Source organism: Zestomonas carbonaria (genome assembly GCF_904061905.1).
GTDB lineage: Bacteria > Pseudomonadota > Gammaproteobacteria > Pseudomonadales > Pseudomonadaceae > Aquipseudomonas > Aquipseudomonas carbonaria.
Map to the genome: position 1 here is coordinate 1 of NZ_CAJFCI010000059.1, position 56,291 is coordinate 56,291.

The window sequence follows — 56,291 nt, forward strand, 5'->3', positions numbered from 1 at the left end:
GATGACGTAATCGACGAGGCCGTTCAGGGCTTCGGGGCCTTGCACGCCGGCGGGGTAGCTCATGGCGATGCCGACATAGCGGCCCATGCTGGTGTCCTTTGCGTGATCAGGCTAGGCTTTCCGAAAAATAAATTCGGAAGAATGAGAACTTTCTTATTGAAATGTTGCCGCAGATGCAGGATGGCATGATGCCATCCTTTGCCTCGGCAGAGAATAGTCACGATGTGTAAATGTCTGGTAAACGGGCAATAAAAAGCCGGGCAGATGCCCGGCTTTCAAGTATCGAGGTGGGTTCAGGTCACGATCTGCCCTTGACCTCCCGGTCGCCCACCGTGCCTTCCTGCAACATGATCTGGTATTCCTTGCCGTCCTTCTCCACCTGTTGCAGGCGTACCAGCAGGTAGTCCCAGTCCTTGGCGAACCACAGCACGGTCTTGCGGTTGCTCTGGGTCGGGTCGCGTACGCGCTCGACCTTGATCGCGTCGATCAGGCCGGCCTTGGTTTCCACCACTTCCTCGCCGAGCACGCGAAAGTCGTAGGTCTCCACTTCGTCGCCGTCGATCACCTGGTAGCTCATGCTCTTCTTGCCGGCAGCCACGTCATGCTGCAGCACGATCTGGTAGGTCGACTTGTCCTGCAGGCCACGGTTCAGCGGTACCCGCACCTGGTTGCCGCGGTCGCTGCCGATCACTTGCTTGGCGGTCCAGTCGAAGTCCAGTTCCACCTGCTTGCTCTTGCCGAGGCCGCTGCGCTTGAAGCGATAGGTCTGCGGCAGGAAACTGTCGTTGTCGAGGCGGAAGGTGCTCTGCTCGCTGAGGCCGGCGACCAGCATGGAGGCCTCGAAGTCGAGGGTCCAGCGGCCGTCGCTTTCGGCCTTGAGGCTGCGGGTGGCGCTGCCGCCGACCGGCAACTGCTTCCAGTCAGCGGTGTAGCTGACCGAGAACGGCTTTAGTTCCAGGGCCTGTGCCGGCAGGACGAGTGCGGCAAGGGCGAACAACAGAACGCGCAGCATAGAGTCTCCTAGGTCCGAATCAGATGGCCGGTGGCCGGCAGGGGCTGGCCATCCAGCATTGCGCCCCGCTCGCCGAGTTGCAAGCGCCTTGCGGCGAACCAGCGCACTGCCAGGGGGTAAATGCGGTGCTCCTGCACGTGCACGCGCTTGGCCAGGCTTTCAGGCGTGTCGTCCGCCTGCACCGGGATCACTGCCTGTACGACCAGGGGGCCGCCATCGAGTTCCTCGGTAACGAAGTGCACGCTGCAGCCGTGCTCGGCGTCGCCGGCCTCCAGCGCGCGCTGGTGGGTGTGCAGGCCCTTGTACCTGGGCAGCAGCGAGGGGTGGATGTTGAGCAGGCGGCCCTGGTAGTGGCGGACGAACGTGGGAGTGAGGATGCGCATGAAGCCGGCCAGCACCACCAGGTCGGGGCGGTAGCCGTCGATCCGTTCGATCAGCGCGGCGTCGAACGCTTCGCGGCCATCGAACGCCTTGTGGTCGAGCACTTCGGCCGGGATGCCCGCCGCCCTGGCGCGCTCGAGGCCGTAGGCATCGGCGCGGTTGGAAATCACCGCCTGGATGCGCGCCGGCGTGTCGCCGGCGCGCAGGTCGTCGATCAGGGCTTGCAGGTTGCTGCCGGAGCCCGAGATCAGCACCACCACATTGCAGGGTGCGGACATCAGTGGGCCTTGAGGTTGTCGAGGACCACGCGCTCGGCACCTTCCGCCGCAGCGGCGATGCGACCGATCACCCAGGGCTGCTCGCCGGCTTCGCGCAGGAGGTTCAGGGCCTGCTCGACCTTGTCCTGGGCCACGCAGATGACCATGCCGACGCCGCAGTTCAGCACGCGGTGCATCTCGTGCTCGTCGACGTTGCCTTTTTCCTGCAGCCAGTCGAACACCGCCGGACGGGTCCAGCTCGCGACGTCGATGATGGCCTGGGCGCCTTCCGGCAGCACGCGCGGGATGTTGTCGAGCAGACCGCCGCCGGTGATGTGGGCCATGGCCTTCACCGCGCCGGTGTCCTTGATCAGCTTGAGCAGCGGCTTGACGTAGATGCGCGTCGGCGCCATCAGCAGGTCGGCCAGCGGCTTGCCGTCGAGCTGGGTGTTCCCGATGTCGGTGCCGGATACTTCGAGGATCTTGCGGATCAGCGAGTAGCCGTTGGAGTGCGGGCCGGAGGAGGGCAGGGCGATCAGTGCGTCGCCGGTGACCACCCGGGAGCCGTCGATGATCTCGCTCTTCTCCACCACGCCGACGCAGAAGCCGGCCAGGTCGTAGTCCTCGCCCTCGTACATGCCGGGCATCTCGGCGGTCTCGCCGCCGACCAGCGAGCAGCCGGCCAGTTCGCAGCCGGCGCCGATGCCGGTCACCACGGTGGCGGCGACGTCGACGTTGAGTTTGCCGGTGGCGTAATAGTCGAGGAAGAACAGCGGCTCGGCGCCACAGACCACCAGGTCGTTGACGCACATGGCCACCAGGTCCTGGCCGATGCTGTCGTGCTTGTTCAGGTTCAGCGCCAGGCGCAGCTTGGTGCCGACGCCGTCGGTGCCGGAGACCAGCACCGGCTGCTTGTAGCCGGCCGGAATCTCGCAGAGCGCGCCGAAGCCGCCCAGCCCTCCCATGACTTCCGGACGTGCGGTGCGCTTGGCCACGCCCTTGATGCGTTCGACCAGGGCTTCGCCCGCGTCGATGTCGACACCGGCGTCCTTGTAGCTGATGGAGGGTTGCTTGCTCATGGAATTCAGGCCTTTGAGGGAGTTCTGGGAGGGCGACCGCTTGCCGGTCCGCGAAGGCGCGCGATTTTATCAGGCTTACCGGTCAGCGGCCATCGGGCCGGCAGCCGTATCGTCGGCGGCGATGAAACGCGGCGGTTGCCCGCCCGGGGGCGCCTGTTTAAGGTATAGCCCTTTCCTCCTCGAGCCCTGCGAGAGCCCCATGCGCGTCCTTGCCCGCCTGTTTGTCCTGTGTCTGGCCCTGTTCAGCGTGCCTTCCTTCGCGGCGATGGTGGCCGATCTGTACCAGGTGCGCGAGCCGGTCGCCAGCCAGACGCCGGAGGAGCGCGATGCGGCCCTGGGCCGCGCCTTCGAGACCCTGGTGCAGCGCCTGACCGGCGATGCGAAGGCCGCCCGGTCCCAGGCCCTGGCGGCTGTGCGCCAGGACCCGCAGCAGGTGGTCAGCCAGTATGGCTACGAAGGGCAGGACCTGGTGGTGGACTTCGATCCCGTGAGCACCGAGCGCAGCCTGCGCCAGGCCGGCTTGCCGCTGTGGGGCGCCAACCGTCCGGCGATCCTCGCCTGGTGGCTGAACAGTTCCAGCGAAGGCAGCAACCTGGTCGGCGACGCCCAGCCCAGCGCCGAGCCGCTGCAGCGCGCCGCCCAGCATCGCGGCCTGCCGCTGCGCTTGCCGCTGGCCGACCTCAGCGAGCAACTGGTCGGGACGGCCGAAAACATTTCCGCCGGACAGCCGGATGCATTGCAGGAGGCGTCCGAGCGTTATGACGCGGATGCGCTGCTGGCGGTGGATGCCCGCGAGGAAGATGGGCAATGGCAGGCGCAATGGCGCTTGTGGCTGGGCGACAGCCGCGAGCAGGGCACGGCCAAGGGGAGCGATGCGAACAGCCTGGCCGATGCGGTGATGCTGGCGGTCGGCGAGCGCCTGGCGCCCCGTTTCGCCGCGGCTCCGGGCTCGTCGTCCGGCAGCCTGACCCTGGAAGTGCAGGGCGCCGACCTGGCCCGTTACGCCGAGCTGAACCGCCTGCTCGAGCCGTTCGGTGCACGCCTGCGCCTGGTGGAGGGCGACCGCCTGACCTACCAGGTGAGCGCCAGCGCCGAACAACTGCGCGCCCAGCTTTCCCTGGCCCACCTGCAGGAGGTGCCAGCACCCCAGGCCGCCGCGCCGGAAGAGGCGGCGGAGCCGGTCGAAGGCGTGCCGCAGGAGCAGGCGCCCCGCGTGGTGCCGCGCGGCGATACGCTGTATTTCCGCTGGTGATCTTCCCCAGATCGTGGCGCATCGTTGAAATGCTGCGCCATGGTCCTGATTTCTATACACTTTCTTTCCTTCGTGAACTAAACGGCGGCGTTTTGACGTCGCCCGGCCCGGCATGAAACCTATCCAACTGCCCTTGGGCGTGCGCCTGCGCGACGACGCCACCTTCGCCAACTACTATCCCGGTGCCAACGCTGCCGCGCTCGGTTATGTCGAGCGCCTCTGCGAGGCCGATGCGGGTTGGACGGAAAGCCTGATCTATCTGTGGGGCGCGGAGGGCGTCGGTCGCAGCCACCTGTTGCAGGCGGCCTGCCTGCGTTTCGAGCAGCGTGGCGAGCAGGCGGTCTACCTGCCGTTGGCCGAGGTGGCCGACTACGGCCCGGAGCTGCTGGACAACCTCGAGCAGTGCGAACTGGTTTGCCTGGACGACCTGGACGCGGTGGCCGGGCGGGACGATTGGGAAGAGGCGCTGTTCCACCTGTTCAACCGCCTGCGCGACAGCGGCCGGCGCCTGCTGCTGGCGGCCTCCGCCGCGCCGCGCGAACTGGGCGTGTGCCTGCCGGACCTGCAATCGCGGCTGAGCCTGACGCTGGTGTTCCAGTTGCAGCCGCTGTCCGACGAGGACAAGCTGCGTGCCCTGCAATTGCGTGCTTCACGCCGTGGCCTGCACCTGACCGACGAAGTCGGCCGCTTCATCCTCACCCGTGGCGCGCGCAGCATGAGCGCGCTGTTCGAACTTCTCGACCGCCTAGACCAGGCTTCGCTACAGGCCCAGCGCAAGCTGACCATCCCGTTCCTCAAGGAAGTGCTGGGCTGGTAAAAGCGGAAGAGCCGATAGAAGCGCTGGAGGCTGGAAGGCTGGACGAAGACCCTCTTGCAGGGTGTGCTACGGACTCCAGGTGGGCCGGGAATGTAGGAGCGGCCCATGGCCGCGAATCGCGCGCATGGCGCGCTCCTACGAGCCGGATTTCACTCCTCCGCCTACGGAAGGGCCAGGTCGCAGGATGGGTGGAACCCATCACCGGGAAGCGATGGGTTGTCACCCATCCTACGGACTCCAGGTGGACCGGGAATGTAGGAGCGGCCCATGGCCGCGAATCGCGCGCATGGCGCGCTCCTACGAGCCGGATTTCACTCCTCCGCCTACGGAAGGGCCAGGTCGTAGGATGGGTGAAACCCATCACCGGGAAGCGATGGGTTGTCACCCATCCTGCGGACTCCAGGTGGACCGGATGTAGGGGCGGCCCCGAACCTCATATCCCCGTGCGGGCCTCCTCGGCTGCCCGCTGCGCTGCCGGCGAGCTGGCGAGGTAGGCCAGTGCCAGGCTGGTATCGCTTTCGGTGCGGGGGTGGTAGCCGGGCAGGAAGTAACGTCCCACGGCGCGGCCGATGGCGCCCATGCGGGGTAGTACGCCGCGCCGGCCCAGTTCCCGCCATAGCGGCAGGAAGCCGCGTACGCGCTTGATCGCCGGGTCCTGGCGCATCATCAGCCGGGAGCCGGCGTGGAACAGGTAGGTCAGCGCCAGCGTCGCCACCACCATGTAGAACCAGCGCATCACGATGCTGCCGCCCAGGTGCACGTGAAGGTCGTGGGCGACGCAGCGGTGTTCGACTTCCTCGGCGCCGTGCCAGCGCATCAGGTCGAGCATCACCGGGTTGGCGTGGTCGAGCTTGTCGGTGGTGATCACCCAGTCGCCGAGCACGCAGGTGAAATGCTCGACGGCGGCGATCAGGCCGACGCGCTGTACCAGCCACCAGCGTTGCAGGCGGCGGCTGAGCGCGTTGTCGCCGAGTGGGTGATCGCACAGCACCTTGTCGAACAGCCAGCGGACGCCGCGCAGGAACTTCGACGGGTCGATGCCGTGGCGGTACAGATAGGGTTCCAGGGCGCTGTCGTGGGCGCGGGCGTGTTGGGCTTCCTGCTTGATGAAGCCGCGCACGTCGTCCAGCAGGAGCGGGTCGGTGATCAGCGGCACGGCCTTGTTGTAGACACGGCAGAACCAGAACTCGCCGGCCGGCAGAAGGATGTGCAGGGTGTTCATCACGTGCGACACCTCGGGCTCGTCCGGCACCCAGTGCAGCGGTGTGGCGGAGAAGTCGAAGCGTACCTTGCGCTGTTCCAGGCGATGATGCGGCGCGGTCATGCCGGGGCTCCTTGTCGGCCGGTCGTGGGTTGCTGTTCGACGAACTCGCGCAGCCACAGCGCCAGTTGCTGCGGCTCGGCCAGCAGTTGCCAGTGTCCGGCGCGCACCTCGCGGCGCGACAGGCTTGGTGCCCAGTGCGGAAGGTGTTCGAACAGTTGCGGGCGCACGTAGCGGTCGCGGGTGGGCACGATCAGTTGCACCGGCACCGGGGTGCGGCGCTCGCGCGGCTTGAACAGGGTGCCGATGAAGTTGGCGCGGTAGAGCTTCACGCCGTGCTGGCCGTCGGAGACCTGGGTGCTGCTGGGCTGCGCCTCGCGCACGCCTTCGAGGCGTTCCAGCAGGGTCGGCCAGAGGCGGCCAAGGCCGTTGCGCCAGAGCAGTTCCGGCAGCCAGGGGGTGTGGAAGAAGGCGATGTACCAGGAGCTGAGCAACTGGCCGATCACCTTGAACAGCGAGCCCAGGCGCCGCTCGGCCAGGCGCGCGTGCATCCAGTGGCCGACGTGGTCGAGGCATGGGCCGGAGATGCTGGTGTAGGAGGCCAGCAGTGGCTGGATGCGTGGTTCGGTGACCGCCTCCCAGGCCTGGATCGAGCCCCAGTCGTGGGCCACCAGGTGCACTGGCTGGTCCGGGCTGAGCGCCTTGATCACCGCCTCCAGGTCGTTGGCCAGCAACGCCAGGCGGTAGTCGCGGGTCTTGCGCGGGATCTGCGAGGCGCCGAAGCCGCGCACGTCGTAGGCGATGATCTGGAAGTCGGCGGCCAGGAGCTGGACCAGCGGCAGCCAGACTTCGTGGTTGTCCGGGTAGCCGTGCACCAGCAGCAGGGTCGGGCCGGCGGCGTTGCCCCAGCGGTAGGCGGCCAGTTCGACGCCGTCGCCCTGGACGCGGAGTTTTTCCGGCTCGATGCGAAGCGGCGCGTTCATGCGTTCACCTCGGACGAGGCGGGGAATGGATGGGTGGCGGGCATGGACGATCTCCAGTCAATCGTTACATCGAACGATGGCGAAATCGTCGCTCGCGCGACACTTATCCAATGGCGAGTCGCGCGGATGTCGCGCTCGGCGACTGTTACCGCCTTACCCACCGGTGTTGTTGCCGGTTCGGCCTGGCGGCTATGATCCGGCCATGAGCGACCGAACCTTCCTCCAGCGCCTGTTGGCCCGCCCGTCCGTGGCGGAGCCGGCATCTTCCACCGAGTACAGCGTCGATGAACTGGCCAGCGCGGCCGGTACCACGGTGCGCAATCTGCGCGCCTACCAGGATCGCGGCCTGCTGCCGCCGCCGGAGAAGCGCGGTCGGGTCGGGGTGTACAACGACGGCCACCTGGCGCGCTTGCGCCTGATCGGCCAGTTGCTGGAGCGCGGCTACAGCATCGCCAGCATCCGCGAACTGCTCGACGCCTGGCAGCAGGGGCAGGGCCTGGCCCATGTGCTGGGGCTCGAGGACGCCATCGTCGGGGCCTGGAACCGGGTGGAGCCGACCCGCCTGGAGTTCGACGAATTGCAGGCGCTGTTCGGCGAGGCGCTGACCGACGACAACCTCGACCTGGCCCAGCAGCTCGGCCTGGTGGAGTTCGCCGGCGACCACCTGAAGGTGCTCAACCCACGGGTGTTCGCCGCCGGGGTGCAGCTCTTCCGCGCCGGCATCCCGCTGTCGGAACTGCTCGAACTGTTCGTCTCGATCCGCGAGAACCTGCAACCGGTGGCCGATGGCATCGTGCGGATGATCGTCCAGCATCTGGTCAACCCGCTGCTGACCGCCAGCCTGCCGCATGTCGACGAGTTGCAGGGCCTCAACCAGCAATTGCTGCAACTGCGCCCGCTGGTCGAGCAGGTGGTCGACAGCGAGCTGGCGCGCGGCCTGCAACTATCGGCCAACCAGGAGCTCGGCGAGCGGGTCGGCGATCTGCTCAAGGGGTTCCTCAAGTCCTGATTCCGCTTCCGTTGCCGGACTGAAGCGGAACGCTACGCCTGCACGGGGTGCGGGGTGAACGCCTCCACCCGGTTCCGCCCGCTGCGCTTGGCCTCGTACAGGGCCACGTCGGCGTTGCCGACCAGCGCTTCCTCGCTGTTCGCATGGCCCTGTTCGCTGGAGGCGACGCCGATGCTGACGGTGAGATAGCCGCGCTCGGCGCCGCCATGGGGCAGGTGCAGCGCTTCGACGGTGGCGCGGATGCGTTCGGCGATGGCGCAGGCGGTGGCGAGGTCGGCGCCGGGCATCACCACGGTGAATTCCTCGCCGCCGAAGCGCGCGGCAAAGTCCACGTGTTCGCGCACGCTGGCGCGCATCGCCTCGGCCACCTGGCGGATGCAGGCGTCGCCGGCGAGGTGGCCGTAGCTGTCGTTGTAGAGCTTGAAGTGGTCGATATCCAGCATCAGCACGCCCAGCGGCTCGCCCTGGCGCGCGCAGCGGTGCCATTCGCGTTCGAGGGTTTCGTCGAGGTGGCGCTTGTTGGCGATGCGGGTCAGGTCGTCGGTGCGGCTGAGCACCGCCAGCTCCTGGTTGGCCAGGGCGTACTTGTGGGCCAGCACCTGGTTTTCCCAGGCCAGCTTCAGGGCGGCATTGAAGCGGATCTGCAGGCGCCGGCCCATCTCGGCGATGAACGGGCAGACCACCCAGGCGCAGATCGCCAGGAACGTGGCCTGCGGTTCCGGATCGCGGCCGTAGGCGATGCCGAGGAAGAAGAACATCGGCACATGGAAGGCCAGGTGCGCCGGCCAGTAGGAGACGTTGCTCATCGCCACCATTACCGAGGCCAGGGCGATGCAGCCGTAGATCACGTCCTCGTAGGGCGTGCCGTAGCTCATCAGCCAGATCGCGCCGATGCCCCAGGCCAGGCCGACCGCGGCGCACTGGCACATGGTCAGGCGCGCCCAGGTCAGCGGCTTCACGCGCTGCGGGTCGCGCCGGTAGGCACGCACCAGGCCCAGGCGCACCAGCATCAGCAGCACCAGGCAGGCGAGCCACAGGCTCAGCCCCGACAGCGGCGCGCTGGCGTAGTAGACGCCGAACACCATGGAGCCGGAAAAGACGTTGCCGATGGCGGTCGCGGGGCTGGTGGAGAACAGGGTGGCGACGCGCTCGGCGAGGTAATCGTCGGCAGGGCGTTCGGGAAGGTGGACCGGCTCCAGGGCCGGTCCACTGGCATGATTCATCGTGACAACTCCTGGGTGTGGCGACCACGAGTGCCGTCGCCTGTTTGGATAGCGAATACCACCTGGTGGTTTCGAAAAGAATCCTATGCTAGCGCAGTGCCATTATTGCCAGGCCGACCAGCAGGCCGCCACCGATGAATGGCAGGGTACGCAGTGCCAGGCCCCGGCCGCCGACCAGGGCGATCAGCACGGCTTTCACCAGGCTGTTGCTGAGCACGGCGAGGAAGATGCCATGGGTTGCCACCGGAATGGTCAGGTCGCCGCCCGCGCGGCTCGCCAGCGACAGGGTGATGGCGTCGACGTCGGTGAGCCCGGAGAGCAGCGACACCAGGTAGACGCCGGCATCGCCCAGGTGCCGGCGGGCGGCCTCGACCAGGAACAGGATCAGCGCCAGCAGCAGCGCGAAGCGCAGCGCCGGGACCAGCTCGAAGGGGTTCTTCAGCGGCGCCTCGGTGTCCGGGGTTTCGTCGGCGTGGGCCTGTCGCCAGTACATCAGGGCGCCGCCGGCATACACCAGCGCGGCGCCCCCCAGCGGCCAGGCCAGCGCGCCGAGCAATGCCGGATTGAGCACGCCGGCTTCGAGCAGCACACGGGGGAACATCAGCGCCGAGGTGGCCAGCAGGCCGGCCGCCAGCAGCGGTTCCAGGCCGCGCCGCTCGTGCAGGCGGGCGAGGGTCAGGGTCATCGCCGTGGACGAGACGATGCCGCCGAGCAGGGCGGTGATCAGTAGCCCGCGCTGGGTGCCGACCAGGCGGATGGCGACGTAGGCGGCGAAGCCCAGGCCGGCGATCAGCACCACCATCCACCAGGTGATGTAGGGGTTGAACACCTGCCAGGGGCCATAGCCCTGGTTCGGCAGCACCGGCAGCAGCACCACCGAGATGAACAGCAGCTTCAGCGCGCCGGACAGCTCCGCCTCGCTGAGGTTGGCCAGGCCACGGTGCAGGAATTCCTTGAGGCTGAGCAGCAGCGCCACCACCACGGCGCCGGCGGCGGCCAGGCTGGTGTGCTCGCCGATCGCCAGGCTGCCGAGCAGGAAGGTGATCAGCAAGGCCAGTTCGCTGGTGATGCCGGGGTCGCCGTCGCGGCGCAGCTCGCTGAGGTAGGAGGCGACCACCAGCAGGGCGAGGCCGGCGAAGATCACTGCCCAGACGGCGACCCCGTGCAGGCTGCCGAGCAACGTGGCGAAGCCGCCGAGCAGGCCGACGAGGCCGAAGGAGCGGATGCCGGCGACCAGCCGTTCATCCTTGTCGCGCTCGCGCCAGCCGCGTTCGGCGCCGATCAGCAGGCCGGCGGCCAGGGCGATGGCGAAGTCGAGCAGAAGGTCCTCTAGTTGCATGGTGCGTCCTTGGGCGGGAATGCCAGCAGTCTAGACCGGCGATTTCGGTGTGGGGGTTGATGCAGGTCAGGGGGATTTCGCGGGGAGCGGTGGCGGTTCATCGATGGGTTACGCGGCGTGTGGGTGCCTGGGTGGCCGGGCGGGGCTGTGGCCTGCGGTGTTGGGTTTATTGGGTTCCCGCGTTCGCGGGAATCCAGAAAACAGCCCACCCACTTCCACTTCAACCCAGCGAGCGAAACCCGGGGCCGGGTTGGTGGGCTGAAGCCCACCCTACCGCAGCGGCAGATGCCGGCTGAGCAGGGCGCGCAGTGCGGCGGGCTTGACCGGCTTGGACAGGTAGTCGAGGCCGGCGGCGTGGACCTGGGCGATCAGCTCGGGGCGGCCGTCGGCGCTGATCACCACGCCTGGCACCGGTTCGCCGAGCCGGGCGCGCAGCCAGGCCATCAGTTCGGTGCCGGTCTCGCCCTCGTCGAGGTGGTAGTCGACCAGCGCCACCTGCGGGCGCACTTCCTCGTCGAGCAGGTGCTCGCACTCCAAGCGGTTGCGCGCCGTCCACACCTGGCAGCCCCAGCGCGACAGCAGGCTGTGCATGCCGGCGAGGATGCTGTCCTCGTTGTCGATGCACAGCACCTGGGTGCCGCTCAGGGCCGCGCCGTTGACCTCGTTGACGACCGGCTTGAGCGCCGGTGCGGGCGTCTTGGCGAGCGGTACCTGGACGCTGAACACGCTGCCCTTGCCCGGCCAGGAGCGTACTTCCAGCGGGTGGCCCAGCACCCGGCAGAGGCCGTCGGCGATCGCCAGGCCGAGGCCCAGCCCTTTCTCGGCGCGGGTCTGGTGGCTGTCCAGGCGCTTGAATTCCTCGAAGATCACCTTGCGCTTGTCCTCGGGAATCCCCGGGCCACGGTCCCACACTTCCAGGCGCAGGCCGCCGGCGACGCGGCGCACGCCGAGCAGCACGTCGCCCTGGGCGTAGCGGAAGGCGTTGGTCAGGAAGTTCTGCAGGATGCGGCGCAGCAGCTTGATGTCGCTGTCCACCCGCAGTTGGGTGCAGTGCATGCGGAAGTTGACCCCCTGTTCCTGGGCGATCGCCCGGAACTCGGCGCCGAGCGCGTCGAACAGCTCGTTGAGCGGGAAGGGCGTGCGTTCCGGGGTGATCCGGCCGTTTTCCAGGCGCGAGATGTCCAGCAGGTCGCTGATCAGGTCCTCGGCCGAGTGCAGTGCGTTGTCCAGGTTCTTGACCAGTTCGCGGGCCTCGGTCGGCAACGTGTCCGGCTGGTGGGCGAGGGCGGCGGAGAACAGCCGGGCGGCGTTCAGCGGCTGCATCAGGTCGTGGCTGACGGCGGCCAGGAAGCGGGTCTTCGACTGGTTGGCGCTTTCGGCCACCGCCTTGGCCTGGCTGAGCTCCTGGTTCAGTTCGGAGAGCTCGCGGGTGCGTTCCTCGACCCGTTGCTCGAGGCCCTCGTTGGCGTCTTTCAGGGCCTGTTCGGCCTCGCGGAACGCGGTGATGTCGGTGAAGCTCATGACGAAACCGCCGCCGGGCATGGGATTGCCGATCAGCTCGATCACCCGGCCGTTGGGGAACAGCCGCTCGGAAGTGTGCGCGGTGCCCTGGCGCATCCAGTACAGGCGCCGCTCGACGTGCTGCTCGACGTCGCCCGGGCCGCACAGGCCGCGTTCGGCGTTGTAGCGGATGATGTCGGCGATCGGCCGGCCGACGCTGATCAGCCCCTCGGGGTACTCGAACAGCTCCAGGTATCGGCGGTTCCAGGCCACCAGGCGCAGGTTCTGGTCGGCCACGCTGATGCCCTGGGTGATGTTCTCGATCGCGCCTTGCAGCAGGGCGCGGTTGAACTGCAGCACCTCGCTGGCCTCGTCGACGATGCGCACCACATCCTCGACCTGCATCTCGCGCCCTTCGATGGCCGCCTTCACCACCGCCCGCGCGGAGGAGGCGCCGAGCACGCCGGCCAGCAAGCGTTCGGTGTGGGCGATCCACTCGCCGTTGGCCGGCAGGGTGGCGTTGAAGCTGCGCCCCAGGCGATAGGCGAAGCGTAGGAAGCTCTGCCGCGCGCGCTCCTCGCCGACGAAGCGGCTGGCCAGCGCCAGCAGGTCTTCCACCTGGACCGCCAGCAGGCTGCGGCTGCTGGGCTTGTGGCCGAGTTCCTGGCCGATGAAGCGGCCGGCCTGCCAGTGTTCGGAAACCCGCGTGCGCGAGAAGTAGGACACCCAGAAGAACAGCAGGAAGTTGCAGCTCAGCGACAGCACGATGCCGCGCACCAGGGGCTCGACCTCGAGGCCGATCGGATAGTGGAGCAGGGCGTCCAGGCCGGGGAAGGTGTCCAGAGACCAGCCGAGGCCACGGGCCAGCACCGGCAGCACCAGGGTGTAGAACCACATCAGGGAACCGGCGGCCAGGCCGGCGAACACGCCACGGCGGTTGGCCTGTTTCCACAGCAGGGCGCCGAACATGGCGGGCGCGAGCTGGGTGACGGCGGCGAAGGAAATCTGCCCGATGGTCGCCAGGCTGGCGTTGTCGCCGAGCAGGCGGTAGCTGACATAGGCGAACAGCAGGATCAGCACGATGCTGACCCGCCGCGCGGTGAGCATCCAGTGACGGAACAGCTCGAACGGCCGCTCGGCGCTCTTCCGGCGCAGCAGCAAGGGCAGCAGCATGTCGTTGGAAATCATGGTCGACAGCGCCACCGCCTCGACGATCACCATGCCGGTGGCCGCCGAGGCGCCGCCGATGAAGGCCAGCAGGGCCAGGGTGGGATGTTCCCCGGCCAGCGGCAGGCTGATCACGAAGGAATCGGGGATCACCCCGGCCGGCAGGATCATCTGCCCGGCCAGGGCGATGGGCACCACGAACAGCGCGGCCAGCGCCAGGTAGGCGGGGAACACCCAGCGCGCCATGCGCAGGTCGCGGGGCTCGATGTTCTCCACCACGGTGACGTGGAACTGCCGGGGCAGGCAGATGATGGCCATCATCGCCAGTCCGGTGTGCACCAGCATCGACGGCCAGTTCACCGTCTCCTGCCAGAACGCCTCCAGTTCCGGGCTGGTCCGCGCCTGTTCGAACAGGTCGCCGAAACCGTTGAACAGGCTGTAGGTGACGTAGGCGCCGACGGCGAGGAAGGCCAGCAGCTTGACCAGCGACTCGAAGGCGATGGCCAGCACCATGCCGCGGTGGTGTTCGGTGACGTCGAGGTTGCGGGTGCCGAACAGGATGGTGAACAGCGCCAGGATCAGCGACACGATCAGCGCGGTGTCCTGCGCGCGGGTGCCGGTGGACTCGGCGCCGGCGCCGGTCAGCAGGTTGACGCCGAGGACGATGCCCTTGAGCTGCAAGGCGATGTAGGGCAGCACGCCGACCAGGCAGATCAGCGCCACCACCACCGCCAGCGTCTGCGACTTGCCGTAGCGCGCGGCGATGAAGTCGGCGATCGAGGTGATGTTCTCCTGCTTGCTGATCATGATCATCTTCTGCAGCACCCAGGGGGCGCACAGCAGCAGGATGATCGGCCCCAGGTAGATCGGCAGGAACGACCACAGCTCCCCGGCGGCCTGGCCGACCGCGCCGAAGAAGGTCCAGCTCGTGCAGTACACCGCCAGCGACAGGCTGTAGACCCAGGCGCGGATCGACGCCGGCATGGGCGCGCGGCGGCGGTCGCCATAGAAGGCGATGGCGAACAGGATGGCCATATAGCAGAGGGCGACCGTTGCGATCAGCCCGCCAGACAACGACATGTCGAACTCCAGATGAAACGGTGGTCGCCCCGAACGAAGGCACCTTTCAGTGTCGCACCAAAGTACAATCCAGTCAGTCGCGACCATGGTCGCAAACGCCACGGAGCGGTGGTTCGTCGTTCCACGGAACGATGCCGCTCGCGCCGGCGTCGAATGGCTGTTCCGTACAGCCGTTGTCACAGAGGACGTTTTTCATGTTCAAGCCGCAACCGGTCGCGCTGCAGCGTGGCGCCCTGCGCCTGGAGCCGATGCTCGACGCGGACATTCCCGAACTGGTGACCCTCGCCGAGGCCAACCGCGCCGAACTCATCCACCTGAACGGCCCGCTGCGCCCGGACTGGTATCGCAACGCGCTGAGCGACCAGCGCGAGGGGCTGGCCCTGCCGTTCGCCATCCGCCTGGGCGACCAACTGGTCGGCACCACCCGCTTCTTCGACTTCCTCAGCGTGCTGCCGGCGGCGGAGATCGGTGCGACCTGGCTGGACCGCTCGCAGCACGGCACCGGCCTGAACACCAGCATCAAGTACCTGATGCTACGCCATGCCTTCGAGAACTGGGGGATGGTCCGCGTGCAACTGAAGACCGCGGCCTGCAACCTGCGCTCGCAACGCGCCATCGAGAAACTCGGCGCGGTGCGCGAGGGCGTGCTGCGCAACCATCGCCGGCTGGCCGACGGCCGTCTCGACGACACCGTGATGTACAGCATCACCGACAGCGAATGGCCGCAGGTCAAGGCCACCCTGGAGGCGCGCTTCAGCGCGTGAGGCATGGACGCGCCGGGTGCTCGGGAATACGCCAGGTTCCATGCCGCGGATGATCTCGGCGGTCTGGAACTGCTGTCCGCGCGCTTTATCGAGCACCGTTTCGCGCCGCATGTGCATGACGGCTACGTCATCGCCCTGGTGGAGGAGGGCGCCGAGCGCTATCGCTACCGGGGCGAGGAGCACCTGGTGCCGGCGGGCAGCTTCGCGCTGCTGAACCCCGACGAGGTGCACACCGGCTCCAAGGGCAGCGAGCAGGGCTGGCGCTACCGGGTGTTCTACCCGGACACCGGCCTGGTCGAATCCCTGCTCGGCGAACTGGAGCTGCCGAATTCCGGCCTGCCGATGTTCCGTGGCAACGTCCATGCCGACCCCGACCTGGCCGCTGCCCTCGGCCACCTGCATCGCCTGCTGGAGGACCCTGGCGCCTCGGTCCTGCGGCGGCAGACGCAGTGGCGCGAGGTCATGCTGGAGCTGCTGCGCCGCCACGCCGCCCTGCCGACGCCACGGCAACCGGGCAGCGAACCACTGGCGGTGGCTCGGGCCAGGGAACTGCTGGCCAGCCGGCTGGCCGAGCCGCCGTCGCTGGAGGAACTGGCCGCCGTGGTGAACCTCTCGCCGTTCCACTTCGCCCGCGTATTCCGCCGCGCCACCGGCCTGCCGCCACACGCCTGGCTCAAGCAGCGCCGCCTGGAACAGGCACGCATGCTGCTCAAGGCCGGCTGCGTGCCGATCGAAGTCGCCGCCCAGCTCGGCTTCGCCGACCAGAGCCACCTGGCCCGCCAGTTCAAGCAGGCCTACGGCGTGGCGCCGGGTGAATATAGAAGGGCTTGCGCGCGGTAGGACCGAGCCCTCTCCCCCGGCCCCTCTCCCGTAAACGGGAGAGGGGTGACTACACGGGAAAGCACAGTGTTTCCGGCCAGCTCGGACACTCCCCTCTCCCATTCATGGGAGAGGGGCCGGGGGAGAGGGTTGGTGAGCCGACACCGCAAGATCGTTCAATACAACCCTTCCCCCCCGGCACTAACCTCCCCCGATCAAGGAGGTTGCATGACCCGTCGACACGAATTCCTGCAAGGCGCCCGCGACATCGTTCCCCTGGTGGTCGGGGCGATTCCCTTCGGCATCATCTTCGGCAGCCTGGCGGCCAGCTATGGCCTGTCCATCTGGCAGGCGATGGGCATGTCGCTGCTGGTGTTCGCTGGCTCAGCTCAGTTCATCGCCATCAGCCTGATCGGCGGCGGTGCCGGCATGGCGGTGGTGTTGCTCACCACGTTCGTGGTCAACCTGCGCCATGCCCTGTACAGCGCCACCCTGCAACCTTTCGTGCGCCACCTGCCCAAGCGCTGGCGCATGCCGCTGGCGTTCTGGCTGACCGACGAGGCTTTCGCCGTGGTCCAGCACCGCTACGCCGAGCGCGACGCCTCGCCGCACAAGCACTGGTACTACCTGGGCGCGGCGCTGACCATGTACCTCAACTGGCAACTCTGCACCCTGGCCGGCGTGCTGTTCGGCCAGGCGGTGCCCAACCTGGCGGCCTGGGGGCTGGACTTCGCCATGCTCGCCACCTTCATCGGCATCGTGGTTCCGATGCTCAAGAACCGCCCGCAGGTGTCGGCGGCGCTGGTGGCCGGCGCGGCCGCGCTGCTCTGCAACGATCTGCCGTACAAGCTGGGGCTGATGGTCGCGGCATTGTCCGGGATCGCCGTGGGCATCGCCCTGGAGCGCCGCGAATCCTGGAAGCTGGAAGAGGAGGGCGTCTGATGCAGACCTGGCTGCTGATTCTCGGCATGGCGGTGATCACCTTCGCGATCCGCTACAGCCTGTTCGCCTGGCCCGACCTGCGCTTCCCGCCGCTGGTGCGCCAGGGCCTGCACTACGTGCCGACTGCCGTGCTCACCGCCATCGTGGTCCCCGGCATGCTGATGCCCGACGGCCGCCATCTGGCGCTGGCCCTGGACAACGCCTACCTGCTGGCCGGCCTGGCGACCATCCTGATCGCCGCGCTGTCTCGCCACCTGCTGGCGACCATCCTGGGAGGGCTGTCGATCTTCTTCCTGCTGCGCTGGGCGCTGGGGCAGTTGCCTTTGTAGGAGGGGCGAGCGAAGCGATACCCATCGGCATCGGCTCGATGGGTATCGTCGCTGCGCTCCTCGACCCATCCTACGCGTAGCCCGGATGTAATCCGGGAGGGCTTCCCCGGATTTCATCCAGGCTACTTATTGGATTCCCGCGTTCGCTGGAATGACGGTTTGGCGTTGGGGTTTCGTCCCACGTCATCCCCGCGAACGCGGGGACCCAATAAACCACCGAATTGCGACCTGCACTGTGGCTTGCGACCCCTTTCGTGTCATCCAATAACGGACGGCCAGAAGGGCCTCACACAGGTACAAGGGATCATGAGCCAACATTCGCAGTTCGCCTTGCTGGGCACCCGGCGTTTCCTGCCGTTCTTCGTCACCCAGTTGCTCGGCGCGTTCAACGACAACGTCTTCAAGCAGGCGCTGATTCTCGCCATCCTCTTCAAGCTCAACGTGTCCGGTGACCGTTCGGTGCTGGTCAACCTCTGTGCGTTGCTGTTCATCCTGCCGTTCTTCCTGTTCTCGGCACTTGGCGGCCAGTTCGGCGAGAAGTTCTCCAAGCATGCGCTGATCCGCGCGATCAAGATGGCCGAGATCGTCATCATGCTGGTCGGCGCGGCGGGCTTCCTGCTGAACAACCTGCCGCTGATGTTCCTGGCCCTGTTCGGCATGGGGACGCACTCGGCGCTGTTCGGCCCGGTGAAGTACTCGATCCTGCCGGTGGCGCTGCGCGAGAACGAGCTGATCGGCGGCAACGCGCTGGTGGAGATGGGCACCTTCCTGGCCATTCTCGCCGGCACCATCGGCGCCGGGATCATGCTGTCCAGCGAGGCCTATGCGCCGCTGGTGGGCGGCGCGGTGGTGCTGGTGGCCTGTTGCGGTTACCTCGCCAGCCGCTTCATCCCCCACGCTGGCGCGGCGCTACCGGGGCTGAAGCTGGACTGGAACATCTTCCGCCAGACCTGGGTGACCCTGCGCCTGGGCCTTGGCCAGCGTCCGGCGGTGTCGCGCTCGCTGGTCGGCAACTCGTGGTTCTGGTTCCTCGGCGCCGTCTACTTGACGCAGATCCCGGCCTACGCCAAGGAGTGGCTGCACGGCGACGAAACCGTGGTGACGCTGATCCTCACCGTGTTCTCGGTGGGCATCGCGCTGGGTTCGATGCTCTGCGAGCGGCTGTCCGGGCACAAGGTGGAGATCGGCCTGGTGCCGTTCGGCTCCATCGGCCTGACCGTCTTCGGCCTGCTGCTCTGGTGGTGCTCCGGCGGCTTTCCGCAGGCGGCCGCGCCGCACGACTGGCTGGCGCTGCTCGGCCACGGCCAGGCCTGGTGGGTGCTCGGCTCGATCCTCGGCATCGGCGTGTTCGGCGGTTTCTACATCGTGCCGCTGTACGCACTGATCCAGGCGCGCACCGCCGAAGACCAGCGGGCGCGGGTGATTGCCGCCAACAACATCCTCAACGCGCTGTTCATGGTGATCTCGGCGATCGTCTCGATCCTGTTGCTCAGCATCGCCGGGTTGAGCATTCCGCAGTTGTTCCTGGTGGTGTCGCTGATGAACGTCGCGGTGAACAGCTACATCTTCAAGATCGTTCCCGAGTTCACCATGCGCTTCCTGGTCTGGCTGCTCGGCCATTCCATGTACCGGGTCGAGCATCGCGGGCTGGAGCGCATCCCCGACGAGGGCGCGGCGCTGCTGGTGTGCAACCACGTGTCCTTCGTCGACGCGCTGCTGATCGGTGGCGCGGTGCGCCGGCCGGTGCGTTTCGTCATGTACTACCGGATCTATGACCTGCCGGTGCTCAATTTCGTGTTCCGCACCGCCGGCGCCGTGCCCATCGCCGGGCGCAACGAGGACCTGCTGGTCTACGACGCGGCATTCAAGAAGATCGGCGAGTACCTGCGCAACGGCGAGCTGGTGTGCATCTTCCCCGAGGGCAAGCTGACCGGCGACGGCGAGATCGACCAGTTCAAGGGCGGCGTGGCGCGCATCCTCGAGGAGAACCCGGTGCCGGTGATCCCCATGGCGCTGCAGGGGCTGTGGGGCAGCTTCTTCAGCCGCGACCCGGCCAAGGGTTTCTTCAGGCGCCTGTGGTCGCGCATCACCCTGGTGGCCGGTGCGCCGCTGGCGCCGGAGCTGGCCAGCCCGCAAACGCTGCAGGCGCAGGTGGAGGAGTTGCGCGGGGCACGGCGTTGACAGACTGTTGAAAAACTACCTGCGTTGCCGAGGCGTCGTTAAAAACAGCCTCGGCGGCCTCGCCTACGTTTTTTCAACGGCCTGTCAGCCGTTGCCCTGTGGCACCATGTGGTTTTTCCTGTCACCGGCGAGCTGGACGTGAACCCCGAAGACCTGCAACTGCTGATCACCCGCACCATGCCGTTCGGCAAGTACAAGGGCCGGGTGATCGCCGACCTGCCCGGCCACTACCTGGCCTGGTTCGCCCGCGAAGGTTTCCCCAAGGGCGAGCTCGGCCGGTTGCTGGCGTTGATGCACGAGATCGACCATAACGGCCTGAACGCCCTGCTCGAGCCGTTACGGCGGCGTTAGGGGCTGGCATCCGGGCCTGGGGGATGCTTCGTGCCTGAACCTCGGCCCCTCACCCCCGGCCCCTCTCCCGAGGGGAGCATCCGTGCTACTGCCGGACTCCGTGATCTCCTGCCATTCCGCTCCTTCGCGGGGATGGCGGTCGGGTGTCCGGCGCCGTCACTCCCGCGCACGCGGGAGTCCGGAAGAGTGCGTAGGATGGAGCACGCCTTGAGGGACGCGGAAGCCTCTTCGATACTCAAGCCGACCATCTGCCCAAGGAGGGCCCGTATGCGATCGATTCTTGCGCTGCTGCCGTTGTTGTTGCTGGCCGGTTGTTCGTCCTACCGGGCCGATCCCGGCCAGGTGAAGGCGGTGCCGGACGACCGCCTTCTGGCCTACCAGCAGGTCGAGGAGGGGCGCGGGCGGATCGTGGTGAACCGCGATATCGGGTTCCTCGGCGGCGGTTGCTACGTGGCCGTGCTGGTCGACCGCGAGGTGGCCGCGCGGATCGGCGTGGGCGAGGTGGCGACCTTCCATGTCCCGCCGGGTGCGCGGGTGCTGGGTATCTCCGCCGACAAGCAGGACGAAACCCTGTGCGGCAAGGGTTTCCTGTGGCGCGAGCTGGCGGTGCAGGTGGCGGCGGGGGAGAACCATCGCTTCCGCATCGTCAGCGAGAACCAGGGCGGTTTCGCCATCCGCCCGGACGAGCCTTGAGCGATCGTCGATCTCTGTTGCTATGGTTTAGGCGTGCCGCGCGGGAATAGCGCGGGCCAGGCCCAGGTGGGGAACCGATGGACCAGTCGATCAAGCCGCAACCCTATTGCCGCAATTGCCGTCTCGCTCCACCCTCGATCAGCGACGACCAGTTGCTCGAACTGGAGGCCGTGATCAAGCCGGGGCAGTTGTTCGGCAAGGGCAGCTACCTGTTTCGCCAGGGCGACCCGTTCGACAGCCTGTACCTGGTGCGCTCCGGTTCGGTGAAGACGGTCACCAGCAACGACCAGGGGATGGAGAGCATCACCGCCTTCTATCTCCCCGGCGAGCTTTTCGGTTTTTCCGGCCTCGACGAAGGGCGTTTCCCGGTTTCCGCCGTGGCGCTGGAAAGGACCCTGTGCAGCCAGCTCCCCTTCGATCAACTGGAGCGCCTGACCGCGGAGATTCCCGGTTTCACCCACCAGTTGATGCAGCTCATGAGCCGCAAGATCCGCGAGGACCAGCAGGTGAAGCTGCTGCTGTCGCGCCTGCATGCCGATTCGCGGATCGCCGCCTTCCTGCTCAACATCTCCGCGCACTTCCGCGATCGGGGCTACTCCGCCGTGCGCTTCCGCCTGAGCATGTCGAGGATCGAGATCGCCGACTACCTCGGCCTGGCGGTGGAAACGGTGTCGCGCAGCTTCACCCGCATGCAGAAGCAGGGGCTGTTGCGGACGGAAGGGCGCGAGACGGAGATTCTCGACTTCATAGAGCTGTGCACGCTGGCGGGGGGAGAGGTGGAGCTGTAGCTCATTCGTGATGCGAGAGGCCCCCACGATGTGGGGGCCAGGGTGTCAGCGAACGCCCTGTTGCACAGGGGTGTCGTCGATGACGCAGCGGAACTGAATGGGATTGATGCGTCGCACATCCGTTGGATATGCCGGTGCGAGGCATGCGCCGTAGGCGACGTGGACAGCCCCCTGAAGGTTTTCATGGAGAACGAGGAGTTCATGGCCTGGCGGCTGCTGGATCGCGCCGACCGACTCCTTGCCATCGCACGCGTAGCCCCCGGAAGTGCCGGTGTAGCAGTAGGCGGTGTTGACGGTCTGGCTACAGACGTTTTTCAACAGGATCTTCTGGTAGTGGCCATCGCTGGATTCCAGTCGCTTCAGGCAGTCGGTCGCGATCTGTCCTCGTTTCAGGCCGCTGCTGACTGGTGTCGTGTTCATCTGGTGGGCTTGTTGCTGCTGCGCGAGCAACGCGATGGTGGCCGACATGTCGGGACTGCTGTCTGAGGACGGCTGCAACGCATTGGCCAGCATCTGGTACTGGTAGGCGTCGGGGCTGCCGCTGGCCTGGCTTACGCTGGCGGCGGTCTGGGCGACGGCATGGTAGTCCGAGGGGGAGTCCAGCGCCCCGCCAAGGGTGAAGATGTCGATGATCGGTCCGAACAGCAGGGCGAATGTTCCCATGAAGGTGCCGGCGACGATGTCGCCATTGCCCATGCTATCGCCGGCCTCGCCGAGCATCTCCATCGTCGTGCAGCCGTGCAGGCCAAGAGTCAGGGCGAGTGTGAGGCCCAGTTTCGTGCGTTTCATGTATTGCTCCCCAATGCTGGCGGCGTGGCGGGCGCATCCTGTCGTATCGGCCCGTCCGTGGGCCCGCCTGCACGCAAGGTGCTTGTCGTGTCGTGGGCCGCGATGTGTCGGGCATCACGGCCGGGCATAGGCTAGGGAGCCTGCGGAGGTATTTCTTCCTTCATCTGAATGAAAGATGGCGCCTTGGAGGAAGCTTCAGCGATAGCGGGAGAGAATTTCCTCGATCTCGCCATCCTCTTTCATCCGCACCAGGGCGCGCAGCAGTTGCATGGTCGGCACGTCCGGTTCGTCGCGGACGATGCAGGCCACCAGGTCGGCGGAGAGCTGGCTCAAGGGCTGGAGCTGGCGGTTGGCGGGCTGGTGGCGGTTGAACCAGGCCAGCGAGAGTTCGTTGCTGATCGCATAGCGGTAGCGCTCGGCGTCCAGCTTGAGCAGGGCGAGCGCCTGGGTACGGGCGTCGTCGCGGAGCAACTGGCCGCTGGCGAACAGCGGCTCCAGGCGCGGATAGGTGAAGCCGAGCACGGTGCCGATCGTCTCGCCATGCAGTTGCTCCAGTTGCAGGGGAACGGCGTGGCGGCCGACCAGCCAGTCGCGCTGGACCAGGAACGGCACGCTCCAGATGTACTGGTGATGGGACTCGGTGAGCCAGGCGGGATTGACGTAGCAGCGCACGTCGATCTCGCCGCGTGCCAGCATCTGCTGCACGCGCAGGCGCGGCATGACCAGTTGCTCGGCACGCCGGCCGACCTTTTCGGCCAGGCGTGTCTGCAGGTCGTAGAGGATGCCGCCGGTGGCCTGCCCGTTCTCGATGTTCATCATCGGCATCACCCAGCTTTCGCTGACCGAGAAACGTAGCGGGCGCTCTTCCGCCACGACGGCAGCACTCACGAGCAGGGCGATGGCCAGAAGACGCATAGGGTGGGCGAGCCTTTGGACGGGCGTTCAGGGTTGGAAGCTTAAAACATATCCTCCTTGCGCTGTTGTCCTGCGCCTCATTCGCGTTCTTGGCGCCTGTTCATGATCTTGCGAGCTAGGGATAAACGGCGCCGAAAATGACCGAAGGGGCGGAGTTTGCTGTTGTAAATGAGCATTTCGAGGTCATTTGACTAGCTTCGCTCGCCCTTCGGCTGTTACTCCCGCTGGTCGTTTCAATGCCGTTTAGCCGACGCGCAGCAGGCCCTAGGGGCAGAGGATGAACTTCTCGGTACTCCCATCGTTCACCGCCCGATAGCAGGCCGGGCCATCGCTCAGTGGCACCGAGCGCAGGTCGCCCGGCAGCGGCAGCTTGCCTTCGTCGAACAGGTGCCCGAATCCGTCGAGCATGGCGGCGCACTCGGCGGTGCTGTACAGCAGCGAGTTGATGCCGACCAGCACGCCGCCACGGCGATAGAGGTTCAGGGCCGGCAGTTGCACGAGGCCGTCCACCGGCGCGGCGATGATCGCGATGCGCCCGAAGGTGGCCAGGGCCGGCACGGCGGCGGGCAGCCAGAAGCCGGTGGTGTCGAGGATCACTTCGGCGCCGCCGGGGAAATTGACCTCCACCTGGCCGGGCAGGTTGGCCGGGTCGCCGAGCAGCAGGGTGGGAATGCCGTCCTCTTCGAAGCCGCCCAGCGGCTCCAGGCGGCGTGCCGCGATCAACACTTCGGCGCCGAGTGCCCGGGCCAGGTTCACCGCTGCGGCGGCGACCGCGCCGGCGCCGATCACCAGCAGGCGGGTACCGGTCTGCACCCGGGTTCGCTCCAGGGCGTCCCAGGCGGTGGTGTAGGGCACCCCGCAACTGGCCGCCTGGACGAAGCTCAGCGACGCCGGCTTGCGCGCCACGCCGCTGGCCGGCAGGCAGATGTGGCTGGCGTGGCTGCCGTCGCGGCTGAAACCGATCTGGTTGCCGGTGCCCCAGACTTCCTGGCCGACCAACTCGGCTGGGCCCTGCACGACCACGCCGGCGAAGTCGCGGCCGGGCACGCGTGGCAGGGTGGTGTAGGGGAAGCGGCCGAGGACGTTCTTCACGTCGCTGGGGTTGAGGCCGGCGGCGCGGACCTCCACCAGCACCTCGTCGGCGGCCGGCACGGGCGTCGGCAGTTCGAGGTGGCGCAGGGAGGAGAGGTCGCCGGCGGCGTTGAATTGCAAGGCGTGCATGGTGGGTCATCTCTCGGGTTCAGGCCGCCGGCTGCGGGCGGGAGGGGAAATCGGATCGCACGCGGCGATCGTCAATCAGTCTAGGAGCACTCGGGCGGGCGAGTCGGACAAGGACTTCCGCGGATCGGTCAATCGGCGCCGCTGGCCAGGTAGGCGGAGGGCGCCACGCCGAGCGCGCGGCGGAACATGTCGTGTTCCCCGCGCCAGCGGGGATGTTCCCTCTCAGCGAGTCAGCGGCAGCGCTGCGCCCATCAGCCCGAACAGTCCGCCGCAGCAGCGGTTGAAGCCCTTGCCGGCGCGTTCCAGCCAGGGGCGGACGCGGTGGGCGAGGCGGGCCAGCAGGTATTCGGTGAAGCCCTCGGTGATGGCGAAGGTCGCCGCCATGATCGCGAACTGCAGCCAGAGGTTGCGCGCCGGGTCGAGGAACTGCGGCAGGAAGGCGCCGTAGAAGAGGATCACCTTGGGATTGGAGACGGCCGAGAAGAAGCCCTGGCGCAGCAGCACGCGGCCAGGCCGGGGCGGTGCGTGTTCGGGCGCTGTCAGGTGCAGGGCCGGGGCGCGCCAGAGCTGGATGCCGAGCCAGATCAGGTAGGCGCCGCCAACCCACTTGAGGATGACCAGGGCGTGGGCCGAGGCCTGGAGCAGGGCGCCGATGCCGAACATCGACAGCGCCATCAGCACCACGAAGCCGCCGATCCCGCCGGTGATGGTCCACAGCGTGCGGCGGTGGCCGTAGAGCGCGCCGTGGGTGAGGGCGAGCAGGCCGTTGGGGCCGGGCGTCAGCGACAGGCCGATGACGGCGACGAGGTACAGCAACCAGGTGTGCAGGGCCATGATTCAGCTCCGTTGGGCGAGCGCCAGCTTGATGCCGAGGGCGACGAACAGCCCGCCGATGGCGCGGTTCAGCCAGCAGCCGATGGTCGGGCCGGGGCGCAGGCGGTCGCGGGCGAACGCGATGGTGAAGGCCAGCAGCAGGCACCAGAGCAGGCTGTTGATGTTGAAGATGCTGCCGAGCAGCAGGAACGCCAGGGTCTTGTCGGCGGCGTCCGGGGCGATGAACTGCGGCACGAAGGCGAGGAAGAACAGCGCGACCTTCGGGTTCAGCGCGTTGGTCAGGAAGCCTTGCAGGAACACGCGGCGATAGTCGCATGTCGCCGCCGTGTCCGGTGCTGCCAAGGGCGTGGCCTGTGCCGGCTTCTTCAGCAGCAGGCTCATCCCCAGGTACAGCAGGTAGGCGGCGCCGACCAGCTTGACCACGGTGAAGGCGGTCGCCGAGGTGGCGAGCAGCGCCGACAGGCCGAGCGCGGCGGCGAGAATGTGCACGCAGGTCCCGCCGGCGATGCCCAGCGCCGCGCTGGAGCCGGCGCGCCAGCCCTGGGTGGCGCTGCGCGTCATCACCAGCAGCGAGTCCGGTCCGGGCGCCAGGTTGAGCAGGAGGCCGGATACGACGAAAAGGGCGAGGTCGTGGATGCCGAGCATGATGGAAACTCCGGTGGCGATAGCCGGCGAGTCTGCGCGGGGAGACGGCCGGCCCGCAACTCGCGCCTTATTGGTCGGACTGTTCCTGCTCGGCGAGCAGGCTTGCGTAGGCCGGCGCGGCGTAGATGCCGACTTCCACGCACAGCGCCATGACCCGCTCGAGGTCGCTGGTGTAGACCAGCACGGCCTGCAGTTCGTCGTCCAGCGGCTCGCTGAAGTCGACCAGTACGTAGCCGCCCTTTTCCGGGTAGAGGCTGCTCAACTGGGTCTGGATGCGCTTGAGCGCGGTCAGCGGGTCGGCCTTGCGCAGGTCCTTGGGCTTGAGGACGAAGCGGACTGCCTTGCCGAACGAGGCGAGGATCTGCGCGAACAATTGTTCATGGTCGTCGGCCTGGAACAGCACGATGTCCGGCAGGCTGCCGACCACGACCCATTCGCCGAGCGGGATGGGGAAATCGTCGTCGTAGTTGATGTCCGGGTTGGCCTGCAGGAAGGCCTCCGGGTCGGCATAGGCCTGGGCGGCTTCGTCGGCGATCGAGGCGATTTCCTCGGCGCCCAGGCAGCCAGAGGAGATTTTTTCGATCAGTTCGGCGAGTTGTTCTTTCATGGCTGGCATTCCCGGGAGCGGCAAAGGCGCGAAGGATATACCGGACGCCGCTTCGTTGGGATGCCGTGTTCGCCCGGACGACGGGGAAACCCGCTTCGTCGCCATGGATGGCGATGACCTGCCGGTTGTGCTGGCCCTAGGCTATAGTCAGGCGCATTGTTCGGTTCGGTACGAAAAGTGTCTTCTCTCGGCGACTTTTCGTACCGAACCCAGGGACCGTTGACGTTTCGTCACGGCCGCGACGAAACCTCAACAGACCCTATGGGATGGGGCAGGGGCTAATGAACGAACGCCGATCGAGAAATTCGGCCAAGCCGGGGCTGTCTTTCGTCCGCCGGGCCTTCCTGCCTCGGGCCATCGGGCTGGCCGTGGGGTTCTTCGCGGTGGCCGGAGTGCTCTGGGGGCGGGCCGAGCCATTGTGGCTGTGGGGGCTGCTGGCGCTGTACTGCTACGTCTGGCCGCTGGTCGCCTATCGCATCGCCATCCGTTCCGCCGCGCCTTACGCCGCCGAGCAGCGCCATGTGCTGCTCGATTCGCTGATGGGCGGCTTCTGGATCGCCACCATCCAGTTCAACGTGCTGCCGACGGTGATGCTGCTGTCCATGCTGGCGATGAACAACACCGCGACCGGCGGCGCGCGTTTCGTCGGCCTGGGCTTCCTGCTGCAATTGGTTGGCATGGGGTTGTCGGTGCTGCTGTTCGGTTTCGGGTTTTCCCCGCAGACCACCCAGCAGCATGTCTACGCCTGCATCCCCATGCTGGTGGTACATCCGCTGACCATCGGCCTGGTGCTCTACCGGCTGGCCATCCAGCTCGGCAAGCACAAGAAGGCGCTGCGCGAGTTGAGCCGCACCGACAGCCTGACCCGGCTGTTCAACCGCGGTTACTGGAAGGACTGCCTGCAGATCGAGTTCGACCATTGCCGGCAGGCCCGCCAGATGGCCAGCCTGGCGTTGATCGACGTCGACAACTTCAAGGCGACCAACGACCAGCACGGCCACGTCACCGGCGACAGCGTACTGCGCACGGTGGGCGAGCGCATTCGCCAGAGCCTGCGCAGCGAGGACCTGGCCGGGCGCTACGGCGGCGACGAGTTCTGCATCGTCCTGCCCCATGCCGACCCGGCGCTGGCTCAGGAGATTCTCGAACGCCTGCGCGGCGAGGTGGCCGGGCTGCGTTTCGCCGAGGCGCCCGACCTGCGGGTCAGCCTGAGCATCGGCGTGGCGGGGTTCGATCCGCGCCTGGCCGACGCCACCGCATGGCTGCGGGCAGCCGACCACGCGCTGTACGAGGCCAAGCGCCTCGGCCGCAACCGTATCGTGCTGGCCCCGGCGGAGGACGACGGGACGGTCCGCATGTCCGACAGCGCTCCCGCCTGACGATCGACTCCTGGCCTCGACCTTGCATGACCCTGCCTCCTGGCTTTCCGGCTCTGGACAAAGGTTCCCGCTGCGGGGAAGCTTGGACGCCGGCCGGAGGGGCCGCCGTCATGATCAACGACAATGAGGAGCAGGTATGGGCAGGTGGTGGATCGGAGTGTTGATCCTGGGACTGCTGGTGGCGTCGCCGCTGCGGGCGGAGGTGCTCAGGGTAGCCATGGAAGGAGCCTATCCTCCGTTCGAGGAAATCGGCGAGGACGGCAAGCTGAAAGGCTTCAATGTCGACATCGCCAATGCGTTGTGCGAGCAGATGGAGGCCGAGTGCGAGCTGGTGCGCTTCGAGTGGGACGACCTGATCCCGGCGCTCGACCAGAAGCGGGCCGACATGATCGTGGCTTCGATGTCGATCACCGAGGAGCGCCTGAAACAGGTGGACTTCACCGAGAAGTACACCCAGACCCCGGCCTTCTTCTTCGCCAGGGAAGGGCTGGTGCACGAAGTGATCATCACGCCGCGCCGGCTGGCCGGCAAGCGCATCGGCGTGCAGCGCGACACCACCTTCGACAGCCTGCTCACCGAGCGCTACGGCACGTACGCGCAGATCGAGCGTTTCGACAGCGCCACCCTGGCCTATGACGCGCTGTCCGCCGGCCAGGTGGACATGGTGTTCGACGATGCGGTGTCCGGCTACATGGGCTTCCTCAACACACCGCGTGGCGCGGGCTTCGAGCGGGTCGGCGGCAAGATCGTGGCGCCCAAGTACCTGGGGCGTGGCGAAGGCATCGCCGTGCGCAAGGATGACACCGCCCTGAAGGACCGCCTGAACGAGGCGCTGACCGCGATTCTCGACAACGGCACCTACAAGCGCATCGAACGCAAGTACTTCCAGCAATTCTCGGTGTACTGAGCAGCTCCCGGAGGCCCGGCGTCGGCCGGGCCGTCCAGTCGACGAACGTTCTATCCCTCTATGGGGTAATAACGACGTTTTGGGGCACAATAGTCGCCATTCGATCAATAACCTCTTGAGAGGAACGACTGTGCATAACGTCGTCATCAGCGGTACCGGCTTATTTACTCCTGCCAACAGCATTTCCAACGAAGAACTGGTCGAGTCCTTCAACGCCTACGCCCGTCAGTTCAACGCCGACAACGCCGCCGCCATCGAGCGGGGCGAGGTCGAGGCGCTGGCCGAGTCCAGCGTGGCCTTCATCGAGAAGGCATCGGGGATCAAGAGCCGCTTCGTGATCGACAAGGCGGGCATCCTCGACCCGCAGCGCATGGTCCCGCGCATTCCCGAGCGTTCCAACGACGAGTGGGGCATCCTCTGCGAGATGGCCGTTGCCGCCGCCCGTGAAGCCCTGGAGCGCGCCGGCCGGACGCCCGCCGACATCGACGGGGTGATCGTCGCCTGCTCCAACCTGCAGCGCGCCTACCCGGCGGTGGCCATCGAAGTGCAGGCCGCCCTCGGCATCCAGGGTTTCGGCTACGACATGAACGTCGCCTGCTCCTCGGCCACCTTCGGCATCCAGGCCGCGACCGCCTCGGTACAGACCGGCCAGGCCCGCGCGGTACTGATGGTCAACCCGGAAATCTGCACCGGCCACCTCAACTTCCGTGACCGCGACAGCCACTTCATCTTCGGCGACGCGGCCACCGCGGTGATCATCGAGCGTGCCGACCAGGCCACCTCGAAGCACCAGTGGGACGTGGTCGGCACCAAGCTGCTGACCCAGTTCTCCAACAACATCCGCAACAACTTCGGCTTCCTCAACCGCGCCGCGGAAGAGGGCATCGGCACGCGCGACAAGCTGTTCGTGCAGGAAGGCCGCAAGGTGTTCAAGGACGTCTGCCCGATGGTCGCCGAGCTGATCGCCGAGCACCTGGCCGAGAACCGGTTGAACGTCAGCGACGTGAAACGCTTCTGGCTGCACCAGGCCAACCTCAACATGAACCTGCTGATCGCCCGCAAGCTGCTCGGCCGCGATGCCGAGCCGAGCGAGGCGCCGGTGATCCTCGACACCTACGCCAACACCAGCTCGGCCGGCTCGGTGATCGCCTTCCACAAGCACCAGGACGACCTGCCCTCCGGCAGCCTGGGCGTGCTCAGCTCGTTCGGCGCCGGCTATTCGATCGGCAGCGTGATCCTGCGCAAGCGTTGATGGAGCCGCTCCTGCACACGCTCAGCCCCCGCAGGATGGGTTGAGCGAAGCGATACCCATCGCCAACGCGCGATGGGTATCGTCGCAAGCTCCTCGACCCATCCTACGGTCGTGCGATCGGATCGACCCGATCCCTACATCTCCAGCCGCGTAGCCCGGATGCAATCCGGGACACTGCAAGGCTTCTGTAGGGGGCGCCACGCGCACCGCCAGGGTGTCGGCACAGGCCCTTGTGCCCTCGCACCTGGCCTCGTGCTGCATTCCTTCTCGGTGCGCACGGCGCACCCTGTGATCGAGGCGCCTCGTATCCCTACATCTCCAGGATCACCTTCAGCGCATGGCTGTCCGCCGCCTTGCCGAACACCGCATAGGCCTTGAGCGCTTCGCCGAAGGTGAAGCGGTGGGTGATCATGCGCTGCGGGTCCAGCTTGCCGGCTTCGACCATCTTCATCAGTTGCGGGGTGGTGACGGTGTCCACCAGGCGGGTGCGCAGGGTGATGTTCTGGCTCCACAGGGTTTCCAGGTGCAGGTCGACCTTGACCCCGTGCACGCCGAGCACGGCGATACGGCCGCCGGGGGCGATGATCCGTTCGCACAGGGCAAAGGTGGCCGGCACGCCGACCGCCTCGACGGCCACGTCCACGCCTTGGCCGTCGGTCAGGAGCTGCAGCTCGGCGGCCACGTCCTCGCGGGCGCTGTTGAGCACCCGGGTGGCGCCGAAGCGCTCGGCCACGGCCAGGCGGTTGGCATCGACGTCGACGAGGATCAGTTCGGCCGGCGAGTAGAACTGCGCGGTGAGCAGCGCGGACAGCCCCACCGGCCCGGCGCCGACGATGACCACCACGTCGCCGGGGTTCACCTCGCCATTGAGCACGCCGCATTCGTAGCCTGTGGGCAGGATGTCGCTGAGCATCACCATGGCTTCGTCGGGAATGCTCGCCGGCAGCGGGTGCAGGCTGCCGTCGGCGTGGGGGATGCGCACGTACTCGGCCTGGGTGCCGTCGATGCGGTGGCCGAGGATCCAGCCGCCGTCGGCGCAGTGCGAGTACATGCCCTTCTTGCAGTAGGCGCAGCGCCCGCAGGAGGTGATGCAGGAGATCAGCACGCGGTCGCCGGGCTTGAAGCGGGTGACGCCGCTACCGACGCTCTCGACGATACCGACCCCCTCGTGGCCGAGGATGCGCCCTGGCTCGCAGGTCGGCACGTCACCCTTGAGGATATGCAGGTCGGTGCCGCAGATAGTGGTCTTCAACACCTTCACGATGGCGTCGGTGGGCTGCTGCAGTTGCGGTTGCGCCCGTTGCTCGACGACTGGTTGGCCGGGGCCCTGGTAGACGATGGCTTTCATGGCAATACCTCCGCGTGTCGGGGTGAGGGAAAAGGTTCCATTACCTCCGTAGAAGCCAGCTTGCTGGCGATTCGTTGCATTCCCGGGACGACAGGACCGCCAGCGAACCGGCTCCTGTGCCGTCGGCCCGGTTCATGGCTGGGTGCTCGAGAAAAACCGCCGCACCACCCATTTTTCAAACTCCGCCACGAAGAACAACAGTAATCCCGCCGCGAACACCCGCAGCCATTCCTCGGCGCTCAGGCCGACCGAGCCGAACAGCTTCTGCAAGGGCGGGGCGTAGGTGTAGAGCAGTTGCAGCACGGCGCAGCAGCCCAGCGAGATCAGCACGTAGCGGTTGCCCAGCAGGCCCTCGCGGTTGATGACCGAGAGGTAGATGTGCCGGCTGTTGAGCAGGTAGAACATCTCGCAGGCCACCACGGTATTGACCGCGATGGTCCGCGCGCTCTCCAGGCCGGTGCCGCGATCCAGCTCCCAGAGGAACAGGCCCAGCGCCCCGGCCATCATCACCACCGAGACCATGAATACCCGCCAGACGAAGAAGCCGGACAACAGCGGCTCGGCCGGATCGCGCGGTGGCCGGCGCATCAGCCCGGGTTCTCCCGGCTCGAAGGCCAGGGCCAGGCCGAGGGTGCTGGAGGTCGCCAGGTTGATCCACAGTACCTGGGCCGGGGTCAGCGGCAGGGTGAGCTGGAAGAGGATCGCGGAGATCACGATCAGCGCCTCGCCGCCGTTGGTCGGCAGCATGAACAGCACGAATTTCTTCAGGTTGTCGTAGATCGCCCGGCCTTCGCGCACCGCACGACCGATGGTGGCGAAGTTGTCGTCGGTGAGTACCACCTCGGCGGCTTCCTTGGCCGCCTCGGTGCCCTTGCGGCCCATGGCCACGCCAACGTCGGCGCGCTTGAGGGCCGGCGCGTCGTTGACGCCGTCGCCGGTCATCGCCACCACCTGGCCGCTGGCTTGCAGGGCCTCGACCAGGCGCAGCTTGTGCTCCGGGCTGGCGCGGGCGAATACCTCGACGCTGGGCATCACGTCGCGCAGCTCGCGGTCGTCGAGCAGTTCGATCTCGGCGCCGGTCAGTGCCGGCTGGCCGATGCCGATGCCGAGCTGGGCGCCGATGGCGCGGGCGGTCTCGGCGTGGTCGCCGGTGATCATCTTCACCGCCACGCCGGCGCTGCGGCACTCGGCCACGGCGGCGATGGCCTCTTCTCGCGGCGGGTCGATGATGCCGACCAGGGCCAGCAGGATGAAGCCGCTCTCGGTGTCGGCGAAGCTCAGGCTCTGCTGCTCGCCGTCCACCGGTTTGACCGCCAGGGCCAGCAGGCGCAGGCCACGGGCGGCGATGTCGGTGGCCATGCGCCGCCAGTAGTCCGGGTCGAGGGGCGCGGTGCCGGCGTGGCCGTGGCGCTGGCGGTTGCACATTTCCATGACCCGCTCGGGGGCGCCCTTGAGGTAGATGAACGCCTGGCCCTCGTGGTCATGGTGCAGGGTGGCCATGAAGCGGTGTTCCGACTCGAAGGGGATCACGTCGCGGCGCGGCAGCTCGCTGGCCAGGGTGGCCGGGTCGTAGCCGAGCTTGAGGGCGAGGGTGTACAGCGCGCCTTCGGTGGGATCGCCGTCGAGCTGCCAGTGGCCCTCGATCTGGTGCACCACCGCGTCGTTGCACAGCAGCGCGGCACGGCCGATCTCGGCGAGCGGGGCGTGGCCGGCGATCTCCAGCGGCTGGCCGTCGAGCTGGAAGAAGCCGCCCTGCGGCACATAGCCGGCGCCGCTGACCTCGACCACCTGCTCGGCGCTGACCACCCGTTGCACGGTCATTTCGTTGCGGGTCAGGGTGCCGGTCTTGTCCGAGCAGATCACCGTCACCGAGCCGAGGGTCTCCACCGCCGGCAGGCGGCGGATGATGGCGTGCTGCTGGGCCATGCGCTGCACGCCGAGGGCGAGGATCACCGTCATGATCGCCGGCAGGCCCTCGGGGATCGCCGAGGCGGTCAGCGCGACCACCATCATGAACATCTCTGCCGGCGGCTGCTGGTGCCAGAAGATGCCGAGCAGGAAGGTCGCCCCGGCGAACACCAGGATCACCAGCGCCAGCCAGCGGCTGAAACGGTCGATCTGGCGCAGCAGCGGGGTGGACGTCAGTTGCACCTGTTGCAGCATGGCGCCGATGCGGCCCAGCTCGGTGGCGGTGCCGCTGGCGACCACCAGGCCGAGGGCCTGGCCGCTGGTCACCAGGGTGCCGGAATAGGCCATGCCGCGCCGGTCGCCGAGGGCGGCGTCGGCGGCCACTGCCTCGGTGTGCTTCTCCACCGGCACCGATTCGCCGGTCAGCGCCGCTTCGTCGACATGCAGGTTCTTCACGCTGAGCAAGCGCAGGTCGGCCGGCACCTTGTCGCCGGAAGCCAGCGCCACCACGTCGCCGGGCACCAGTTGCGCGGCGTCGATCTCGCGGCGCTCACCGTCGCGCAGCACCAGGGTGTGCGGGGCGAGCATGTCGCGGATGGCGTCCAGCGCGCTTTCCGCCTTGCCTTCCTGGATGAAACCGATCACCGCGTTGACCACCACGGCGATCATGATCACCACCGTATCGACCCACAGGCCGAGGGTCGCGGTGATCAGGGCGGCGACCATCATCACGTACAGCAAGACGTTGTGGAACTGGCGCAGCAGGCGCATCAGGGGGCCGGGACGGGGCGGTTCGGGAAGGCGGTTGGCGCCGTAGCGCTCGAGACGGGCGGCGGCTTCCTCGCTGGACAGCCCGTTGTGGCTGCTGTCCAGTTCGCTGAGCGCCTGTTCGCCAGGCAGTGTGTGCCAGTCGCGTGCAGGGGGCATGTCGTTATCCATTGGAAGGGCTTCCTTATATGGCCGTGACGAAACGCCAACAGGCCCTTATGTCCGATTCGCGTGACCGGTTTTCAGAGTAGTTGCTGAAAGGAAGGCTAGGCTTGACTTGTGTCAACAGCACCAGGCCGGGCCTGGGCTGCAATACGAAGACACATTACGGATGCTCAAGGAGATAGCGCGATGAACAGATTGCTGGTGGCCACCGACCTTTCCTCTCGCTCGGATCGGGCCGTGCAACGGGCTGCCCTGCTGGCCAAGCGCTTCGGGTGCGAATGGACGCTGGTCCACGTGATCGACGACGACACGCCGCGCCGGCTGATCGAGCGGCAGAAGATCGATGCCCAGGAGCTGCTCGAGGATCGCGTCGAGGGCCTGGCGCTGATCGCCGGCCAGCGGCCGCGGGTGATGGTCGAGGTCGGCCCGGTGGAGCAGACCATCAACGAGATCGCGGTCGGCACCGGCAGCGAACTGCTGGTCCTCGGCACGCACCGCAAGAGCCTGTTGCGCGAAATCTTCATTGGCACCAGCGCCGAACGCATCATCCGTAGCAGCCGCCTGCCGGTACTGCGCGTGGCCAGCGGTGGCGAGGACGAGTACCGCAAGGTGCTGCTGGCCGCCGACATGTCCGCCAACAGCGCCCACGCCATCCAGACCAGCCGCGCGCTGGGCCTGCTCGGCGACAGCGAGCTGCATGTGGTGCACGTGTTCGAGGCCTTCGCCAAGGGCGAGATCCTGATGTCCGCCGCCGAGGCCAGCATCGTCGCCACCGCCACCCGCGAGGCCAAGGCGCAGGCCGAGGCCGAGCTGAGCCAGTTCCTCGCCCAGCAGCAGCTCGACCTGCCGGCAGGGCAGGTGCACGTCGAGGAAGGTTTCTCGGTGATCGAGCTCAAGCGCAGCATCGAGGAGCTCGATCCCGACCTGGTCGTGATCGGCACCCACGGCCGCAGCGGCTTCAAGAAGCTGATGCTCGGCAGCGTGGCGGAAACCCTGCTCGGCGAGGTGGAGCGCGACATCCTCTGCGTGCCGATGCCGCAACACGCATGATCCGCCATAACCCGTAGGGTGGGCTTCAGCCCACCCTACGGGTGTGTCGGTAAAAGCGGCGAAAAAGCGTCAATCTCCAGCGTCCTGACTTGAATCAAGACCCAATACCAGGCCTGCGCCGAGAATGGGTGCACGGATAGGCAGCCAGTGAGGCAAGCATGCAGAAGAATATGAAGAGGTGGCTGGGACGTGGCGTGACCGTCCTGGTACTGGCCGGCGTCGCCGCTCTGGCCTGGCAGACCCTGAAACCCAACGGCCTGCCCGAGGGGTTCGCCGGCGGCAACGGCCGTATCGAGGCCACCGAGGTGGACGTGGCCACCAAGCTGGCGGGAAGGGTCGCCGAGCTGCTGGTGGACGAGGGCGACTTCGTCAAGGTCGGCCAGGTGGTGGCGAAGATGGACACCCAGGTGCTGGAGGCCCAGTTGACCCAGGCCCAGGCCCAGGTCCGCCAGGCCGAGAATGCCCAGCTCACCGCCGGCGCCCTGGTGGCGCAGCGCGAGAGCGAGAAGCAGACCGCCGTTGCGGTGGTCAGCCAGCGCCAGGCCGAACTGACCGCCGCCAGCAAGCGCTTCGCCCGCACCGAAACCCTGGTCAAGCGCAACGCCCTGGCCCAGCAGCAGCTCGACGACGACCGCGCGGTGTTGCAGAGCGCCCAGGCGGCGCTGGCGGCGGCCCGCTCCCAGGTGCTGTCCGCCGATGCCGGCATCGCCGCCGCCAAGTCCCAGGTGATCGAGGCGCAGTCGGCGGTGGAGGCCGCCCGCGCCAGCGTCGTCCGCCTCCAGGCGGATATCGACGACAGCCTGCTCAAGGCCCCTCGCGACGGCCGCGTGCAGTATCGCGTGGCGCAGCAAGGCGAAGTGCTGGCGGCCGGCGGCAAGCTGCTCAACATGGTCGACCTGGCCGACGTCTACATGACCTTCTTCCTGCCCTCGGCGCAGGCCGGCCGCGTGCAACTCGGCCAGGAAGTGCGCCTGGTGATCGACGCGGCGCCGCAGTACGTGATCCCGGCCAAGGTGTCCTACGTGGCCAGCGTCGCCCAGTTCACCCCGAAGACCGTGGAGACCGCCAGCGAGCGCGAGAAGCTGATGTTCCGCGTCAAGGCGCGCATCGACCCCGAGCTGCTGGAGAAGTACATCACCTACGTGAAGACCGGGGTGCCGGGCATGGCCTACCTGCGCCTCGATCCTGATGCCGAGTGGCCGGCCGAGTTGCAGATCAAGGTCCCGCAATGAACGGCCCGGCGGCACGCATCGCCGGCGTCACCTTGCGCTACGGCGAGACCCACGCGGTGGACGGCGTCAGCCTGGACATCCCGGCCGAGCGCATGGTCGGGTTGATCGGCCCGGACGGCGTGGGCAAGTCCAGCCTGCTGGCGCTGGTCGCCGGCGCGCGGAGAATCCAGGACGGCGAGGTCGAGGTGCTCGGCGGCGACATGCGCGACCCGCGCCACCGCCGCCGGGTCTGCCCGCGCATCGCCTACATGCCCCAGGGGCTCGGCAAGAACCTCTATCCGACGCTCTCGGTGTTCGAGAACGTCGATTTCTTCGGGCGCCTGTTCGGCCACGACCAGGCCGAGCGCAAGCGGCGCATCGCCGACCTGCTGGAAAGCACCGGTCTCGCGCCGTTCGCCGAACGTCCGGCGGGCAAGCTGTCCGGCGGCATGAAGCAGAAGCTCGGGCTGTGCTGCGCGCTGATCCACGATCCCGACCTGCTGATCCTCGACGAGCCGACCACCGGCGTCGATCCGCTGTCGCGCAACCAGTTCTGGGAGCTGATCGGCCGCATCCGCGCCGGCCGGCCGGGCATGAGCGTGATCGTCGCCACCGCCTACATGGAGGAGGCCGAGCGCTTCGACTGGCTGGTGGCGATGGACGCCGGCCAGGTGCTGGCCACCGGCAGCCCGGCGGAGATCCGCGAGCAGACCGGCAGCGATTCGCTGGAGGCGGCGTTCATCGCCCTGTTGCCGGAAGAGAAGCGCGACGGCCACCACAAGTTGGTGATCCCGCCGCGCGCGCAGGCCGAAGGCACGCCGCAGATCGCCATCGAAGCCAAGGACCTGACCTGCCGCTTCGGCGATTTCGTCGCTGTCGATCATGTGAGCTTCCGTATCGAACGTGGAGAGATATTCGGCTTCCTGGGTTCGAACGGCTGCGGCAAGTCGACCACCATGAAGATGCTCACCGGCCTGCTGCCGGCCAGCGAGGGCGATTGCGCGCTGTTCGGCCAGCCGGTGGACGCCAAGGACATGGCCACCCGCCGGCGGGTCGGCTACATGTCCCAGGCGTTCTCGCTGTACAGCGAGCTGACCGTGCGCCAGAACCTGGTGCTGCACGCGCGGCTGTTCCACCTGCCGGACGACGAGATCGAGCCACGCGTGGTGGAGATGCTGCAACGCTTCGACCTCAAGAAGGTGCAGAACGAGCTGCCGCCCAGCCTGCCGCTGGGCATCCGCCAGCGCCTGTCGCTGGCCGTGGCGGTGATCCACAGGCCGGAAATCCTCATCCTCGACGAGCCGACCTCGGGCGTCGACCCGGTGGCCCGCGACGGTTTCTGGCAACTGATGGTCGAGCTGTCGCGCAACGAAGGGGTGACCATCTTCATCTCCACCCACTTCATGAACGAGGCGCAGCGCTGCGACCGCATCTCGCTGATGCACGCCGGCAAGGTGCTGGACAGCGACACCCCGCAGGGGCTGATGGAGAAACGCGGCCTGCCGACCCTGGAGGCGACCTTCATCGCCTACCTGGAGGAGGCCACCGGCGTCGCCGGCAAGCCGGCGCCCGAGCCCGCGGCGCCGGAGCTGGCCGAACCCGCCGCGCCGGCCCGCGCGCAGAGGGCGCGCTTCAGTTGGCAGCGGCTGTTCAGCTACGCGCGCCGGGAAAGCATGGAACTGCGCCGCGACCCGATCCGCCTGACCCTGGCGCTGCTCGGCACCGTACTGCTGATGTTCATCATCGGCTACGGCATCAGCATGGACGTCGAGGACCTCACCTACGCGGTGCTCGACCGCGACCAGACCACCACCAGCCAGGCCTACGCGCTGAACATCGCCGGCTCGCGCTATTTCATCGAGCACGAGCCGATCCGCGACTACACCGAGCTGGAGCAGCGCATGCGCAGCGGCGAGCTGAGCCTGGCCATCGAGATTCCGCCCGGCTTCGGCCGCGACCTCAAGCGTGGCGCCAACCCGGAGATCGGCGTATGGATCGACGGCGCCATGCCGACCCGCGCCACCACCGTGCAGGGCTACGTGCAGGGCATGCACAACGATTACCTGATGGAGCTGGCGCGCGGCGCGGGCGTCGAGGCGTCGGCCGGTCCGGCCAGCAGCGAGGTGCGTTATCGCTACAACCCGGACGTGGAGAGCCTCAAGGCCATGGTACCGGCGGTGATCCCGCTGCTGCTGATCATGATCCCGGCGATGCTCACCGCCCTCGGCGTGGTGCGCGAGAAGGAGCTGGGCTCGATCACCAACCTCTACGTCACCCCGGTGACGCGCCTGGAGTTCCTGCTCGGCAAGCAGTTGCCGTACATCGGCATGGGCATGATCAACTTCCTGCTGATGGTGGCGCTGGCGGTGTTCGTCTTCGACGTGCCGCTCAAGGGCAGCTTCCCGACCCTGGTGCTCGGCGCGCTGCTCTACGTCGCCGCTTCCACCGGGCTCGGCCTGCTGCTGTCGACCTTCATGCGCAGCCAGATCGCCGCGGTGTTCGGCACCGCCATCGCCACCATGATCCCGGCCATCCAGTTCTCCGGGCTGATCCACCCGGTGTCGTCCCTGGAGGGCGCGGCGGCGGCCATCGGCCAGGTCTACCCGGCCACCCACTTCCTGGTCATCAGCCGTGGAGTGTTCTCCAAGGCCCTCGACCTCACCGACCTGTGGATGTATTTCGTGCCGCTGCTGCTGACCATCCCGCTGCTGACCCTGCTCAGCGTGCGCTTCCTGAAGAAGCAGGAGGACTGAGCAGTGAAGAAGCTGGCCAACATCTTCCACCTCGGCATCAAGGAATTCCGCAGCCTGGGGCGCGACTACGCGATGCTGGCGCTGATCGCCTGGGCCTTCACCCTGGGCGTCTACAGCTCCGCCACCGGCCTGCCGGAAACCCTGCACCATGCGCCCATCGCGGTGGTCGACGAAGACCGCTCGCAGCTCTCCACACGGATCATCAACGCCTTCCAGACCCCATATTTCCGCACGCCGGAGATGATCGACCAGGCCGAGATGGACCGTGGCATGGACACCGGGCAATACACCTTCACCCTCGACATCCCGCCGGACTTCCAGCGCGACGTGCTGGCCGGGCGGCAGCCGGCGATCCAGGTCAACGTCGACGCCACGCGGATCGCCCAGGCGTTCTCCGGCGCCGGCTACATCCAGAACATCATCGCCACCGAGGTGAACGAGTTCGTCGCCCGCTACCGGGGTAGCCCGCCGATGCCGGCGCAGCTCGCGGTGCGCATGTCGTTCAACCCGAACCTGACCCAGTCCTGGTTCGGCGCGGTGATGGAGGTGATCAACCAGATCACCATGCTGTCGATCATCCTCACCGGCGCGGCGCTGATCCGCGAGCGCGAGCACGGCACGGTGGAGCACCTGCTGGTGATGCCGCTGACGGCGTTCGAGATCATGGCCGCCAAGGTCTGGTCGATGGCGCTGGTGGTGCTCGGCGCGGCGGCCTTCTCGCTGGTGGCGGTGGTGCAGGGCTGGCTGGCGGTGCCGATCAGCGGCTCGGTGCCACTGTTCCTGCTCGGCGCCGCGCTGCACCTGTTCGCCACCACCTCGATGGGCATCTACCTGGGCACCGTGGCGCGCTCCATGCCGCAGCTCGGCCTGCTGACCATCCTGGTGCTGATGCCGTTGCAGATCCTCTCCGGTGGCACCACGCCGCGCGAGAGCATGCCGGTGTTGGTGCAGCACATCATGGAACTGGCGCCGACCACCCACTTCGTCAGCCTGGCCCAGGCGATCCTCTACCGTGGCGCGGACCTGGCGATCGTCTGGCCGCAACTGCTGGCGATCATCGCCATTGGCTCGATGTTCTTCCTCGCCGCCTTGCGGCGCTTCCGCAAGACCATTACGCAGATGGCGTAGGGGGAGGGGGAAGGTGTGGTCTGGCCACGCTCCCTCACCCCAGCCCTCCCCCAGAGGGAGCCAGTCCGTGGCGTCGATGGGCTCCGTGCGTGAACACGACTCCGTGCAAGCCCCCTCTCCCCTCGGGAGAGGGCTGGGGTGAGGGGCGGAGTTTTTTTCGGATTGGGCGACCCACCGAGCGGAGGTTACGCCATTGCCGGTGGGCTGAAGCCCACCCTACGGCTGTTCTCTGGATTACTCGCTTCGCTCGCTGAAGGGCGTTCGGTGCAAGCACCGTCCCGCGTTCGCGGGGACCCAGAAAACGCATCCTACGAAAGCAACCCCGCCAGCTTTTCCTCCAGCTCCGCCACCTTCGCTTCCAGCGCCTGGATACGCTCCTCGTGATCGCTGTGGCCGCTGCCGGAGAACGAGTCGTTCTGCCGGGCGGCGAGCAGTTCCTCGAGATCGGCGGCGGTGCCCAGGCGGTGCATGTAGCGGTCTTCGCGCTGGCCGCTCTGGCGCGGCAGCAGCAGGGCCAGGCCGCGACCGATCAGGCGTTCGAGCTGGTGCTGGACCTGTTCGGCGTCGTCGAAGGCGTACAGCCGGGTGCTGCGGGTCAGCAGTTCGTTGATGGTCTGCGGCCCGCGCAGCAGCAACAGGCCGAGCAGGGCGAGTTGCGGTTGCACCAGTTCCAGCTTCTTGTCGGTGCGTTGTTCCCAGCGGTCGGCGCGGCTGGCCATCTGCAGGCGCACCAGCTCGCGCTCCTCGAGGCTCCGCAGGGCCTGGCCGACCTGGCCGGGTGTGAGGTTCATCACCGGTTCGCGGCTGGTCTTCTGGTTGCAGGCAAGGACCAGGGCGTTGAGGGTCAGCGGGTAGCTTTCCGGGGTGGTCGCCTGTTTCTCGATCAGGCTGCCGAGGGCGCGGACCTCGGCGGCACTCAGGGGATTCTGCTCGAACGGTGCGGGAGCTTCGGCGGACATGGGGCTATCCATCTATGGGATTGGAGGCAATAGGCTAGCCCGAGAAGTGTCGCGAGGGTATGCCTGTGTGGTCCGTGGGCGCGAACTCCCACGGAAAGGCATCAATTCTCCCGCTCCCGTTGCGGCCCGGTGTGCTTGGTCGCATTGCGTGGCGCGCCCACGCCCTTGGGCGGTTGCGGTGGCTGTACCGGCGGCTGTGGCGGCTGCGGTGGATAGGGAGGGTGCGGCGGATACGGCGGCCAGGGCCGGGTGTGGTCCGGGTAGGGCGGGCGTGGCCGGTGGATGTAGGGCGGCGGGGGATAGTCGTAGTAGCTATCGCTGTCGTAGCCGTCGTCGCTCGCTTCGTCGTCGGGCGCCTGGGGAGCATTCCTGCCAGGGCTCGCTGCCTGCTGCGGCTTTTCTTCTTCCGGCTCGGGCGGCTTCGGGATGGCCAGTGGAATCGACGGTCCGTCGCCGCTCGGCCGTGGGTTCTGGACCTCCAGCGCCTCTTCCATGGTCTGTTCGGGCGGGCAGGTGGTCTGGGTGAAGGTGACGTTGCCGTTGCGGTCGATGCACTTGAGCACCGTGGCGGCCGAGGCGGTGGAAAGCGGCCCGGCCAGCAACAGCGTCAGCAACCAGCGGGACTTGTTCATCAGCGCTCCTTCAATACTGGAAAGGCCCGCGTCCGGCGGGCCTTTCCAGTGTAATCGGGCGCGTCGAAAAGTGCGCGACCGGTTACTTCGACAGCGTTTCGGCGCCGTGTTCTTCCGTGCCGGCACGTTCCGCCATCTCGCCGGCGGCGCACGCCGCGGCGGTGAACACCACGTCGGTGGAAGAGTTCAGCGCGGTTTCCACCGAGTCCTGGAGGATGCCGATGATGAAGCCGATCGCCACCACCTGCATGGCGATCTCGCTGGAAATGCCGAACATGCCGCAGGCCAGCGGCACCAGCAGCAGCGAGCCGCCGGCCACGCCGGAGACTCCGGCGGCGCTGACCGAAGCGATTACGCAGAGCAGCACGGCGCTGGCGAGGTCGACCTGGATGCCCAGGGTGTTCACCGCCGCCAGGGTCAGCACGGTGATGGTGATCGCCGCGCCGGCCATGTTGATTGTGGCGCCCAGCGGGATGGACACCGAGTAGGTGTCCTCATGCAGGCCGAGGCGTTCGCAGAGCTGCATGTTGACCGGGATGTTGGCCGCCGAGCTGCGGGTGAAGAAGGCGGTGATGCCGCTCTCGCGCAGGCAGGTGAACACCAGCGGGTAGGGGTTGCTGCGGATCTTCCAGAACACGATCAGCGGGTTGACCACCAGGGCGACGAAGAACATGCAGCCGAGCAGCACGGCGAGCAGGTGCGCGTAGCCGAGCAGGGCGCCCAGGCCGGATTCGGCGAGGGTCGCGGCGACCAGGCCGAAGATGCCCAGCGGCGCGCAGCGGATCACCAGGCGGACGATCTGCGAGACGCCGTGGGCGAAGTCGTTGAGCAGGCTGCGCGTGGTTTCGCTGCCGTGGCGCAGGGCCAGGCCGAGGCCGAGGGCCCAGGCCAGGATACCGATGTAGTTGGCCTTCATCAGGGCGTTCACCGGATTGTCCACCGCGCTCATCAGCAGCCCGTGCAGCACTTCGGCGATGCCGCCGGGCGCGCTCAGCTCCACGCCTTGCGTACCGGTCAGCACCAGCGTCGAGGGGAACAGGAAGCTGCCGATCACCGCCACCAGCGCGGCGGCCAGGGTGCCGATGGCGTAGAGCAGCAGGATCGGCCGGACGTGGGTCTGCTGGCCCTTGCGGTGGTTGGCGATGGCGGCGATGACCAGCACGAAGACCAGGATCGGCGCGACCGATTTCAGGGCGGTGATGAACACCTGGCCGAACAGGCCGATCTTCAGCGCGGCGGTTGGCCACAGTAGCGCCAGGGCGATGCCGGCGACCAGGCCGATGAGGATCTGCACGACCAGGCTGCCGTGAACCAGGTATTGGAGAAGGGGGCGGCGCATTGCACTCATGACGCAATCTCGAAGCTGTTTCGGGTCAGGCGAACGGGGGATCGCCCCGCTGGCCACGGAAAAGCGGCGGAGTTTACGGATAATCGAGGCGAATGGCTCGTTTCTCGCGCTTTTTCGGACCGGCTGCCTGGCATCGAAGAAAAATGGCCTTCCCCCGACAACGAGCGCGAACGCCCCAGGGGAAGGCCAGAAGGGCAGGCCGTCCAGGGAGGGGAAACGGCCTTCTAGGGTTCCGACTGTACGCTCGTGCCAGGGAGCACGGCTTGACCAGGGTCAATGCTTGCATTTCCCGGATTGCATCCGGGCTACGTTCCGTAGGAGCGGCCCCTGGCCGCGAATCGCGCGCATGGCGCGTTCCTACAGGCCAGCATCGGGGTAGTGTTGTAGGAGCGGCCCATGGCCGCGAATCGCGCGCGTGGCGCGCTCCTACAGGTCAGCATCGGGGCCGTGTTTGTAGGAGCGGCCCATGGCCGCGAATCGCGCGCGTGGCGCGCTCCTACAGGTCGGCGTCGGGGTAGTGTCGTAGGAGCGGCCCCTGGCCGCGAATCGCGCGCATGGCGCGCTCCTACAGGTCGGCATCGGGGCCGTGTTTGTAGGAGCGGCCCATGGCCGCGAATCGCGCGCGTGGCGCGCTCCTACAGGTCAGCATCGGGGGAGTGTCGTAGGCGCGGCCCCTGGCCGCGAATCGCAGGCATACGGCGAGAGTGCTGCCGCGCGCCCTACGGCTGCTCCGCCTGCGGGCGGACGATCACCGTGCCGGTCATCCCGGCGGACAGCAGCACGTCGTCCGGCACGTCGTCGATATGGATACGCACCGGGATGCGCTGGGCCAGGCGCACCCAGTTGAAGGTCGGGTTGACGTCGGCGGTCAGTTCGCGGCTCTGCGGGTTGTCGCGGTCGTAGATGGCGCGGGCGATGCTGTCCACGTGGCCGCTGAGGGACTGGCCGCTCATCAGTTGCACGTCCACCGGGTCGCCCTCGCGCAGGTGCGGCAGCTTGGTTTCCTCGAAGTAGCCGTAGATCCAGAACGAGTGGCGATCGACCACCGCCAGTTGGGGCTCGCCGGCGCGGGCATAGTCGCCGGCATACACGGCGAGGTTGGTGACGTAGCCGTCGGCCGGCGCCAGGACGCGGGTGCGTTCCAGGTCGAGGCGGGCGGCGTCGAGGGTGGCCAGGGCCTGCTGGTAGTCGGCCTCGGCGGCGGCGGCGGTGTTGCTGGCGTCGTCCAGGCTCTCGCGCGACACCACGCGGTTGTCCATCGCCGCGCGGCGCCTGGCGTTGAGCCGGCGCATCTCCAGGGTGGCCTTGCGCGAGGCGACCAGCGCCTCGGCCTGCTGCACGGCGATCTCGTAGCGACGCGGGTCGATCTGCATCAGCAGGTCGCCTTTCTTCACCACCTGGTTGTCGCGCACCGGCACCTCGACCACCAGGCCGGAGACGTCGGCGGCGACGTTGATCACCTCGGCGCGCACCCGGCCGTCGCGGGTCCAGGGCGAGTCCATGTAGTGGGTCCAGAGGCTGCGCCCGATCAGCACCGCGACGAGCAGGATGATCAGGGTGGCCAGTACGCTGAAGACGGATTTGAGGCTCATGGTCGGGATCACTCAGGAATAGACGAACAACGCCATGCCCCCGTAGAGGCAGGCGAACAGGCAGACGCGGAACAGCGACGGGTGCCAGGTGAAACGGTACAGACCGACCCAGGCGAGCAGCCGGTCGAGGCCCCAGGTCAGCGCCAGGGCGATGAGGAACAGCAGGGTCACGGTGGGCAGGTAGACACCGTGCAGGGCGATTTCACGCGGCATGGCTGGGCTCCGGTGCGGGCAGCGGCGGTAGCGGCGAATTGGGATCGAGCAGCGAGGTGCGGATGAAGTGCAGGTAGCTCAGCACACGACGCACCGGCGCCTGTTCGAAGTGCAGTTCGTAGGGTTCCGCGGCGGCCTGGGCGCGGTCGATGGCGTGCTGCACGGCGTTCAGCGCGCGCTGGCGGTTGTCCGCGCTGGGCTGCACGAACAGGCGGATCAGCGCGCGGCCGAGCACGCGGGTGGCGCGGCGCCAGGGCGCGTTATCGGCATAGGCGGGGGCGTCCGGCAGTTCATCCTGCTCGCGGCGCAGTTCGATCACCGCATGGCCGGCCTCCAGCACCAGGAACATCCAGCGCAGCAGGTTGTGCTGGGCCGCCGGGCTGCTGGAGGCCAGGCCGTAGGCCTGCACCACCAGGTCGCGGGTGCCGCTCTCGAAGCCGGTCACCAGGTTCTGCGCCGGGGCGCTGACCGCGTGGACGATCCGCCGGCGCAGGTCGTTCTCCAGGCGGCGCCACATCCACGGCGCGTTGGGCGGCAGGACCACGGCGATCACCGCGGCGGAGATGATCATCGATAGCAGCAGGGCGATGTAGTTGTTGATCAGCCCGGACGGGTCGAACACCGTATGGTTGGCCGGCAGCGCGCCGATGCAGAAGAAGATCAGCAGGCCGGGCCCGTAGCCGGCCCAGCGCGGCCGGGTGCTGAGGAAGGCGCCGAGGACGAACACCGGCGCGATCACCAGGCAGAGCATCACGAAACCATCGATGCGCGGCAGCACGAACAGGCCGACGAAGATGCCGAGCACCGCGGCCAGGGCGGTGCCGCCGGCCATCTGCATGGCGGTGTGCGGCGGGTTCGGCGAGGACGACACCAGCGCCAGAATGGCCACCGCGTTGAGGGCGAACATGCCGCCGCTGGGCCAGGCAGTGACGATCCAGAAGGTACCGAACAGCAGCACCACCATCCCGGTGCGCAGGCCGGCGATCACCGATGCCAGCAGGTTGGCCTTGGGCGTGAAGTCCTGCTCCCACTGCTCGCGCTCGTGGCGGTGGGCGCTCAGCGAGGCATGGGTCAGGGCGTAGTCGTGCAGATCGTCGACCAGCCGGTAGAGCAGTTCGGCGGCGCTGTCGAAGTCGAGCAGGGCGTCGCCGTGGTCTTCGCCGAGTTGGGCGCGGGCCATGCGGATGGCGGCGCGCACTTCCTGGCGCAGCCGTTCCAGGCGTTCGGCCAGGCGACCGGCATCGTCCACCGTGAGTGGGCGGTCGCGCAGCGTTTCGAGAATTTCCTCGAGCGGCGCCAGGCAGGGGCGGATGGCCGCCAGCAGGTCTTCCCGGCTCTGGCCGAGCAAGCGTTCGCGCAACTGGTGGAGGGCGTGGAAGCGCGTGGTGAGGGTCATGAACTCGCTGTTCAGGCGTGCCAGGCGGCGGCTGCGCAGGCGGGTGTGCGGGTCCTCGAAGGCGCCGGCGGTGCGCATCGCTTCCAGGCCGACCGCTTCGCTGGAGAAGCGCACGTTGCCGGCGACGAAGGCGTTGCGGTCGAGCTTGCGGCGCAGGCCATCGAGCATGAAGCCGGCGAAGGCGCCGAAGCGCAGGTAGAGCGCGTTGCGCATCGCCGCGGTGGTGGTCTGCGGCAGCAGCACGGCGCTGACCAGGGTCGAGCAGCCGACCGCCAGGCTGATTTCCAGCAACCGCCAGATCGCCTGCATGAAGGCGGCTTCCGGCTGGGTGGTGGCGGGAATGCCGATCAGCGTGGCGGTGTAGCCGGCCAGCACGCAGGCGTAGGCGCGGAAGTCGCGGTAGCGCGCGGCGCCGGCGGTACACAGGCCGATCCAGATCGCCGCGCTGAGCAGGAACAGCACGCGCTCCTGGGCGAACAGGGCGACCAGCACGATCATCACGGACAGGCCGATCAGCGAGCCGATCAGGCGGTAGAAGCTCTTGGCGAACACCTGGCCGCTCTGCGGCTGCATGACGATGAACACGGTGACGCAGGCGGTGCTCGGCTGCGGCAGCTCCAGGCGCATGGCCAGCCACAGGGTGAGGAAGGCGGCGCAGAGCACCTTGGCGATGTAGATCCAGGTCAGTCCGTCGCTGCGCGCCCATTCGTAGAACGCGCGGCGCAGCGCGTCGAGGCCGGGCAGGGCGGGGGACAGGTAGAGGCCCTTCATCTCAAGGCTCCCGTACCTGCACGGTCGCCGGTGTCAACCTGGACGGTCGCGGGCTGTCTTTCTCCCCGACCAGGCCGCCGCCGAGCGCCACGATCAGGTCGGCGCGCGCCGCCAGGCGGGTGGCTTCGACCTTCTGCTGGGTGAGTTGCTGCTGGAACAGGCTGGTCTGTGCGTGCAGCACGTTGAGGTAGTCGGTCAGGCCGCCGTCGTAGGCTTCCTGGGCGAGCTGGTAGGCGGTGCGCGCGGCTTCGACCGACTGCGCGGCGAGGTGCGCCTGGTGGTCGGCCGACTTGAGGCGGATGAGCTGGTCGGAGATGTCCTTCAGGGCGACCACCAGGGTCTGGTTGTACTGTGCGACCGCCGCGTCGTAGTCCGCCGAGGACTCGCCCAGCTCGCCGCGCAGGCGGCCGCCGTCGAAGATCGGCAGGGTCACCGCCGGGCCGACGGTGTAGTTGAACTTGCTGCCCTTGAAGTATTCCAGCAGGCCGCCGCCGACGGCGTTGAAGCCGATGCTGGCGAGCAGGTCGACGTTGGGATAGAAGCCGGCGCGGGCCACGTCCACACCCTTGGCCGCAGCGGCGACCTTCCAGCGGCTGGCCACCACGTCGGGGCGGCGGCCGAGCAGTTCGGCGGGCAGTTGCGAAGGCAGGCCGGGGGCGGCGCCCAGTTTCAGGCGCGGGCGTTGCAGGCTGGCACCGGCGCCCGGACCCTGGCCGGCGAGGGCGGCGAGCTGGTTGCGGCTGAGGGCGATGGCTTCTTCCAGGGCGTCGATCTGGCGCTTGGTCTCCGGGATCGGCACCCGCGCCTGGCTGACCTCGAACTCGGTGCCGAGCCCGCCGGCCAGTTGGCGCTGGGCGAGTTCGAGCATTTCCTGCTGCTGGTCGAGCATGGCGTGGCCGATGTCGAGCTGGGCGTATTGCAGGGACAGCATCACGTAGGCGCGGACGATGTTGCTCTCCAGTTCCAGTTGCGCCACCCGCGCCTCGGCGGCGGCCATCTGGGCGAGGTTCCGCGCGCGTTCGCTGTTGCTGCGCTCGCGGCCCCAGAAGTCCAGGGCGTAGCTGAGGCCGATGGCGGCGGTGTTGTTCCAGGTGGTGGTGTCGGCCAGTTCGCCGGGGCCGTAGAAGTAGTCGGTCGGCCAGTGGTGACGCTGGAGAGTGGCTTGGCCGTTGACCTGCGGCGCCTCGGCGGCTTCGACCGCGCCGGCCATGGCCAGCGCCTGGCGGATGCGCGCGGAGGCTTCGGCGAGGCTCGGGCTGGTTTGCAGGGCGTTGTCGATCCAGGCGTCCAGTTGCGGGTCGCCATAGACCGTCCACCAGCGCTCCCGAGGCCAGCCGGCATCGCGGTTGGCGGCCTGGATGGCGGCATCGGTGGCCAACTGGGCGGCCTCCAGGTGCCGCTCCTGCGGCGCGATGCCGCCGGTGCTCATGCAACCGGCGATTATTGAGAAAACGACAAAGGAACTGACGAAAGCCAGTCCGCGTTGGAGCTTGGAATGCACGCTTGACGTTCCTGGGGAAGTGTTTGGAAAGGCCGTGAAGGCCAGAATCGATGAGGACTATTGTAGAAAGTCGGAAGACGCGGAATAAGCTGGGCAAAAGGCGATGGTTTATTATCGATTCTGTAATAATCGCCCGGAATGGCTGTGTCACAATTTCGCCATCACGTTCGGACAGAGGTATCGATGGACACCCTGCAGGCCATGCGCGCCTTCGTCAGCGTGGCGGAGACCGGCAGTTTCACGGCCGCCGCCAAGCAACTGAATACCACCGTCGCCCAGGTCTCCCGGGGCGTTTCCGGGTTGGAGACACGCCTGCGCGCCCGTCTGCTCAACCGCACCACCCGGCGCATCGCCCTGACCGAAGCGGGCGAACGCTATCTGCTGCGCTGCGAGCAGATCCTCGCCTATGTCGAGGATGCCGAGGCCGAGGCCGGCGATGCCCATGCCCGTCCGGCGGGGCGCCTGCGCGTGCATTCGATGACCGGCATCGGCCAGCACTATGTGATCCGCGCCATCGCCGAGTACCGCAAGCAGTTCCCCGAGGTGTCGGTGGACCTGACCATGGCCAACCGGGTGCCCGACCTGCTCGACGAGGGCTACGACGTGGCCGTGGTGGTGGCGACCGAGTTGCCCGACTCCGGGCTGGTGTCGCGGCGCATCGGCAAGACCTACAGCATCCTCTGCGCCTCGCCGGACTACCTGGCCAGTCGCGGCCAGCCGAAGGTCCTGGCGGACCTGGCCGAACACGACTGCCTGCGCCTGCTGAGCCCGGTGATGTCGCTGGACAAGTGGCTGTTCGACGGTCCCTACGGCCAGGAGATGATCGCCCTCGCGCCGTCGCCGTTCCAGGTCAACGTCGGCGACGGCATGACCGAGGCGATCCGCTGCGGCATGGGGATCGGCGTGCTGCCGGTGTATTCGGCCATCGCCGGACTACGCGACGGCAGCCTGGTGCGCGTGCTGCCGCACTACCGCATGCAGCGCCTGAACGTCTACGCGCTGTACCCCTCGCGGCAGTACCTGGACGCGAAGATCAAGACCTGGGTGGAGTTCCTCCACGACCGCTTGCCGACCGCGCTGGAGGCGGATGAGGAAATCGTCAGCCGCGGTTGCGACGGAAATGGTAAGGCCCGCGCGACAGACGGAGTGAAAGGAGCATGACACTCGGTCTGTCGGGCGGGCCTTGATGGGGGCTGATCCTTCAGCAGGGATATGATTACGCCATCAGTTGTGAAAGTTTCGTGAAAGTTCGAAAAGGCGCCGGTCGATCTTGTCTTCCTGTGCGTTCGGACACATTCGCGGTGGGTTGATTGGTTTCCCGCGAACGCGGGGACCCAGAAAACAAACATCGCGAACCTTTGACCCGCCCTCCATGGCCGGGCCTAATACGCTCCCGTATTCCCACTCCAGAACCCCACGATGCCCACTCCACCCGCCGTCCGCCCCAGCATCCTGCACTTGCCTCCGGGCGACTGGGACACCGTGCTCGATTGCCTGTGCGCGCATTTTCCGGCGATCGGCCGCGAGACCTGGCTCGGGCGCATGGCGCGTGGGCGGGTGATGGATGGCGATGGCCGGCCGCTCGGTCCGCAGCATCCATATAAGGAAGGATTGCGGGTGCAGTACTTCCGCGAGGTGGCGAACGAGACGCCGATTCCGTTCGTCGAGGCCATCCTGCACGTCGACGAGCACCTGGTGGTGGCCGACAAGCCGCACTTCCTGCCGGTGATGCCGGCCGGCGAATACGTCGAGCAGACCCTGCAGGCGCGCCTGACCCGCCGCCTGGACAATCCGCATCTGGTGCCGCTGCACCGCATCGACCGGCACACCGCCGGCCTGGTGCTGTTCTCCGCCAACCCGGCGAGCCGCGCGCGCTACCAGGCACTGTTCCGCGAGCGGCGCATCGACAAGCGCTACGAGGCCATCGCCCCGGCGCTGCCCGACCTGGACTTCCCGCTGCGGCGTGCCACCCGGCTGGAGGCCGGCGAACCGTTCTTCCGCATGCGCGAGGTGGATGGCGAGCCGAACACGGAAACCCAGATCGAAGTGCTCGAACGTCGCGGCGGCTGGTGGCGCTATGCGCTCTACCCGGTGACCGGCAAGAAGCACCAGTTGCGCGTGCACCTGGCCGCGCTCGGCGCGCCGATCCGCCATGACGGCTTCTATCCCGAACTCATCGATCGCCCGGATGCCCCGGACGATTACGACCGGCCGCTGCAACTGCTGGCGCAGGGGCTGTCCTTCAGCGACCCGCTGAGCGGTGAACCGCGCCGCTTCGCCAGCCGACTGCAACTGGCTTTCCCCTCGTAGACCGGGCCGGGCAGCGCTCCGTTTCAACCCATGGAATCTCCGCCGGCCCCTCTGCTGAAGCGCTTCCTGCCGGCTCTCCGCCCATATTCCTAAAGGAAGTAAAAAAGTTCCCCTGTCACATAACATTTTTGTAATGGCAATCTGACTGTCATAACCCGTCGCCAAGATTCCCCTCCAACACCAACGGCCCAGATGCCCGCGTGTTTTCCGACGCTAAAAGACCAATAGGGGAATCCTTCGATGATCCGTATGCACACCTTCCGTGGTATGGCCGGTTTCGTGGCCAGCGCCCTGGCTCTCGCCGTGAGCGCCCAGGCCGTCGCCGGTACCGTCACCACCGACGGCGCCGACATCGTTATCAAGACCAAGGGTGGCCTGGAAGTGGCCACCACTGACAAGGCTTTCGGTTTCAAGGTCGGCGGCCGTCTGCAAGCCGACTACAGCCGCTTCGACGGCTTCTACACCCGCAACGGCGACACCGCCGATGCCGCCTATTTCCGCCGTGCCTTCCTCGAGATCGGCGGCGTGGCCTTCACCGACTGGGCCTACCAGATCAACTACGACTTCTCGCACAACTCCGGCGATTCGGATAACGGCTACTTCGATGAGGCCTCCATCTCCTACACCGGCTTCAACCCGGTGATCCTGAAGTTCGGTCGCTTCGACCCGGAGTTCGGTCTGGAGAAGGCCACCAGCTCCAAGTGGGTGACCGCCCTGGAGCGTAACGCCTTCTACGACATCATCGACTGGACCAACGGCCACCAGAACGGCCAGGGCGCGCAGATCTCCTACGCCTATGACAACCTCGCCTACGTGTCCGCCGGTGCCTTCTCCAAGGACATCGACGACACTGAAGGCGACAGCGTCAAGCAGTTCAACTTCCGTGGCGTGATCGCGCCGATGGCCGAGGCCGGCAACGTCCTGCACTTTGGTGTGAACTACGCCCAGCGCAGCCTGGACGACGTGGTCGGTGCCGACGCGCGCTATCGCTCGCGCCTGGGCATGCGTGGCGTGGAAACCAACGGTGGCAACGACGCCAGCGGCGTGGGCACCCGTCCGGTATTCGCCGGCAGCAACTCCGCCGCCCTGGAATGGGACGACGACAAGGCCTGGGGCCTGGAAGCGGCCTGGGCCATGGGCCCGTTCTCGCTGCAAGGCGAATGGATGAAGCGTGAAACCGACTCCGCCGGCCCGCAATCCGACCTGGAAGCCGATGGCTTCTACGTCCAGGCCGCCTACACCCTGACCGGCGAATCGCGTGGCTACAAGCTCGGCCGCTTCGACTCCATCAAGCCGGCCAACAAGCAGATCGGCGCCTGGGAAGTCTACTACCGCTACGACAGCATCTCCGCCGACAACGACGTGGCGCAGGTTTCCGCCAACTTCACCCGTGAGGCCGACGACACCGAGGCCAAGGTGCACAACCTGGGCGTGAACTGGTACGCCACCGAAGCGGTCAAGGTCAGCGGCATGTACACCAAGGTCAAGACCGACAAGGTCACCAACATCAACGGTGACGACGACGGCGACGGCTTCGTGATGCGTCTGCAATACGCCTTCTAAAGCATAAGCATCGTTGCGCTCCTTTTTCTTGCCCCGCCTAGTGCGGGGCTTTTTTTCGTCTGCAATGCGGATGAAGCGGCCCACGGCCGCGAATCGCGCGCATGGCGCGCTCCTACAGGTCGGCATCGGGGTAGTGTCGTAGGAGCGGCCCATGGCCGCGAATCGCGCGCATGGCGCGCTCCTACAGGTCGGCATCGGGGTAGTGTCGTAGGAGCGGCCCACGGCCGCGAATCGCGCGCGTGGCGCGCTCCTACAGGTCGGCGTCGGGGTAGTGTCGTAGGAGCGGCCCATGGCCGCGAATTGTGTGCCTGGCGACGGCATCCACCATCTCCCCGATCATCTCGCGGGATCGCCGTTAGAGATATATTGCAGCCTTGCCACCCCGGAATCCCGCCATGCCCGTCCACCGTATCGACTCCCTGCATGCCGTCGCCCCCGAAGCCTGGGACGCCCTGCTTGCCGAGCCGCAACCCTTCCTGCGCCACGCTTTCCTTTCCGCCCTGGAGGACAGCGGCAGCGTCGGCGGGCGCAGCGGCTGGCGTCCGGACCATCGCCTGCTGGTCGAGGGCGGGCGGTTGCTGGCGGCGCTGCCGGCCTACCGGAAGAGCCATTCCTACGGCGAATACGTGTTCGACCACGGCTGGGCGGACGCCTGCATGCGCGCGGGAATCGCCTACTACCCCAAGCTGCTCGGCGCGGTGCCGTTCAGCCCGGTGCGCGGGCCGCGCCTGCTGGGCCTGCCGCACGCGGCCGGGCAGTTGCTCGACGAACTGGCGGCGGGTCTGGAAGAGGAAGGGCTGTCCGGCGCCCACATCAACTTCACCGATGCCCTGGCCGATAGCCTGCTGGGCGATCGGGAGGGCTGGCTGGAACGGCTTGGCTGCCAGTTCCACTGGCACAATCGCGGCTACCGGGATTTCCAGGACTTCCTCGACACCCTGGCCTCGCGCAAGCGCAAGCAACTGCGCAAGGAGCGCGAGCAGGTGGCCGGGCAGGGCATCGACTTCGACTGGCGCGAGGGACGTGAGCTGAGCGAGGCGGAGTGGGATTTCGTCTATGCCTGCTACGCCAATACCTACCACGTGCGCGGCCAGTTGCCGTACCTGGCGCGCAGCTTCTTCAGCCTGCTGGCCGAGCGCATGCCCGAGGCGATCCGCGTGGTGCTGGCCCGCCAGGGCTCACGGCCGGTGGCCATGGCCTTCAGCCTGGTGGACGGCGAAAGCTTCTACGGCCGCTACTGGGGCTGCCTGGCCGAGTTCGACCGGCTGCATTTCGAGACCTGCTTCTACCAGGGCATGGACTACGCCATCGCCCACGGCCTGCGCCGCTTCGACGCCGGCGCCCAGGGCGAGCACAAGCTGATCCGTGGCTTCGAACCGGAGATCACCCGCTCCTGGCACTACCTCACCCACCCCGGCCTGCGCGCGGCGGTGGCCGAGTTCCTGGAGCAGGAACGCCACGGCGTGCGTGGCTATGCCGAGGAAGCGTGGGAGTTGTTGCCGTATCGGCAGGGTTGATCCCACGAATCGCGCGCGTGGCGCGCTCCTACAGGTCGGCGTCGGGGTAGTGTCGTAGGAGCGGCCCATGGCCGCGAATCGCGCGCGTGGCGCGCTCCTACAGGTCGGCGTCGGGGGAGTGTTTTGTAGGAGCGGCCCATGGCCGCGAATCGCGCGCATGGCGCGCTCCTACAGGTCGGCATCGGGGTAGTGTTGTAGGAGCGGCCCATGGCCGCGAATCGCGCGCGTGGCGCGCTCCTACAGGTCGGCACTGGGGCCGTGTTTGTAGGAGCGGCCCATGGCCGCGATCCCGCCTCAAAGCCACACGGCGTTCCAGAACGGATAATCGCCAATCCGCTTCACCAACCCCGCACGCAGGGGATTGGCCACGATGTAGCGTGCGGTCGCGCGCAGGTCCGCCTCGGCACGCAAGGCGTGATCATGAAACGCCCTGGCCCAGAGTGGGCCGTGTCGACCGAGGCTTCGGTTCGCATGGCGGGCGCTGGCGGATTTCAGGCGGCCGACCAATTCGCTGAGATCGCCATGCTCGCTCAACTGGATCAGCCAATGCGCATGGTCCGGCATCAGCACCCAGGCGAGCATGCGGTCGGCGGCCTGTACCTCAGCGGCTTCGAAGCAGCGTGCGGCGGCACAGGCGGCCTGGAAGTCAGTGAACAGGGGACGGCGCTCCGTGGTCGTGGCGGTGACCAGGTAGGCGGTATTGCCGATGGACACGCGACCTTTGCGCAAGGCTGCGTGGCCGGAACGGCGAAGCTCTTCCATGAGCGATTCTCCGTGACGGGTTCGTATGGGCCGCTCCCGCCTATTCCACCCCGACGAACCCGCCGGTCTGGTGCTGCCACAGGCGGGTGTAGAGGCCGCCGTGTTCGAGCAGTTCGCCGTGGCTGCCGCTCTCGACGATGCGGCCCTGGTCGAGCACCACCAGGCGGTCCATGCGGGCGATGGTGGACAGGCGGTGGGCGATGGCGATCACCGTTTTGCCCTGCATCAGCGTTTCCAGGCTTTCCTGGATCGCCGACTCGACTTCCGAGTCCAGCGCCGAGGTGGCTTCGTCGAGGATCAGGATCGGCGCGTCCTTGAGCAGCACTCGGGCGATGGCGATGCGCTGGCGCTGGCCGCCGGAGAGCTTGACCCCGCGTTCGCCGACCCGCGCGTCCAGCCCGCGTCGGCCCTGGGCGTCGGAGAGTTGCGGGATGAAGCTGTCGGCCCGCGCCTTGCGCGCCGCTTCCCAGAGTTCCGCCTCGCTGGCGCCGGGCTTGCCGTAGAGCAGGTTGTCGCGGATCGAGCGGTGCAGCAGCGAGGTGTCCTGGGTGACCATGCCGATCTGCGCGCGCAGGCTTTCCTGGGCAACCTCGGCGATGTCCTGGCCGTCGATCAGGATGCGTCCCTGCTCCAGGTCGTAGAGGCGCAGCAGCAGGTTGACCAGGGTCGACTTGCCGGCGCCGGAGGGGCCGATCAGGCCGATCTTCTCGCCGGGGCGGATGTGCAGGTCGAGACCTTCGATCACCCCGCTGCCCTTGCCGTAGTGGAAGTGCACGTTCTCGAAGCGCACCTCGCCACGGCTCACCCGCAGCGGCGGGGCGTCTGCGCGGTCGAGCACCGTGTGTGGCTGGGCGATGGTGCGCAGGCCGTCCTGAACCGTGCCGATGTTCTCGAAGATGCCGTTGACCACCCACATGATCCACTCGGCCATGCCGTTGATGCGGATCACCAGGCTGGTAGCCAGGGCGATGGCGCCGACGCTGATCGCGCCCTGGCTCCACAGCCACAGGGCGAGGCCGGTGGTCGCGGCGATCAGCAGGCCGTTCATGGCGGTGATGGTGAAGTCCATCGCGGTCACCACGCGGCCGACCCGCTGGGACTTCTCGGTCTGCTCCTGCAACGCTTCGCGGGCGTAGCCCTGTTCATGGTTGGTGTGGGCGAACAGCTTGAGGGTGGCGATGTTGGTGTAGCCGTCGACAATGCGCCCCATCAGCTTGGAGCGCGCCTCGGAGGCGACCACCGAGCGCTGCTTCACGCGCGGCACAAAGTAGGAGAGGGCGACGGCATAGCCGATCACCCAGATCAGCAGCGGCAGCATCAGCCGCCAGTCGGCCTCGGCGAACAGCACCAGGCTGCTGACCACGTAGACCACCACGTGCCACAATGAGTCGATGGCCTGCACAGCCGAGTCGCGCAGGGCGTTGCCGGTCTGCATGATGCGCTGGGCGATGCGCCCGGCGAAGTCGTTCTGGAAGAAGCCCAGGCTCTGCCTGAGCACGTAGCTGTGGTTCTGCCAGCGCACCAGGGTGGACAGGCCGGGGCTGATGGTCTGGTGCACCAGCAGGTCGTGCACGCCGTTGAACAGCGGGCGCAGCAGCAGGGCCACCACGGCCATCCAGA

At 67.4% G+C, this 56,291-nt stretch carries 48 protein-coding genes (1 of these 48 running past the window's edge); 23 read left to right on the forward strand and 25 right to left on the reverse strand.

Features of this window, described 5'->3' with window-relative positions; all coding sequences use genetic code 11:
• Positions 1 to 189 (forward strand): hypothetical protein (locus tag PSEWESI4_RS25065; RefSeq protein ID WP_210768857.1); only part of this gene is annotated, 189 nt, incomplete at its 5' end.
• 109 nt (positions 190 to 298) lie between these two features.
• On the opposite strand, the gene PSEWESI4_RS14895 is transcribed toward PSEWESI4_RS25065, so the two are convergent.
• Genes PSEWESI4_RS14895 through purM form a run of 3 tightly spaced genes read right to left on the reverse strand, consistent with a single transcriptional unit; the run spans position 299 to position 2,729 of the window.
• A complete protein-coding gene (locus PSEWESI4_RS14895) occupies positions 299 to 1,012 on the reverse strand; it encodes a DUF3108 domain-containing protein (RefSeq protein ID WP_187671998.1) in 714 nt (237 codons plus the stop codon).
• A gap of 8 nt (positions 1,013 to 1,020) precedes the next feature.
• Positions 1,021 to 1,671: a phosphoribosylglycinamide formyltransferase gene (gene purN / locus PSEWESI4_RS14900; RefSeq protein ID WP_187671999.1), complete on the reverse strand. Its 651-nt coding sequence runs from the start codon at positions 1,669 to 1,671 to the stop codon at positions 1,021 to 1,023.
• Entirely contained in the window at positions 1,671 to 2,729 is a 1,059-nt protein-coding gene (gene purM / locus PSEWESI4_RS14905) for a phosphoribosylformylglycinamidine cyclo-ligase (RefSeq protein WP_187672000.1), read from the reverse strand. Before purM ends, purN begins: the two co-directional genes overlap by 1 nt.
• A 199-nt stretch (positions 2,730 to 2,928) precedes the next feature.
• Between purM and PSEWESI4_RS14910 the strand changes: the two genes are divergently transcribed.
• A complete protein-coding gene (locus PSEWESI4_RS14910; RefSeq protein WP_187672001.1) occupies positions 2,929 to 3,981 on the forward strand; it encodes a DUF2066 domain-containing protein in 1,053 nt (350 codons plus the stop codon).
• Positions 3,982 to 4,093: 112 nt separating this feature from the next.
• Positions 4,094 to 4,798 carry a DnaA regulatory inactivator Hda gene (gene hda, locus PSEWESI4_RS14915; protein WP_187672002.1) on the forward strand — a complete coding sequence of 235 codons (705 nt, stop codon included), beginning with the start codon at positions 4,094 to 4,096 and terminating at the stop codon, positions 4,796 to 4,798.
• Between the two features lie 433 nt (positions 4,799 to 5,231).
• Here hda and PSEWESI4_RS14920 read toward each other — a convergent pair whose 3' ends face one another.
• Complete coding sequence (locus PSEWESI4_RS14920; RefSeq protein WP_187672003.1) at positions 5,232 to 6,122, reverse strand: metal-dependent hydrolase; 891 nt, start codon at positions 6,120 to 6,122, stop codon at positions 5,232 to 5,234.
• Positions 6,119 to 7,042 carry an alpha/beta fold hydrolase gene (locus PSEWESI4_RS14925; protein WP_187672004.1) on the reverse strand — a complete coding sequence of 308 codons (924 nt, stop codon included), beginning with the start codon at positions 7,040 to 7,042 and terminating at the stop codon, positions 6,119 to 6,121. Before PSEWESI4_RS14925 ends, PSEWESI4_RS14920 begins: the two co-directional genes overlap by 4 nt.
• Positions 7,043 to 7,244: 202 nt before the next feature.
• On the opposite strand from PSEWESI4_RS14925, the gene PSEWESI4_RS14930 reads away from it, so the two are divergent.
• Positions 7,245 to 8,051, forward strand: a complete 807-nt coding sequence (locus PSEWESI4_RS14930; protein WP_187672005.1) for a MerR family transcriptional regulator — start codon at positions 7,245 to 7,247, stop codon at positions 8,049 to 8,051.
• Positions 8,052 to 8,083: 32 nt separating this feature from the next.
• Here the strand turns inward: PSEWESI4_RS14930 and PSEWESI4_RS14935 are convergent, their stop codons facing one another.
• The 3 genes from PSEWESI4_RS14935 to PSEWESI4_RS14945 form a co-directional block, all read right to left on the reverse strand.
• Complete coding sequence (locus PSEWESI4_RS14935; protein ID WP_187672006.1) at positions 8,084 to 9,274, reverse strand: GGDEF domain-containing protein; 1,191 nt, start codon at positions 9,272 to 9,274, stop codon at positions 8,084 to 8,086.
• A gap of 88 nt (positions 9,275 to 9,362) precedes the next feature.
• A complete protein-coding gene (locus tag PSEWESI4_RS14940) occupies positions 9,363 to 10,613 on the reverse strand; it encodes an MgtC/SapB family protein (RefSeq protein WP_187672007.1) in 1,251 nt (416 codons plus the stop codon).
• A gap of 270 nt (positions 10,614 to 10,883) precedes the next feature.
• A complete protein-coding gene (locus PSEWESI4_RS14945; protein ID WP_187672008.1) occupies positions 10,884 to 14,360 on the reverse strand; it encodes a hybrid sensor histidine kinase/response regulator in 3,477 nt (1,158 codons plus the stop codon).
• 194 nt (positions 14,361 to 14,554) lie between these two features.
• On the opposite strand from PSEWESI4_RS14945, the gene PSEWESI4_RS14950 reads away from it, so the two are divergent.
• From PSEWESI4_RS14950 to PSEWESI4_RS14985, 8 genes are all read left to right on the forward strand, one after another.
• The gene (locus PSEWESI4_RS14950; protein WP_187672009.1) at positions 14,555 to 15,124 is read left to right on the forward strand and encodes a GNAT family N-acetyltransferase; all 570 of its coding nucleotides are present in this window, start codon (positions 14,555 to 14,557) and stop codon (positions 15,122 to 15,124) included.
• 3 nt (positions 15,125 to 15,127) lie between these two features.
• On the forward strand, positions 15,128 to 15,964 hold the full coding sequence (locus PSEWESI4_RS14955; protein WP_187672010.1) for an AraC family transcriptional regulator: 837 nt from the start codon (positions 15,128 to 15,130) through the stop codon (positions 15,962 to 15,964).
• 207 nt (positions 15,965 to 16,171) lie between these two features.
• Entirely contained in the window at positions 16,172 to 16,885 is a 714-nt protein-coding gene (locus PSEWESI4_RS14960) for an AzlC family ABC transporter permease (RefSeq protein WP_187672011.1), read from the forward strand.
• A complete protein-coding gene (locus PSEWESI4_RS14965; RefSeq protein WP_187672012.1) occupies positions 16,885 to 17,214 on the forward strand; it encodes an AzlD domain-containing protein in 330 nt (109 codons plus the stop codon). The genes PSEWESI4_RS14960 and PSEWESI4_RS14965 overlap by 1 nt, the downstream gene beginning before the upstream one ends.
• 306 nt (positions 17,215 to 17,520) lie before the next feature.
• On the forward strand, positions 17,521 to 19,395 hold the full coding sequence (locus PSEWESI4_RS14970) for a 1-acyl-sn-glycerol-3-phosphate acyltransferase (RefSeq protein WP_187672013.1): 1,875 nt from the start codon (positions 17,521 to 17,523) through the stop codon (positions 19,393 to 19,395).
• Positions 19,396 to 19,533: 138 nt separating this feature from the next.
• Positions 19,534 to 19,746 carry a DUF3820 family protein gene (locus PSEWESI4_RS14975; RefSeq protein WP_187672014.1) on the forward strand — a complete coding sequence of 71 codons (213 nt, stop codon included), beginning with the start codon at positions 19,534 to 19,536 and terminating at the stop codon, positions 19,744 to 19,746.
• 267 nt (positions 19,747 to 20,013) lie between these two features.
• The gene (locus tag PSEWESI4_RS14980; protein ID WP_187672015.1) at positions 20,014 to 20,439 is read left to right on the forward strand and encodes a 3-isopropylmalate dehydratase; all 426 of its coding nucleotides are present in this window, start codon (positions 20,014 to 20,016) and stop codon (positions 20,437 to 20,439) included.
• 77 nt (positions 20,440 to 20,516) lie between these two features.
• Complete coding sequence (locus PSEWESI4_RS14985) at positions 20,517 to 21,227, forward strand: cyclic nucleotide-binding domain-containing protein (protein ID WP_187672016.1); 711 nt, start codon at positions 20,517 to 20,519, stop codon at positions 21,225 to 21,227.
• 45 nt (positions 21,228 to 21,272) lie between these two features.
• Here the strand turns inward: PSEWESI4_RS14985 and PSEWESI4_RS14990 are convergent, their stop codons facing one another.
• The 6 genes from PSEWESI4_RS14990 to PSEWESI4_RS15015 all read right to left on the reverse strand — a co-directional run bounded on the left by PSEWESI4_RS14990 (position 21,273) and on the right by PSEWESI4_RS15015 (position 26,238).
• The gene (locus PSEWESI4_RS14990) at positions 21,273 to 22,016 is read right to left on the reverse strand and encodes a hypothetical protein (protein ID WP_187672017.1); all 744 of its coding nucleotides are present in this window, start codon (positions 22,014 to 22,016) and stop codon (positions 21,273 to 21,275) included.
• A 195-nt stretch (positions 22,017 to 22,211) separates the two neighbouring features.
• Positions 22,212 to 22,931: a substrate-binding periplasmic protein gene (locus PSEWESI4_RS14995; RefSeq protein ID WP_187672018.1), complete on the reverse strand. Its 720-nt coding sequence runs from the start codon at positions 22,929 to 22,931 to the stop codon at positions 22,212 to 22,214.
• Positions 22,932 to 23,195: 264 nt separating this feature from the next.
• A complete protein-coding gene (locus tag PSEWESI4_RS15000; RefSeq protein ID WP_187672019.1) occupies positions 23,196 to 24,152 on the reverse strand; it encodes a quinone oxidoreductase family protein in 957 nt (318 codons plus the stop codon).
• Positions 24,153 to 24,374: 222 nt separating this feature from the next.
• Positions 24,375 to 24,986: a LysE family translocator gene (locus PSEWESI4_RS15005; RefSeq protein ID WP_187672020.1), complete on the reverse strand. Its 612-nt coding sequence runs from the start codon at positions 24,984 to 24,986 to the stop codon at positions 24,375 to 24,377.
• 3 nt (positions 24,987 to 24,989) lie between these two features.
• Positions 24,990 to 25,631, reverse strand: coding sequence for a LysE family translocator (locus PSEWESI4_RS15010; RefSeq protein ID WP_187672021.1), 642 nt, complete (start codon positions 25,629 to 25,631; stop codon positions 24,990 to 24,992).
• A 67-nt stretch (positions 25,632 to 25,698) separates the two neighbouring features.
• Positions 25,699 to 26,238: a hypothetical protein gene (locus PSEWESI4_RS15015; protein WP_187672022.1), complete on the reverse strand. Its 540-nt coding sequence runs from the start codon at positions 26,236 to 26,238 to the stop codon at positions 25,699 to 25,701.
• 281 nt (positions 26,239 to 26,519) lie between these two features.
• Here PSEWESI4_RS15015 and PSEWESI4_RS15020 point away from each other — a divergent pair, with 281 nt between their 5' ends.
• The 3 genes from PSEWESI4_RS15020 to PSEWESI4_RS15030 all read left to right on the forward strand — a co-directional run bounded on the left by PSEWESI4_RS15020 (position 26,520) and on the right by PSEWESI4_RS15030 (position 29,776).
• Positions 26,520 to 27,617 (forward strand): diguanylate cyclase, encoded by a 1,098-nt coding sequence (locus PSEWESI4_RS15020; protein WP_187672023.1) that lies wholly within the window; start codon positions 26,520 to 26,522, stop codon positions 27,615 to 27,617.
• 136 nt (positions 27,618 to 27,753) lie between these two features.
• On the forward strand, positions 27,754 to 28,524 hold the full coding sequence (locus tag PSEWESI4_RS15025) for a transporter substrate-binding domain-containing protein (RefSeq protein ID WP_187672024.1): 771 nt from the start codon (positions 27,754 to 27,756) through the stop codon (positions 28,522 to 28,524).
• Between the two features lie 130 nt (positions 28,525 to 28,654).
• On the forward strand, positions 28,655 to 29,776 hold the full coding sequence (locus PSEWESI4_RS15030) for a beta-ketoacyl-ACP synthase III (RefSeq protein ID WP_187672025.1): 1,122 nt from the start codon (positions 28,655 to 28,657) through the stop codon (positions 29,774 to 29,776).
• A 310-nt stretch (positions 29,777 to 30,086) separates the two neighbouring features.
• Here PSEWESI4_RS15030 and PSEWESI4_RS15035 read toward each other — a convergent pair whose 3' ends face one another.
• Positions 30,087 to 31,124, reverse strand: a complete 1,038-nt coding sequence (locus tag PSEWESI4_RS15035; protein ID WP_187672026.1) for a zinc-dependent alcohol dehydrogenase family protein — start codon at positions 31,122 to 31,124, stop codon at positions 30,087 to 30,089.
• 132 nt (positions 31,125 to 31,256) lie between these two features.
• Positions 31,257 to 33,959: a cation-transporting P-type ATPase gene (locus tag PSEWESI4_RS15040; protein ID WP_408004317.1), complete on the reverse strand. Its 2,703-nt coding sequence runs from the start codon at positions 33,957 to 33,959 to the stop codon at positions 31,257 to 31,259.
• 192 nt (positions 33,960 to 34,151) lie between these two features.
• Here PSEWESI4_RS15040 and PSEWESI4_RS15045 point away from each other — a divergent pair, with 192 nt between their 5' ends.
• The 4 genes from PSEWESI4_RS15045 (at position 34,152) to PSEWESI4_RS15060 (ending at position 40,107) form a co-directional block, all read left to right on the forward strand.
• Complete coding sequence (locus tag PSEWESI4_RS15045) at positions 34,152 to 35,015, forward strand: universal stress protein (protein WP_187672028.1); 864 nt, start codon at positions 34,152 to 34,154, stop codon at positions 35,013 to 35,015.
• A 158-nt stretch (positions 35,016 to 35,173) separates the two neighbouring features.
• Positions 35,174 to 36,247: an HlyD family secretion protein gene (locus PSEWESI4_RS15050; protein WP_187672029.1), complete on the forward strand. Its 1,074-nt coding sequence runs from the start codon at positions 35,174 to 35,176 to the stop codon at positions 36,245 to 36,247.
• Complete coding sequence (rbbA, locus tag PSEWESI4_RS15055) at positions 36,244 to 38,979, forward strand: ribosome-associated ATPase/putative transporter RbbA (protein ID WP_187672030.1); 2,736 nt, start codon at positions 36,244 to 36,246, stop codon at positions 38,977 to 38,979. Before PSEWESI4_RS15050 ends, rbbA begins: the two co-directional genes overlap by 4 nt.
• 3 nt (positions 38,980 to 38,982) lie before the next feature.
• On the forward strand, positions 38,983 to 40,107 hold the full coding sequence (locus PSEWESI4_RS15060; protein ID WP_187672031.1) for an ABC transporter permease: 1,125 nt from the start codon (positions 38,983 to 38,985) through the stop codon (positions 40,105 to 40,107).
• Between the two features lie 308 nt (positions 40,108 to 40,415).
• On the opposite strand, the gene PSEWESI4_RS15065 is transcribed toward PSEWESI4_RS15060, so the two are convergent.
• The 7 genes from PSEWESI4_RS15065 to PSEWESI4_RS15095 form a co-directional block, all read right to left on the reverse strand.
• Positions 40,416 to 41,066 carry a YceH family protein gene (locus tag PSEWESI4_RS15065; RefSeq protein ID WP_187672032.1) on the reverse strand — a complete coding sequence of 217 codons (651 nt, stop codon included), beginning with the start codon at positions 41,064 to 41,066 and terminating at the stop codon, positions 40,416 to 40,418.
• Between the two features lie 101 nt (positions 41,067 to 41,167).
• The gene (locus PSEWESI4_RS15070; protein ID WP_187672033.1) at positions 41,168 to 41,698 is read right to left on the reverse strand and encodes a DUF4124 domain-containing protein; all 531 of its coding nucleotides are present in this window, start codon (positions 41,696 to 41,698) and stop codon (positions 41,168 to 41,170) included.
• Positions 41,699 to 41,780: 82 nt separating this feature from the next.
• The gene (sstT, locus tag PSEWESI4_RS15075) at positions 41,781 to 43,046 is read right to left on the reverse strand and encodes a serine/threonine transporter SstT (protein WP_187672034.1); all 1,266 of its coding nucleotides are present in this window, start codon (positions 43,044 to 43,046) and stop codon (positions 41,781 to 41,783) included.
• Positions 43,047 to 43,765: 719 nt separating this feature from the next.
• A complete protein-coding gene (locus PSEWESI4_RS15080) occupies positions 43,766 to 44,638 on the reverse strand; it encodes an efflux RND transporter periplasmic adaptor subunit (protein WP_187672035.1) in 873 nt (290 codons plus the stop codon).
• A 12-nt stretch (positions 44,639 to 44,650) separates the two neighbouring features.
• Entirely contained in the window at positions 44,651 to 44,851 is a 201-nt protein-coding gene (locus PSEWESI4_RS15085; protein WP_187672036.1) for a DUF1656 domain-containing protein, read from the reverse strand.
• Complete coding sequence (locus PSEWESI4_RS15090; protein WP_187672037.1) at positions 44,841 to 47,018, reverse strand: FUSC family protein; 2,178 nt, start codon at positions 47,016 to 47,018, stop codon at positions 44,841 to 44,843. Before PSEWESI4_RS15090 ends, PSEWESI4_RS15085 begins: the two co-directional genes overlap by 11 nt.
• A gap of 1 nt (position 47,019) precedes the next feature.
• Positions 47,020 to 48,519, reverse strand: a complete 1,500-nt coding sequence (locus PSEWESI4_RS15095; protein ID WP_268960784.1) for an efflux transporter outer membrane subunit — start codon at positions 48,517 to 48,519, stop codon at positions 47,020 to 47,022.
• A 183-nt stretch (positions 48,520 to 48,702) separates the two neighbouring features.
• Between PSEWESI4_RS15095 and PSEWESI4_RS15100 the strand changes: the two genes are divergently transcribed.
• The 4 genes from PSEWESI4_RS15100 to PSEWESI4_RS15115 all read left to right on the forward strand — a co-directional run bounded on the left by PSEWESI4_RS15100 (position 48,703) and on the right by PSEWESI4_RS15115 (position 53,909).
• Positions 48,703 to 49,680: a LysR family transcriptional regulator gene (locus tag PSEWESI4_RS15100; RefSeq protein WP_187672038.1), complete on the forward strand. Its 978-nt coding sequence runs from the start codon at positions 48,703 to 48,705 to the stop codon at positions 49,678 to 49,680.
• Between the two features lie 258 nt (positions 49,681 to 49,938).
• Positions 49,939 to 50,829 carry a pseudouridine synthase gene (locus PSEWESI4_RS15105; protein WP_187672039.1) on the forward strand — a complete coding sequence of 297 codons (891 nt, stop codon included), beginning with the start codon at positions 49,939 to 49,941 and terminating at the stop codon, positions 50,827 to 50,829.
• A gap of 240 nt (positions 50,830 to 51,069) precedes the next feature.
• Positions 51,070 to 52,392: an OprO/OprP family phosphate-selective porin gene (locus PSEWESI4_RS15110; RefSeq protein ID WP_187672040.1), complete on the forward strand. Its 1,323-nt coding sequence runs from the start codon at positions 51,070 to 51,072 to the stop codon at positions 52,390 to 52,392.
• A gap of 395 nt (positions 52,393 to 52,787) precedes the next feature.
• The gene (locus tag PSEWESI4_RS15115) at positions 52,788 to 53,909 is read left to right on the forward strand and encodes a GNAT family N-acetyltransferase (RefSeq protein ID WP_187672041.1); all 1,122 of its coding nucleotides are present in this window, start codon (positions 52,788 to 52,790) and stop codon (positions 53,907 to 53,909) included.
• Between the two features lie 294 nt (positions 53,910 to 54,203).
• On the opposite strand, the gene PSEWESI4_RS15120 is transcribed toward PSEWESI4_RS15115, so the two are convergent.
• Positions 54,204 to 54,671, reverse strand: coding sequence for an REP-associated tyrosine transposase (locus PSEWESI4_RS15120; RefSeq protein ID WP_187672042.1), 468 nt, complete (start codon positions 54,669 to 54,671; stop codon positions 54,204 to 54,206).
• A 40-nt stretch (positions 54,672 to 54,711) separates the two neighbouring features.
• Positions 54,712 to 56,291 carry the 3' portion of an ABC transporter ATP-binding protein gene (locus PSEWESI4_RS15125; protein WP_187672043.1) on the reverse strand. The gene runs 256 nt beyond the window's last position, so the window shows 1,580 of its 1,836 coding nt (coding positions 257-1,836); its start codon lies beyond the right edge, outside the window; its stop codon occupies positions 54,712 to 54,714.

Excerpts from the sequence above, each read along its gene's own strand:
- PSEWESI4_RS14980 (WP_187672015.1), top strand. The coding sequence starts at position 20,014 with ATGCGATCGATTCTTGCGCTGCTGCCGTTGTTGTTGCTGGCCGGTTGT.
- PSEWESI4_RS14995 (WP_187672018.1), bottom strand. The coding sequence starts at position 22,931 with ATGCGTCTTCTGGCCATCGCCCTGCTCGTGAGTGCTGCCGTCGTGGCG.
- PSEWESI4_RS15100 (WP_187672038.1), top strand. The coding sequence starts at position 48,703 with ATGGACACCCTGCAGGCCATGCGCGCCTTCGTCAGCGTGGCGGAGACC.
- PSEWESI4_RS15025 (WP_187672024.1), top strand. The coding sequence starts at position 27,754 with ATGGGCAGGTGGTGGATCGGAGTGTTGATCCTGGGACTGCTGGTGGCG.
- PSEWESI4_RS15090 (WP_187672037.1), bottom strand. The coding sequence starts at position 47,018 with ATGAAGGGCCTCTACCTGTCCCCCGCCCTGCCCGGCCTCGACGCGCTG.
- PSEWESI4_RS15010 (WP_187672021.1), bottom strand. The coding sequence starts at position 25,631 with ATGCTCGGCATCCACGACCTCGCCCTTTTCGTCGTATCCGGCCTCCTG.
- PSEWESI4_RS15105 (WP_187672039.1), top strand. The coding sequence starts at position 49,939 with ATGCCCACTCCACCCGCCGTCCGCCCCAGCATCCTGCACTTGCCTCCG.
- PSEWESI4_RS15085 (WP_187672036.1), bottom strand. The coding sequence starts at position 44,851 with ATGCCGCGTGAAATCGCCCTGCACGGTGTCTACCTGCCCACCGTGACC.
- PSEWESI4_RS15050 (WP_187672029.1), top strand. The coding sequence starts at position 35,174 with ATGCAGAAGAATATGAAGAGGTGGCTGGGACGTGGCGTGACCGTCCTG.
- sstT (WP_187672034.1), bottom strand. The coding sequence starts at position 43,046 with ATGAGTGCAATGCGCCGCCCCCTTCTCCAATACCTGGTTCACGGCAGC.
- PSEWESI4_RS15120 (WP_187672042.1), bottom strand. The coding sequence starts at position 54,671 with ATGGAAGAGCTTCGCCGTTCCGGCCACGCAGCCTTGCGCAAAGGTCGC.
- PSEWESI4_RS14990 (WP_187672017.1), bottom strand. The coding sequence starts at position 22,016 with ATGAAACGCACGAAACTGGGCCTCACACTCGCCCTGACTCTTGGCCTG.
- PSEWESI4_RS14955 (WP_187672010.1), top strand. The coding sequence starts at position 15,128 with ATGGACGCGCCGGGTGCTCGGGAATACGCCAGGTTCCATGCCGCGGAT.
- PSEWESI4_RS14910 (WP_187672001.1), top strand. The coding sequence starts at position 2,929 with ATGCGCGTCCTTGCCCGCCTGTTTGTCCTGTGTCTGGCCCTGTTCAGC.
- PSEWESI4_RS15070 (WP_187672033.1), bottom strand. The coding sequence starts at position 41,698 with ATGAACAAGTCCCGCTGGTTGCTGACGCTGTTGCTGGCCGGGCCGCTT.
- hda (WP_187672002.1), top strand. The coding sequence starts at position 4,094 with ATGAAACCTATCCAACTGCCCTTGGGCGTGCGCCTGCGCGACGACGCC.
- PSEWESI4_RS14925 (WP_187672004.1), bottom strand. The coding sequence starts at position 7,042 with ATGAACGCGCCGCTTCGCATCGAGCCGGAAAAACTCCGCGTCCAGGGC.
- PSEWESI4_RS14970 (WP_187672013.1), top strand. The coding sequence starts at position 17,521 with ATGAGCCAACATTCGCAGTTCGCCTTGCTGGGCACCCGGCGTTTCCTG.
- PSEWESI4_RS15000 (WP_187672019.1), bottom strand. The coding sequence starts at position 24,152 with ATGCACGCCTTGCAATTCAACGCCGCCGGCGACCTCTCCTCCCTGCGC.
- PSEWESI4_RS15040 (WP_408004317.1), bottom strand. The coding sequence starts at position 33,959 with ATGCCCCCTGCACGCGACTGGCACACACTGCCTGGCGAACAGGCGCTC.
- PSEWESI4_RS14930 (WP_187672005.1), top strand. The coding sequence starts at position 7,245 with ATGAGCGACCGAACCTTCCTCCAGCGCCTGTTGGCCCGCCCGTCCGTG.
- PSEWESI4_RS14965 (WP_187672012.1), top strand. The coding sequence starts at position 16,885 with ATGCAGACCTGGCTGCTGATTCTCGGCATGGCGGTGATCACCTTCGCG.
- PSEWESI4_RS15115 (WP_187672041.1), top strand. The coding sequence starts at position 52,788 with ATGCCCGTCCACCGTATCGACTCCCTGCATGCCGTCGCCCCCGAAGCC.
- purM (WP_187672000.1), bottom strand. The coding sequence starts at position 2,729 with ATGAGCAAGCAACCCTCCATCAGCTACAAGGACGCCGGTGTCGACATC.
- PSEWESI4_RS14985 (WP_187672016.1), top strand. The coding sequence starts at position 20,517 with ATGGACCAGTCGATCAAGCCGCAACCCTATTGCCGCAATTGCCGTCTC.
- PSEWESI4_RS14920 (WP_187672003.1), bottom strand. The coding sequence starts at position 6,122 with ATGACCGCGCCGCATCATCGCCTGGAACAGCGCAAGGTACGCTTCGAC.
- PSEWESI4_RS15110 (WP_187672040.1), top strand. The coding sequence starts at position 51,070 with ATGATCCGTATGCACACCTTCCGTGGTATGGCCGGTTTCGTGGCCAGC.
- PSEWESI4_RS15015 (WP_187672022.1), bottom strand. The coding sequence starts at position 26,238 with ATGAAAGAACAACTCGCCGAACTGATCGAAAAAATCTCCTCTGGCTGC.
- PSEWESI4_RS15020 (WP_187672023.1), top strand. The coding sequence starts at position 26,520 with ATGAACGAACGCCGATCGAGAAATTCGGCCAAGCCGGGGCTGTCTTTC.
- PSEWESI4_RS15035 (WP_187672026.1), bottom strand. The coding sequence starts at position 31,124 with ATGAAAGCCATCGTCTACCAGGGCCCCGGCCAACCAGTCGTCGAGCAA.
- PSEWESI4_RS14935 (WP_187672006.1), bottom strand. The coding sequence starts at position 9,274 with ATGAATCATGCCAGTGGACCGGCCCTGGAGCCGGTCCACCTTCCCGAA.
- PSEWESI4_RS15065 (WP_187672032.1), bottom strand. The coding sequence starts at position 41,066 with ATGTCCGCCGAAGCTCCCGCACCGTTCGAGCAGAATCCCCTGAGTGCC.
- PSEWESI4_RS14895 (WP_187671998.1), bottom strand. The coding sequence starts at position 1,012 with ATGCTGCGCGTTCTGTTGTTCGCCCTTGCCGCACTCGTCCTGCCGGCA.
- PSEWESI4_RS14960 (WP_187672011.1), top strand. The coding sequence starts at position 16,172 with ATGACCCGTCGACACGAATTCCTGCAAGGCGCCCGCGACATCGTTCCC.
- PSEWESI4_RS14945 (WP_187672008.1), bottom strand. The coding sequence starts at position 14,360 with ATGTCGTTGTCTGGCGGGCTGATCGCAACGGTCGCCCTCTGCTATATG.
- rbbA (WP_187672030.1), top strand. The coding sequence starts at position 36,244 with ATGAACGGCCCGGCGGCACGCATCGCCGGCGTCACCTTGCGCTACGGC.
- PSEWESI4_RS15005 (WP_187672020.1), bottom strand. The coding sequence starts at position 24,986 with ATGGCCCTGCACACCTGGTTGCTGTACCTCGTCGCCGTCATCGGCCTG.
- PSEWESI4_RS15080 (WP_187672035.1), bottom strand. The coding sequence starts at position 44,638 with ATGAGCCTCAAATCCGTCTTCAGCGTACTGGCCACCCTGATCATCCTG.
- PSEWESI4_RS15045 (WP_187672028.1), top strand. The coding sequence starts at position 34,152 with ATGAACAGATTGCTGGTGGCCACCGACCTTTCCTCTCGCTCGGATCGG.
- purN (WP_187671999.1), bottom strand. The coding sequence starts at position 1,671 with ATGTCCGCACCCTGCAATGTGGTGGTGCTGATCTCGGGCTCCGGCAGC.
- PSEWESI4_RS14940 (WP_187672007.1), bottom strand. The coding sequence starts at position 10,613 with ATGCAACTAGAGGACCTTCTGCTCGACTTCGCCATCGCCCTGGCCGCC.
- PSEWESI4_RS14950 (WP_187672009.1), top strand. The coding sequence starts at position 14,555 with ATGTTCAAGCCGCAACCGGTCGCGCTGCAGCGTGGCGCCCTGCGCCTG.